The organism is Arthrobacter glycogeni (assembly GCF_054511155.1).
In genome coordinates, this window is sequence record NZ_JBTNDE010000012.1 from 1 (window position 1) to 56,435 (window position 56,435).

Annotated in this window: 52 protein-coding genes, 4 tRNA genes and 1 other RNA gene (1 of these 57 running past the window's edge); 21 read left to right on the plus strand and 36 right to left on the minus strand. The window is 63.4% G+C overall.

Annotated features, from left to right (window positions below):
- Positions 1-125: 125 nt before the first annotated feature.
- Both ACX80O_RS09570 and ACX80O_RS09575 read right to left on the minus strand, forming a co-directional pair.
- Positions 126-1,436, minus strand: coding sequence for an ABC transporter permease (locus tag ACX80O_RS09570; RefSeq protein WP_459333304.1), 1,311 nt, complete (start codon positions 1,434-1,436; stop codon positions 126-128).
- On the minus strand, positions 1,433-2,128 hold the full coding sequence (locus tag ACX80O_RS09575; RefSeq protein WP_459333305.1) for an ABC transporter ATP-binding protein: 696 nt from the start codon (positions 2,126-2,128) through the stop codon (positions 1,433-1,435). Before ACX80O_RS09575 ends, ACX80O_RS09570 begins: the two co-directional genes overlap by 4 nt.
- 169 nt (positions 2,129-2,297) lie before the next feature.
- On the opposite strand from ACX80O_RS09575, the gene ACX80O_RS09580 reads away from it, so the two are divergent.
- Both ACX80O_RS09580 and ACX80O_RS09585 read left to right on the plus strand, forming a co-directional pair.
- Entirely contained in the window at positions 2,298-3,497 is a 1,200-nt protein-coding gene (locus tag ACX80O_RS09580; protein WP_459333306.1) for a sensor histidine kinase, read from the plus strand.
- Complete coding sequence (locus tag ACX80O_RS09585) at positions 3,494-4,177, plus strand: response regulator transcription factor (protein WP_459333307.1); 684 nt, start codon at positions 3,494-3,496, stop codon at positions 4,175-4,177. Before ACX80O_RS09580 ends, ACX80O_RS09585 begins: the two co-directional genes overlap by 4 nt.
- On the opposite strand, the gene ACX80O_RS09590 is transcribed toward ACX80O_RS09585, so the two are convergent.
- Positions 4,174-4,602 (minus strand): hypothetical protein, encoded by a 429-nt coding sequence (locus ACX80O_RS09590; protein WP_459333308.1) that lies wholly within the window; start codon positions 4,600-4,602, stop codon positions 4,174-4,176. The genes ACX80O_RS09585 and ACX80O_RS09590 overlap by 4 nt on opposite strands.
- A gap of 84 nt (positions 4,603-4,686) precedes the next feature.
- Here ACX80O_RS09590 and ACX80O_RS09595 point away from each other — a divergent pair, with 84 nt between their 5' ends.
- A complete protein-coding gene (locus ACX80O_RS09595) occupies positions 4,687-6,450 on the plus strand; it encodes a putative bifunctional diguanylate cyclase/phosphodiesterase (RefSeq protein ID WP_459333309.1) in 1,764 nt (587 codons plus the stop codon).
- Between the two features lie 215 nt (positions 6,451-6,665).
- Here ACX80O_RS09595 and ACX80O_RS09600 read toward each other — a convergent pair whose 3' ends face one another.
- The 6 genes from ACX80O_RS09600 to ACX80O_RS09625 all read right to left on the minus strand — a co-directional run bounded on the left by ACX80O_RS09600 (position 6,666) and on the right by ACX80O_RS09625 (position 14,490).
- Positions 6,666-7,631: an aldo/keto reductase gene (locus ACX80O_RS09600; protein ID WP_459333310.1), complete on the minus strand. Its 966-nt coding sequence runs from the start codon at positions 7,629-7,631 to the stop codon at positions 6,666-6,668.
- A gap of 71 nt (positions 7,632-7,702) precedes the next feature.
- Complete coding sequence (ndk, locus tag ACX80O_RS09605) at positions 7,703-8,119, minus strand: nucleoside-diphosphate kinase (RefSeq protein WP_459333311.1); 417 nt, start codon at positions 8,117-8,119, stop codon at positions 7,703-7,705.
- A 41-nt stretch (positions 8,120-8,160) separates the two neighbouring features.
- Positions 8,161-8,634, minus strand: a complete 474-nt coding sequence (locus tag ACX80O_RS09610) for a DUF4233 domain-containing protein (protein ID WP_459307199.1) — start codon at positions 8,632-8,634, stop codon at positions 8,161-8,163.
- Between the two features lie 12 nt (positions 8,635-8,646).
- On the minus strand, positions 8,647-10,041 hold the full coding sequence (locus ACX80O_RS09615; protein ID WP_459307198.1) for a bifunctional folylpolyglutamate synthase/dihydrofolate synthase: 1,395 nt from the start codon (positions 10,039-10,041) through the stop codon (positions 8,647-8,649).
- On the minus strand, positions 10,038-13,403 hold the full coding sequence (ileS, locus tag ACX80O_RS09620) for an isoleucine--tRNA ligase (RefSeq protein ID WP_459333312.1): 3,366 nt from the start codon (positions 13,401-13,403) through the stop codon (positions 10,038-10,040). The genes ACX80O_RS09615 and ileS overlap by 4 nt, the downstream gene beginning before the upstream one ends.
- A 316-nt stretch (positions 13,404-13,719) precedes the next feature.
- The gene (locus tag ACX80O_RS09625; protein WP_459307196.1) at positions 13,720-14,490 is read right to left on the minus strand and encodes an SDR family oxidoreductase; all 771 of its coding nucleotides are present in this window, start codon (positions 14,488-14,490) and stop codon (positions 13,720-13,722) included.
- Between the two features lie 30 nt (positions 14,491-14,520).
- Between ACX80O_RS09625 and valS the strand changes: the two genes are divergently transcribed.
- Entirely contained in the window at positions 14,521-17,139 is a 2,619-nt protein-coding gene (gene valS / locus ACX80O_RS09630; RefSeq protein ID WP_459333313.1) for a valine--tRNA ligase, read from the plus strand.
- 517 nt (positions 17,140-17,656) lie between these two features.
- On the opposite strand, the gene ACX80O_RS09635 is transcribed toward valS, so the two are convergent.
- From ACX80O_RS09635 to ACX80O_RS09645, 3 genes are read right to left on the minus strand one after another with little or no spacing between them, the layout of a single operon-like run.
- Positions 17,657-18,043 carry a hypothetical protein gene (locus ACX80O_RS09635; protein WP_459307194.1) on the minus strand — a complete coding sequence of 129 codons (387 nt, stop codon included), beginning with the start codon at positions 18,041-18,043 and terminating at the stop codon, positions 17,657-17,659.
- 4 nt (positions 18,044-18,047) lie between these two features.
- Complete coding sequence (gene ykgO, locus ACX80O_RS09640; RefSeq protein ID WP_459307193.1) at positions 18,048-18,170, minus strand: type B 50S ribosomal protein L36; 123 nt, start codon at positions 18,168-18,170, stop codon at positions 18,048-18,050.
- A 30-nt stretch (positions 18,171-18,200) separates the two neighbouring features.
- Complete coding sequence (locus ACX80O_RS09645) at positions 18,201-19,247, minus strand: GTP-binding protein (RefSeq protein WP_459333314.1); 1,047 nt, start codon at positions 19,245-19,247, stop codon at positions 18,201-18,203.
- A gap of 396 nt (positions 19,248-19,643) precedes the next feature.
- Between ACX80O_RS09645 and ACX80O_RS09650 the strand changes: the two genes are divergently transcribed.
- Positions 19,644-20,966 (plus strand): serine/threonine-protein kinase, encoded by a 1,323-nt coding sequence (locus ACX80O_RS09650; RefSeq protein ID WP_459307191.1) that lies wholly within the window; start codon positions 19,644-19,646, stop codon positions 20,964-20,966.
- Between the two features lie 74 nt (positions 20,967-21,040).
- On the opposite strand, the gene ACX80O_RS09655 is transcribed toward ACX80O_RS09650, so the two are convergent.
- Together ACX80O_RS09655 and ACX80O_RS09660 are read right to left on the minus strand one after the other, a co-directional pair.
- Positions 21,041-21,271, minus strand: a complete 231-nt coding sequence (locus tag ACX80O_RS09655) for a hypothetical protein (RefSeq protein ID WP_459333315.1) — start codon at positions 21,269-21,271, stop codon at positions 21,041-21,043.
- 97 nt (positions 21,272-21,368) lie between these two features.
- Positions 21,369-21,692, minus strand: coding sequence for a hypothetical protein (locus ACX80O_RS09660; RefSeq protein ID WP_459333316.1), 324 nt, complete (start codon positions 21,690-21,692; stop codon positions 21,369-21,371).
- Between the two features lie 666 nt (positions 21,693-22,358).
- Here ACX80O_RS09660 and ACX80O_RS09665 point away from each other — a divergent pair.
- Positions 22,359-23,477, plus strand: a complete 1,119-nt coding sequence (locus ACX80O_RS09665; protein ID WP_459333317.1) for a hypothetical protein — start codon at positions 22,359-22,361, stop codon at positions 23,475-23,477.
- Between the two features lie 128 nt (positions 23,478-23,605).
- On the opposite strand, the gene ACX80O_RS09670 is transcribed toward ACX80O_RS09665, so the two are convergent.
- The 6 genes from ACX80O_RS09670 to ACX80O_RS09695 form a co-directional block, all read right to left on the minus strand.
- Positions 23,606-24,235, minus strand: coding sequence for a mycothiol-dependent nitroreductase Rv2466c family protein (locus ACX80O_RS09670; protein WP_459333318.1), 630 nt, complete (start codon positions 24,233-24,235; stop codon positions 23,606-23,608).
- A 59-nt stretch (positions 24,236-24,294) separates the two neighbouring features.
- On the minus strand, positions 24,295-25,587 hold the full coding sequence (clpX, locus tag ACX80O_RS09675; protein WP_459333319.1) for an ATP-dependent Clp protease ATP-binding subunit ClpX: 1,293 nt from the start codon (positions 25,585-25,587) through the stop codon (positions 24,295-24,297).
- Between the two features lie 166 nt (positions 25,588-25,753).
- The gene (locus ACX80O_RS09680) at positions 25,754-26,428 is read right to left on the minus strand and encodes an ATP-dependent Clp protease proteolytic subunit (RefSeq protein ID WP_196840595.1); all 675 of its coding nucleotides are present in this window, start codon (positions 26,426-26,428) and stop codon (positions 25,754-25,756) included.
- Positions 26,429-26,481: 53 nt separating this feature from the next.
- Positions 26,482-27,078 (minus strand): ATP-dependent Clp protease proteolytic subunit, encoded by a 597-nt coding sequence (locus tag ACX80O_RS09685; RefSeq protein ID WP_459307270.1) that lies wholly within the window; start codon positions 27,076-27,078, stop codon positions 26,482-26,484.
- 234 nt (positions 27,079-27,312) lie between these two features.
- Positions 27,313-28,866: a trigger factor gene (tig, locus tag ACX80O_RS09690; RefSeq protein WP_459333320.1), complete on the minus strand. Its 1,554-nt coding sequence runs from the start codon at positions 28,864-28,866 to the stop codon at positions 27,313-27,315.
- Between the two features lie 86 nt (positions 28,867-28,952).
- A tRNA-Pro gene (locus tag ACX80O_RS09695) sits at positions 28,953-29,026 on the minus strand.
- A gap of 132 nt (positions 29,027-29,158) precedes the next feature.
- On the opposite strand from ACX80O_RS09695, the gene ACX80O_RS09700 reads away from it, so the two are divergent.
- A tRNA-Gly gene (locus ACX80O_RS09700) sits at positions 29,159-29,229 on the plus strand.
- 61 nt (positions 29,230-29,290) lie between these two features.
- On the opposite strand, the gene ACX80O_RS09705 is transcribed toward ACX80O_RS09700, so the two are convergent.
- Both ACX80O_RS09705 and ACX80O_RS09710 read right to left on the minus strand, forming a co-directional pair.
- Positions 29,291-30,256, minus strand: a complete 966-nt coding sequence (locus tag ACX80O_RS09705; protein WP_459333321.1) for an Fpg/Nei family DNA glycosylase — start codon at positions 30,254-30,256, stop codon at positions 29,291-29,293.
- Positions 30,256-30,735 (minus strand): ribose-5-phosphate isomerase, encoded by a 480-nt coding sequence (locus ACX80O_RS09710; RefSeq protein ID WP_459307180.1) that lies wholly within the window; start codon positions 30,733-30,735, stop codon positions 30,256-30,258. Before ACX80O_RS09710 ends, ACX80O_RS09705 begins: the two co-directional genes overlap by 1 nt.
- Before the next feature lie 174 nt (positions 30,736-30,909).
- Here ACX80O_RS09710 and pepN point away from each other — a divergent pair, with 174 nt between their 5' ends.
- Positions 30,910-33,462, plus strand: a complete 2,553-nt coding sequence (pepN, locus tag ACX80O_RS09715) for an aminopeptidase N (protein ID WP_459333322.1) — start codon at positions 30,910-30,912, stop codon at positions 33,460-33,462.
- Positions 33,463-33,492: 30 nt separating this feature from the next.
- Positions 33,493-33,987, plus strand: coding sequence for an OsmC family protein (locus ACX80O_RS09720; RefSeq protein WP_459307178.1), 495 nt, complete (start codon positions 33,493-33,495; stop codon positions 33,985-33,987).
- Here the strand turns inward: ACX80O_RS09720 and ACX80O_RS09725 are convergent.
- Complete coding sequence (locus ACX80O_RS09725; RefSeq protein WP_459333323.1) at positions 33,984-34,985, minus strand: NAD-dependent epimerase/dehydratase family protein; 1,002 nt, start codon at positions 34,983-34,985, stop codon at positions 33,984-33,986. The genes ACX80O_RS09720 and ACX80O_RS09725 overlap by 4 nt on opposite strands.
- A gap of 92 nt (positions 34,986-35,077) precedes the next feature.
- Between ACX80O_RS09725 and ACX80O_RS09730 the strand changes: the two genes are divergently transcribed.
- Both ACX80O_RS09730 and ACX80O_RS09735 read left to right on the plus strand, forming a co-directional pair.
- Positions 35,078-35,695: a mechanosensitive ion channel family protein gene (locus ACX80O_RS09730; RefSeq protein WP_459307174.1), complete on the plus strand. Its 618-nt coding sequence runs from the start codon at positions 35,078-35,080 to the stop codon at positions 35,693-35,695.
- Complete coding sequence (locus ACX80O_RS09735) at positions 35,692-36,168, plus strand: globin (RefSeq protein ID WP_459333324.1); 477 nt, start codon at positions 35,692-35,694, stop codon at positions 36,166-36,168. The genes ACX80O_RS09730 and ACX80O_RS09735 overlap by 4 nt, the downstream gene beginning before the upstream one ends.
- A 29-nt stretch (positions 36,169-36,197) precedes the next feature.
- On the opposite strand, the gene ACX80O_RS09740 is transcribed toward ACX80O_RS09735, so the two are convergent.
- Entirely contained in the window at positions 36,198-36,866 is a 669-nt protein-coding gene (locus ACX80O_RS09740) for a DUF8185 domain-containing protein (protein ID WP_459307170.1), read from the minus strand.
- Positions 36,867-36,868: 2 nt separating this feature from the next.
- On the minus strand, positions 36,869-37,351 hold the full coding sequence (locus ACX80O_RS09745) for an acyl-CoA thioesterase (RefSeq protein ID WP_459307169.1): 483 nt from the start codon (positions 37,349-37,351) through the stop codon (positions 36,869-36,871).
- Positions 37,352-37,516: 165 nt separating this feature from the next.
- Between ACX80O_RS09745 and ACX80O_RS09750 the strand changes: the two genes are divergently transcribed.
- A complete protein-coding gene (locus tag ACX80O_RS09750; RefSeq protein ID WP_459333325.1) occupies positions 37,517-38,398 on the plus strand; it encodes an acyl-CoA thioesterase in 882 nt (293 codons plus the stop codon).
- Positions 38,399-38,589: 191 nt separating this feature from the next.
- Here the strand turns inward: ACX80O_RS09750 and ettA are convergent, their stop codons facing one another.
- From ettA to mptB, 5 genes are all read right to left on the minus strand, one after another.
- On the minus strand, positions 38,590-40,272 hold the full coding sequence (gene ettA, locus ACX80O_RS09755) for an energy-dependent translational throttle protein EttA (RefSeq protein ID WP_459307165.1): 1,683 nt from the start codon (positions 40,270-40,272) through the stop codon (positions 38,590-38,592).
- Between the two features lie 111 nt (positions 40,273-40,383).
- Positions 40,384-41,076 carry a single-stranded DNA-binding protein gene (locus ACX80O_RS09760; RefSeq protein WP_459333326.1) on the minus strand — a complete coding sequence of 231 codons (693 nt, stop codon included), beginning with the start codon at positions 41,074-41,076 and terminating at the stop codon, positions 40,384-40,386.
- Positions 41,077-41,372: 296 nt separating this feature from the next.
- Positions 41,373-41,445, minus strand: a tRNA-Arg gene (locus tag ACX80O_RS09765).
- A gap of 164 nt (positions 41,446-41,609) precedes the next feature.
- Positions 41,610-42,020 (minus strand): DUF3224 domain-containing protein, encoded by a 411-nt coding sequence (locus tag ACX80O_RS09770; RefSeq protein WP_459307161.1) that lies wholly within the window; start codon positions 42,018-42,020, stop codon positions 41,610-41,612.
- A 55-nt stretch (positions 42,021-42,075) separates the two neighbouring features.
- Positions 42,076-43,605: a polyprenol phosphomannose-dependent alpha 1,6 mannosyltransferase MptB gene (gene mptB, locus ACX80O_RS09775; protein ID WP_459307159.1), complete on the minus strand. Its 1,530-nt coding sequence runs from the start codon at positions 43,603-43,605 to the stop codon at positions 42,076-42,078.
- Between the two features lie 477 nt (positions 43,606-44,082).
- Here mptB and orn point away from each other — a divergent pair, with 477 nt between their 5' ends.
- The 4 genes from orn (at position 44,083) to def (ending at position 46,777) form a co-directional block, all read left to right on the plus strand.
- Positions 44,083-44,685, plus strand: coding sequence for an oligoribonuclease (orn, locus tag ACX80O_RS09780; protein ID WP_459333327.1), 603 nt, complete (start codon positions 44,083-44,085; stop codon positions 44,683-44,685).
- A gap of 139 nt (positions 44,686-44,824) precedes the next feature.
- Positions 44,825-44,897 (plus strand) — tRNA-His (locus ACX80O_RS09785).
- 117 nt (positions 44,898-45,014) lie between these two features.
- Positions 45,015-46,169: an acyl-CoA dehydrogenase family protein gene (locus tag ACX80O_RS09790; RefSeq protein WP_459307155.1), complete on the plus strand. Its 1,155-nt coding sequence runs from the start codon at positions 45,015-45,017 to the stop codon at positions 46,167-46,169.
- A gap of 35 nt (positions 46,170-46,204) precedes the next feature.
- Positions 46,205-46,777: a peptide deformylase gene (gene def / locus ACX80O_RS09795; protein WP_459307153.1), complete on the plus strand. Its 573-nt coding sequence runs from the start codon at positions 46,205-46,207 to the stop codon at positions 46,775-46,777.
- Between the two features lie 28 nt (positions 46,778-46,805).
- Here the strand turns inward: def and ACX80O_RS09800 are convergent, their stop codons facing one another.
- Together ACX80O_RS09800 and rnpB are read right to left on the minus strand one after the other, a co-directional pair.
- Positions 46,806-48,089 carry an MFS transporter gene (locus ACX80O_RS09800; protein WP_459307151.1) on the minus strand — a complete coding sequence of 428 codons (1,284 nt, stop codon included), beginning with the start codon at positions 48,087-48,089 and terminating at the stop codon, positions 46,806-46,808.
- 114 nt (positions 48,090-48,203) lie between these two features.
- Positions 48,204-48,610: RNase P RNA component class A (gene rnpB / locus ACX80O_RS09805), an RNA gene on the minus strand.
- A gap of 179 nt (positions 48,611-48,789) precedes the next feature.
- On the opposite strand from rnpB, the gene ACX80O_RS09810 reads away from it, so the two are divergent.
- Both ACX80O_RS09810 and ACX80O_RS09815 read left to right on the plus strand, forming a co-directional pair.
- On the plus strand, positions 48,790-49,326 hold the full coding sequence (locus tag ACX80O_RS09810) for a hypothetical protein (protein WP_459333328.1): 537 nt from the start codon (positions 48,790-48,792) through the stop codon (positions 49,324-49,326).
- 9 nt (positions 49,327-49,335) lie between these two features.
- A complete protein-coding gene (locus ACX80O_RS09815; RefSeq protein WP_459333329.1) occupies positions 49,336-50,094 on the plus strand; it encodes a YaaA family protein in 759 nt (252 codons plus the stop codon).
- Positions 50,095-50,104: 10 nt separating this feature from the next.
- On the opposite strand, the gene ACX80O_RS09820 is transcribed toward ACX80O_RS09815, so the two are convergent.
- The 3 genes from ACX80O_RS09820 to ACX80O_RS09830 form a co-directional block, all read right to left on the minus strand.
- On the minus strand, positions 50,105-51,088 hold the full coding sequence (locus tag ACX80O_RS09820) for a reverse transcriptase-like protein (protein WP_459333330.1): 984 nt from the start codon (positions 51,086-51,088) through the stop codon (positions 50,105-50,107).
- Between the two features lie 4 nt (positions 51,089-51,092).
- Entirely contained in the window at positions 51,093-51,833 is a 741-nt protein-coding gene (locus ACX80O_RS09825) for a zinc ribbon domain-containing protein (protein WP_459333331.1), read from the minus strand.
- A gap of 132 nt (positions 51,834-51,965) precedes the next feature.
- A complete protein-coding gene (locus ACX80O_RS09830; RefSeq protein WP_459333332.1) occupies positions 51,966-52,901 on the minus strand; it encodes a Nif3-like dinuclear metal center hexameric protein in 936 nt (311 codons plus the stop codon).
- A 111-nt stretch (positions 52,902-53,012) separates the two neighbouring features.
- On the opposite strand from ACX80O_RS09830, the gene msrA reads away from it, so the two are divergent.
- The 3 genes from msrA (at position 53,013) to epsC (ending at position 55,184) form a co-directional block, all read left to right on the plus strand.
- Positions 53,013-53,537: a peptide-methionine (S)-S-oxide reductase MsrA gene (gene msrA, locus ACX80O_RS09835; protein ID WP_459333333.1), complete on the plus strand. Its 525-nt coding sequence runs from the start codon at positions 53,013-53,015 to the stop codon at positions 53,535-53,537.
- 100 nt (positions 53,538-53,637) lie between these two features.
- The gene (gene cysK / locus ACX80O_RS09840) at positions 53,638-54,573 is read left to right on the plus strand and encodes a cysteine synthase A (protein ID WP_459307138.1); all 936 of its coding nucleotides are present in this window, start codon (positions 53,638-53,640) and stop codon (positions 54,571-54,573) included.
- A gap of 23 nt (positions 54,574-54,596) precedes the next feature.
- Positions 54,597-55,184, plus strand: coding sequence for a serine O-acetyltransferase EpsC (epsC, locus tag ACX80O_RS09845; protein ID WP_459307136.1), 588 nt, complete (start codon positions 54,597-54,599; stop codon positions 55,182-55,184).
- Between the two features lie 60 nt (positions 55,185-55,244).
- Here the strand turns inward: epsC and gnd are convergent, their stop codons facing one another.
- On the minus strand, positions 55,245-56,435 hold the 3' portion of the coding sequence (gene gnd / locus ACX80O_RS09850; RefSeq protein WP_459307134.1) for an NADP-dependent phosphogluconate dehydrogenase. It continues 249 nt past the right edge of the window; the window shows 1,191 of its 1,440 coding nt (coding positions 250-1,440); its start codon lies off the right edge, out of view — the gene reads right to left on this strand; its stop codon occupies positions 55,245-55,247.

Below are 56,435 nucleotides of genomic sequence, written 5' to 3' on the forward strand. Positions count from 1 at the left end.
CTGGGCCATCAATACCCAGAACCGTGCCTCCTGAACAATCCGTTCCTTCTTCGATGACATACACAACACCTCGCATCAATAGGGGTGTTGCAACGACCGACTGAACTCACCGGACCTTACCGGGTCTATTCGTACCGCAGCGATTCTACCGGATCGGCTTTCGCTGCCCGTGCTGCGGGCAGGGTGCCCGCGAGCAACGCAATGCCCATCACCATCAGGATGATGACCCCGATGGACAGCGGGTCGAATGCGATCAGAGTGAGCCCGGGCAGGTCGGCCAGCAGCGAGCCGGCGAGAGCAGCGCTGATACCTATCCCCGCGAGAATCGCTCCCGCGGCTCCGATCGCGCTGCCGAGGAATCCGATGAAGGCTGCCTCAAGGCTGAAAAGACCGAACACCTTGCCGCTGCCCATCCCCATGGCCTTCATCAACCCGATCTCACGGGTGCGTTCCTGCACCGACGTAAGAAGTGTATTGACGATCCCGAAGCTGGCCGCCAGCAGCGCGATGACTGCGAAGGCATTCAAAACGAGCACTATCCCATCGATCACCGTCTTGACTGTTCCCAACTGGTCGGCGACCGTAGCGCCCGTATAGCCCGCATCCGCAAGAACTGTTTTCAGGTCGGCGATCTGCTCCTCGCTTGCGGCCGGGTCGAACCAGACCGTTGCCTGGGCATACAGCTCCGCCTGACCCGCAGGCACCCCGATCTTTTGCGTCTGAAACAGTTCCTCGGTCAGTGAATCATTCGGCACAATCGCGGGCCCCGCTGGCGAGGCGATACTCTCCTCAGCTACGCCGCTGACCGTCGCTTCGATCACGTGCTGGGTGCGCAGCGAATCGGTCAGGGCGATCGTGACGGTCTGCCCGACGGCGTCGTCGTTGCCTGTAAATCCGAGCGCCTCCACATAGGAGGCAGGCAGCGCGAACTGGAACTCGCTCCCACTGGTGGACGGCTCGACGCCGGCGAGGAGATTGAGCGTCTGGCCGGCGACCAGACCGCCGATGCCGACAACATATCTGGTCCCGTCGCCGGCCTGAATGTAGTCGGCGGAGATTGCCTTGGTGGCCTCGACGTCGAGCACTCCGGCTATCCCCGCCAGCCCCTCAAGGTCATCCGGGTTCAGGGCCACCACTGTGGCACCGGGAGGACCCGGCTGGGCGCTTTCGATGGAGTCCGGGTTGTACTCGGTCGGACCCGAGTCAGCGGCGCCGAAGGGGGAGCCGGCATCTGATGGTTTCGTGACTGTCATGGTGTCGGAGGCACCCACGCCCGAGACGGTGTCGTCGATGTAGGAGTTGATGCCGGTACCCAGGCCGTTCGTGAGAGTCAGCGTGAACGCACCGACGAAGATCGCGAGGATCGTCAGGATGGTCCGGGTCTTCGACCGGAAAGTGCTCGACACAGCGGTTCCGACCAGGTCCACGATCCTCATGCCGCCACCGCTTCCGACCTGTTGACCAACTGGCCATCGCGGATGAGGATGCGGCGGTCGCACCTCGCTGCCAAGTCCTCGTCATGGGTCACCACGACCAGGGTGATACCGTTCTCGCGGTTGAGGGTAAGCAGCATGTCTTCGACCACCGCGCCAGTGCCGGTATCGAGATTGCCCGTCGGCTCATCGGCGAAGATGATGCGGGGAGTGTTCACCAGGGCACGGGCGATCACTGCCCGCTGTTTCTGGCCACCCGACAGGGTGGCCGCCTTACTGATCGCCTTGTCAGCGAGCTCCAGTTGCTCCAACACTGCCATCGCCCGTCGCCGCCGTTCCACGCGACCGACACCGGCAATCTTCAGGGGCAGCACCACGTTCTCCAGGACCGAAGCGTTGGCTGTCAGGAAGAACTGCTGGAAGACGAATCCGAAGATCCCATTACGTGTCCGGTCCAGCTGGCTGCCCCGGAGGGTGCTGGTATCGATGCCCTCGAGTTCCACCGCGCCGGAGCTCGGAACGTCAAGCAGGGCAAGCACATGCATCAACGTCGACTTACCCGATCCGCTTTTGCCGACAATCGCCACGCTTTCGCCTTCGAAGACGTCCAGGCTCACGCCCCTAAGAGCATCGAAGCGGTTTTGTCCGCGCCCGTACGATTTACTCACGTCCTTGACCGACATGATCGGTATCATCAGTGGTTCTCCTCACCAGATCCAGGCGTTTCCTTGACCCTTCCAGTGTCCCCACCGGAAACAACCGACGCGTCCCCCAACTGCAGACACCTGGCGTACCCTGACCGCGGTAGGTCGGGTACTCCGTGGGGTTGAGTCGCCCTGAGTAGATTCCCGGCATACTGAAGGAATGACCGACGCAAAGGAGTGGCCGCCTGAACGGCGCCGTCCACCCCGTCGTCCACCGTTTTGGGTGGGCGATCTCGGTGCAGCTTTGCTCATCATCGCCGCAGCGTTCGCCCCGTTTCCGGGGTCAGAATTCCGCCCGGGAAGCGGACTGGCAACCGTTCTGGTCATCGCCCCGGCCCTCGTGTTGCCTCTGAGACGCTGGTGGCCTGTTCCGGTGTTGGTTGCAGTCGTCGCGCTCTACGGTGCGGCGTGCCTCGCCGGCACCCTCTCGCCGGGCATAGTTGTCGCCGCCGCTATCGCGATCTTCGGGGTCGCCAGCACAACCACCCGACCAATTACCCTGATCGTGGCGTTTGCCACCCTGCCCGCCGTCGTCCTCTTCAGTCAGTTCGCTTCCGTCGGGAACATCGGTGAACCACCAGTCCTCCAGTTCGCCTTCATGATCGCTTTCGCCTCGGCGGCTGGAGATGCCTCGCGGTCACGGCAGGAGTACATCACGGCCATGACCGAGAGAGCGGAACGAGCCGAACAGACACGGGACGCGGAGGCCAGCCGCCGCGTGGCGGAGGAGCGGCTGCGGATCGCCCGCGACCTGCACGACGCCGTCGCCCATCAGATCTCGGTGATTAGTCTCAACGCCGGTGTCGCCTCGTCGGCACTCGAAACCCGTCCCGAGCGGGCCCGCGAGGCACTCGGGACCATCCGCAGTGCGTCTCGAACGGTGCTGAGCGAAATTGGGAATCTTCTTGAGGTACTCCGCACCGACGACCGCAACGAAGACGCGAACATCCCGCAGCCCGGGCTTGATCGGCTTGATGATCTTCTGGCCCAGTTCTCTACTGTGGGACTTGTCAGCACCACCCGAGTCGATGGTCAGCTGTCGCGAGTAGGCAGCGCCACCGGGCTGGTGGCCTACCGCGTGATCCAGGAGGGCCTGACCAATGCGCACAAGCACGGCTCGGAGCACCGCGCGCACGTCCTGATCGTCGTCACAAAAGCCGATGTGACAATCATTGTCACTAATCCGGTTCACCCCGACGTAGCCCCACTTCATGACGACCAATCACCTCCCGGAGGTCACGGACTGCTGGGGATCAGTGAACGTGTCGCCGCTGTCCGCGGGACTGTCCAGGCCGGGAGCACCCCTGACGGCTGGCGCGTCTTGGCGACACTGCCCCTCACCACGGAGGAACCCTCTTGACCACAGTGCTCGTCGTCGACGATCAGGCTCTGATCCGCCAGGCGGTCACCGACATCCTCTCGTCCGAGCCCGATATCACTGTGCTTGGTGAGGCAGTCAACGGGGCCACAGCGGTCACTCTGGCGCTGGAGCTCCGGCCCGACGTCGTGCTGATGGACATTCGGATGCCGGAACTCGATGGGATCGGCGCCACCGCTGCCATCTGCTCAAACCCCGATCTGACCGAGACCCGGGTACTCATCCTGACCACCTTTGAGGAGGACGAATACCTCATTGCCGCCCTTCGCGCCGGGGCCAGTGGTTTCATCGGCAAGGGGTCGGAGCCGGAGGAAATCGCTCGGGCAGTCCTCGCTGTACACGCAGGCGATTCCCTGTTGTCACCGACTGCCACCCGCAACCTCATCACCCGCTATGTGCTCCCCCCAACACCCGTTGCCGGCACTGGTGCTACAACACCAGTGCCGCCGGAGCTCCGGCATCTGACCGACCGGGAGCGCGAAGTGCTGCTGCTGGTTGCCGGCGGACGTTCGAACCAGGACATCGCCGACCAGCTGGTCATCTCACCGCACACGGCGAAAACCCACATCAACCGGGTGATGACCAAGCTGCACGCCCACGACCGCGCCCAGCTCGTCATCACCGCCTACGAAACTGGGCTACTTTCTCCGGGGGAGCACTAACTATCGCCCCTCCTCCCAAGATAGGTGGCGCCGGAAACGGATCCGGACGGCGCGAGATCGGCAACGCGAAAAGGGTCGACGATGGCGAAGACCGGTACTCCTACCGTGCTGACAAGAAGAAGCGTGTCGATCATCGATGACGGCTCACCATTGTTGGCCACCGCGATTCCCTGTCCGAATGATGCCATGGAGGTGACCACCAGCAGCCCTGCCAGGCCCAGGGAGCCAGTGCTGACCCACACCGCCCAGGGCTGGTGGCTGCCACGGCTCCATGCGTGACCAAACAGGACAACAGTCGCGGCGTACCCGAGTACCGCGGCAACCAGAAGAACCGTCACCACAGCCTGGGGTGCGATAACAATGCTTACGGCAATGGCGGCGGTTGTGAGGCCCACCGTCAGGCCAGCACCCATTTCCTGCGACATCCGGCGACTCGGCCCCCAGCGCCGGCGTTCGAAGACTCCTTGAGTGTTCAGGTTCCGTTTGCTTTCGACTGATACCAAGGACAGGTGAACCCTGCAGCCAGTCTTCCTCCCAATGCACCTCACCTGACTCCGACCACGCTGGGTGATCTGGGTTTCGAAGCTTTAGTGCTACCGGGCAGCACTCCCTCAAGTGAAATTGAGGCCGCGTTTCGATCCGACCGGGGGCTTCGCGCCGTCGTCGTGGACGTCGAGGGCAATCAGTTTGTCCTGACCCGAGACCAGGTTGATGATCAGATGACCGGGCGGCTTGGATTTGGGCGGGCCCTGAACACACGAGCGACGGCAGCAGCATTGCTTCCCCGAGCATCCTTCAGCCTTCCTCCCTCACTGGATCTTCGTGCTGCCGCGGCCGCGTTGCTGGAGCGGCCAGAGGAGTACCGGTACCACGATCTGCTGGTTACTGCCACGGTTCCGCGCATCGTCCCAGTGTCGGAGGTCTTTGAGGCGCTTTCCCACGTCTTTCGGCATGCCGCCCACCATGATCCGTTGACAGGTCTCGCGAACAGGTTATGCCTTGACGAACTCGGGCCGACCCTTCTCACCGGACATGACCCACTCAGGATCGCGGCGCTCTATGTCGACCTGGATGACTTTAAGGTCATTAACGACACCTTCGGGCACCGGGCCGGAGACAGCGTGCTCGCCGCATTCGCCGGCAGGCTCCAGGCGTCCACCACGCCCTCGGCCACGGTTGTCCGACTAGGCGGGGACGAATTCGCGGTGCTGCTACAGGACGTCGGTGAGATCGAGGCGCGCGACGTCGCACACCGGATTCTGCAGTCCTTTAGCGCCCCCTTCAGCTACGACGGACACGACCTCCGCCTGTCCGCTACGGTCGGGCTGGCCATGGGAAGCGACGCTGACGGGCTAGACCCTGAAACACGCCTCGAGTACCTCCTCCGTCATGCGGACACGGCGATGCTTCAAGCCAAACGTGAAGGTAAACGCCAACTGGGTCGAATCGATCCCTCGCAGCCTGCCACCCGTTTCGCACGCCAAGCCCTCATTCGTCGTCGTCTGCCACACGCCTTGAATAACAAAGAGTTCAGTCTCCATTACCAGCCGCTAATGGATGTTCTGACCGGTTCATGTCACGCCGTCGAGGCACTACTTCGCTGGAGAGACCCCGACCTCTGCGCTGTCTCACCCGACCAGTTCATCCCCATCGCCGAACACACAGGCGAGATTCACGCGATAGGCCGGTGGGTCATCGATCAGGCCTGCGCCCAGGCCCGGCTCTGGGCGGACAGCGGCACACCGCGAGCGATTTCCGTCAACGTTTCACCACTGCAGTTGGCCGCTGGCAGCCTGATCACCGATATCAACGAATCGGTGCGGCGGCATGGGATTCCACCAACACTGCTGAACATCGAAATCACTGAAAGTGCCCCCATCGCCGACATCCCCTCCGCGGCCGCACAACTGCGGACACTGATCGATTCCGGCATTGGGGTGGCACTGGACGACTACGGAACCGCCTACTCTTCCCTCGCCCTGCTGCGGGAACTTCCCCTGACCGGACTGAAGCTGGACAAGTCCCTGATTGACACCATCGATACGGATCCCATCTCTGCAATTCTCGTGGCAGGCGTCATCACCCCCGCCAGGGCCATTGGCCTGAGAACGACGGCGGAAGGTGTGGAACGGGAGGCGCAACTGGATGTCCTGAGAGAACTCGGATGCGACACGGCCCAGGGCTATCTCATTTCGCGGCCGTTACCTGCGGCCGACCTCGACGCCGTGGGGCACTTCGGGGGTTCCTTCGACGTGCTGACCCGAAGCGCTTGATCATTCCTGTCTTGTCCGTTTGAGTAGCCACTCAGCTATGGGGGCGCTTTGAACGACCGCTCGGGAGAATGGTCTGCGGTAGCTGGATACGAGACGGCACCATTCCACTCGGATTTCACCCGATGGACCCGGTCGCCGTCGTTGACGAGGGAAAAGCTAACGAGGACTGTGGCTCGGAAGAGAAGCGTTCCGGGCGCCTGTACTCGACCGGAACTCTAGCCCGCTGTCCGGGGGAAGATTCGGTCGAGTTCCTGGAGCTCCGTTTCGGAGGGCACCCAGCACACCGCGTCGACGTTCTGCTGGACCTGTTCCGGCTTGGTAGCCCCCGCAATCACCGATGCCACCGACGGTTGGGCCGCCAACCAGGAGAACGCCACCTGCAGTTCGGTCAGGTCGCGGGCCCGGGCGAACGCACGGAAATCGGCCAGCTGGTTCCAGTCGGCACCGTCAAGCAGGTTGGTGCGGGAATGGGTGAGCCTGCTACCCGCAGGAACCTTCGAGGCGGTGTATTTGCCGGTCAGCAGCCCGTTGGCTAACGGGAAGAAGGGCAACACACCGATCCCGTAGGCTTCGGCGGCGGGAACTACTTCGGCTTCGATCTTGCGTTCCAGCAGGTTCCAGTGGTTTTGGGCGGAGATAAACGGCGTGTACCGGCCGAGCTGGGCGACAAACTCTGCCTCGGCGATCTGCCAGCCAGCACGGTTTGAGTGCCCGATGTACCTGACCTTGCCACTCTGGACCAGTGCATCAAGAGCGGACAGCGTCTCGTCGATCGGTGTCAGGGGGTCGGGCGCATGGAACTGGTACAGGTCGATCCAGTCGGTGCCCAGGCGCCGCAACGAGGCCTCGACGGCCTTCATGATGTAGCGGCGTGACCCGCGGGCTCCCCAGTCGGGCCCGTTAGCGCCCTGAAGATCAAGCCCGAACTTGGTGGCGACCAGCACGTCGTCGCGGTTCTTGACCAAGGCCTTGCCCAGCATCTCCTCGCTCAGGCCGGGAGTCTTACCGTAGGAGTCCGCCACATCGAAGAAATTGATCCCGGCGTCGACGGCCGCGTTGATCACCGCGTTGGTGCCACGCTGGGTTTCCGTTGGCGTCCCTGAGCGGCCCAGGTTGTTGCACCCAAGCCCCACCACTGAAACGTTCAGGCCGGAGTTACCAAGTCTGCGATATTCGGTCATGGCACTACGCTACAACATCCGTTACCCGAGGCACCTTTCGATGCCCGGGGTAACGGTACATCGCTGGGGAATCAGGAGAACCAGATTCCCATTTCGCGCTGGGCCGACTCGGCGGAGTCGGACCCGTGGACCAGGTTCTGCTGTACCTTCAGGCCCCAGTCCCGGCCGAGATCCCCGCGGATGGTACCGGGTGCGGCAGCAGTTGGTTCGGTCGCGCCGGCAAGGGAGCGGAAGCCTTCGATGACCCGTTCGCCTTCGAAGATGGCAGCGACAATCGGCCCGCTGAGCATGAACTCAACAAGTGGTTCGAAGAAGGGCTTGCCGAGATGCTCGGCGTAATGCTCTTCAAGGATCTCACGGGTGGCGGACACCAGCTTCAGGTCCACGAGGGTGTACCCCTTGGCTTCCACCCGGGACAGGATGGTCCCGGTCAGTGCGCGGGACACGCCGTCGGGCTTGATCAGTACAAGAGTGCGTTCAGCGCTCACAGAAGTCCTCCAAAGTGTTGGGTATGGCCAGTGGAACTCTACTAAAGATTAGCCCCGGGCTCTGACCCGCCCTCGGGGTTGGCCCGTTCCCATTCGGCTTGTTGGCGGTCCCGCTCAACGTTCTCGGCATCGAGTCGCCTGCCGGTCCTGATCCCATACAGCCAGGTGAGGGCGAACAGCACACCGATCAGGAACATGGTGGGCTCAATAAACCCGGTGGCAATGATCAGCAGCTGAAGTGCCCAGCCGATCGCAATACCGTAGGGCTTGGTGAGGAAGGCGCACGCACCCACGAGCGCCAACGCAAGGACGACGCCGACCGCCAGGATCAGTGCGGGTGGAATGGTGTCGCGGAGGAGACCAAAGGCGGCGAGGGTGGCAAACAACACCACGAGGGCCTCCAGGGTGAGAACCACCGAGGCGAAGGTCACCTTAATGGAACGACGCTTCTTCGGCGTTCCGGGCCGCCACTCCCGCTGCGCCTTGGTCATGCGGCGCTTTCGATTGTGCTCCATAGTCAACCCGCCTTACTTGCCGAGCAGGGTGCGGGCCTCCCCCACCACCGTGATGGAACCGGTGATGAGGATGCCTCCTGCGAGGTCGTTGTTTTCCTCGGCCTTCATGACCGCCCATTCGAGTGCGTCGTCGAGGCGTTCGGCGATGTGGACATGTTCTTCGGCGAATCCTGCCGCCAGGGCATCCTGGAGGAGGTCGGCGGCGGGGATTGCGCGGGGCGAATTCGACTGGGTCAGGCAGATGTCCTCGAGAATTCCGCCCAGCTCCTCGTGCAGCTCCGCCAGGATGGCTCCAGCGTCCTTGTCCTGCAGCACACCCACGACCAGGATGAGCCGGCTGAAATCGAAGGCCTCCTTGACGGCCGCCGCGGCCGCCTTGGCGCCGGCCGCGTTGTGGGCGGCGTCAACGATGATGCTGGGGGCGGTGCGGACCACTTCAACCCGTCCCGGGGAGGTAACGGTCCGCAACCCTTCGCGGACTACCGCCGCGTCCAGTTCCCGGCTGCCACCACCGATGAACGCCTCCACGGCCGCGACCGCGACGGCGGCGTTCTGTGCCTGATGCGCGCCGTGCAGGGGCAGCAGGAGCTCTTCGTACCGGCCCGCGATGCCGTTGATGGACAGGACCTGCCCTCCGACCCCCACTGTCCGGGTTTCGACGCCGAACTCCACTCCTTCGAAACGGAATTCGACGCCGACCTCCCTCGCCCGTTCCAGGAGCACCTGGGCGGCCTCCTGGTGTTGGGCGGCGCTGATCAGGAAGCCACCGGGTTTGATGATGCCCGACTTCTCCAGTGCAATGTCGTATTCGGTGTCGCCGAGGAGCTCAGTGTGGTCCAGCGAGATCGGCGTAACCACCGACACCTGGCCGTCGCCCACGTTGGTGGCGTCGGTGATGCCGCCCAGGCCCACCTCGATGATGGCGACGTCGACGGGTTCGTCGGCGAAGACAGCGAACGCGAGGATGGTGACACTCTCGAAGTAGGTCAGCCGGGGGTCCCCTTCCGCCTCCAGCTCGGCGTCAATGATTTCCAGGAACGGCCTGATCTCATCCCAGATCCTGACGAAGGTTTCGTCGGAGACCGGTTCGCCGTCGATGCTGATGCGCTCGGTGACCCTGCTCAGGTGCGGGCTCGTGTAGCGGCCCGTCCGGAGCTCGTGCGCCCGAAGAATGCTTTCGACCATCCGCGCGGTGGACGTTTTACCGTTGGTACCGGTGAGGTGGATGATCGGGTAGGCCTTGTTCGGTTCACCCAGGATTTCCATGGCCCGGAGCATCGGTGCCATCCGGGGCTCCATCTTGTTCTCCGGTGCACGGCTCAACAGTTCCGCATAGACGCTCTCGACCGAAAACTGGTCGAAAGCTGCTGGTTCTGAGCCCGTCGGCTCGGGGATCTGTTGGCTCATGGGTGCCTCTCTACTGTCACTGTGAACTCGCCGGTTACTGGCTCGCGGTCTGCCGACGCCGCGGCGACGACCCGTAGCTCGTGGGTGAGCGTTTCCGCTTTGATGAGTGCTGCGTTCGACGTCAGGGCGTCGACCAGCTCGGGTGCAGCGCCCAGGGTAGTGATGATCCTGTCGCTGATGTGGAGGTCCGCGTCGCGCCGGGCTTGCTGGATGGCACGGATGGCATCCCGCGCCGAGCCTTCGGCCGCAAGTTCTTCGGTCACCACGGTGTCGAGGACCAGGAAACCGCCGCCCGGCAGGACCGTGACGGCCTTGCCGGCGTTGTCGCCGTCGTCGGCAACAACGGTCTCGAGCATGTATTCGTGGGATTCCAGCGACAACCCTCCCGCAGTCACGGCACCGTCCGCGGAGACCGACCAGTCGCCGGACTTGGCGGCCTTGATCGCTGCCTGCACGTTCTTGCCGAGGCGCGGTCCTGCCGCGCGGGCGTTCACCACCAGCTGCTGCACGATCCCGAATTCCTCGGGCGACGCGTCCTTCGCATCGAGCAGCCGAACGGTCTTGATGTTCAGCTCATCAGCGATGATCCCCTGGTATTGGCCCAACAGGTCACCGGCCGACGGCGCTACGACCGTCAGGTTGGACAGCGGCAGCCGGACCCGGAGATTCGCTGCCTTGCGCAGGCTGGACCCGGTGGAGCAGATCTGGCGGGTGCGCTCCATATGTTCGACAAGCTCCGGAGCGTCAGGGAACGCTGTTGCCTCGGGCCAGTCCGTCAGGTGCACCGAGCGACCGCCGGTGAGTCCACGCCAGATCTCCTCGGTGACCAGCGGCAGCAGCGGGGCCGCGGCACGGCACACGGCTTCGAGGCACGTGTAGAGCACGTCGAACGCATCGGTGTCCTCGTCGAAGAACCGCTGCCGGCTGCGCCGCACGTACCAATTGGTCAGGGTGTCCAGGTAGCGGCGCAGCGCCTCGCAGGCGTCGCTAATGTTGAACTCATCCAGCGCTGCGGTGGTATCCCGCACCAGGTTTCCGGTGTAGGCGAGGATGTAGCGGTCCAGTGGCTCGGCGAGGCGCTCAGCCTGTTCCGGGCTCACCGGTTTCGCCTCGTACCCGGCCCCGCTGGCAGCGGCGTTCGTGTACAGGCTGAAGAAGTGCCAGACGTTCCATAGCGGCAGGATAACCTGCCGCACACCGTCGCGGATGCCCTGCTCGGTGACGATCAGGTTGCCGCCGCGCAGCACGGGGGACGACATCAGGAACCAGCGCATGGCGTCAGCGCCGTCGCGGTCCAGGACCTCGGTGACGTCCGGGTAGTTGCCCAGGCTCTTGGATGCCTTCTGCCCGTCGTTGCCGAGGACGATGCCGTGGCTGATGACGTTGCGGAACGCGGGTCGGTCGAACAGGGCGGTGGACAGCACGTGCAGCATGTAGAACCAGCCGCGGGTCTGGCCGATGTACTCGACGATGAAGTCAGCGGGGTTGTGCGACTCAAACCATTCCTGGTTCTCCATCGGGTAGTGCACCTGGGCGAAGGGCATGGACCCGGAATCGAACCAGACGTCCAGCACGTCCTCCACACGGCGCATGGTGGACTGACCCTCCTCGGGGGACCGTGGGTCGTCAGGATTGGGACGGGTCAGCTCATCGATGAACGGACGGTGCAGGTCGGGCTCCCCCGCCTTGTTCAACGGCAGCCGGCCGAAGTCCGCCTGGATCTCGGCGAGCGAGCCGTAGACGTCGGTGCGCGGATAGGTGGGGTCGTCGGACTGCCAGACCGGGATGGGGCTGCCCCAGTACCGGTTGCGGCTGATTGACCAGTCCCGGGCATTGGCCAACCACTTACCGAACTGTCCGTCCTTCACGTTCTCCGGGATCCAGTTGATGCCCTGGTTCAGGTCCACCATCCGGGCCTTGATCTTGGTGACCTCAACAAACCAGGAGGACACGGCACGGTAGATCAGTGGGTTACGGCACCGCCAACAGTGTGGGTAGCTGTGCACGTAGCTGGCCTGGCGCACCAGCCGGCCGCCGTCCTTCAGTACCCGGGTGATGGTCTTGTTGGCGTCGAAGACCTGCAGTCCCACAATTTCAGCGAGTGGCCCGTGCCCGTACATCGGGAGGAAGCGGGCTCCTTCGTCCACGGAGAGGATGACCTGGATGCCAGCCTCCTCACAGATTTTCTGGTCCTCCTCGCCGTAGGCCGGTGACTGGTGCACGATGCCTGTTCCGTCGGTGGTCGTGACGTAGTCGGCCACGAGGAAGCGGAACGCGTTTCGGTAGCCGCCCTGCTCCGGGTCGGTGAGGTAGTCCCACAGTGGTTCGTAGCTCAGATCGGCCAGGTCGGCGCCCTGCAGGGTGCGCTCGACGACGGCAGTAGCCTCTTTCGCGGAAGCGTGGCCCAGGTCCTTCGCATAGTTGCCCAGGAGGTCGGCAGCGATCAGGAAGCGCCGCTCGTCGTCGGCCAGCGCCGGTCCGGCGGGAACCACTGCATAGGTGATGTCCGGCCCGACGGCGAGGGCCGCGTTGGTGGGCAGGGTCCAGGGTGTGGTGGTCCACGCGAGTGCATGGACTCCGGCGAGCTCCTGGGACAGCGCCGAGCTGCCGCCAAGGAGAGGGAACGTGACGGTGACCGTCTGGTCCTGGCGGTCCTGGTAGACGTCGTCGTCCATCCGCAACTCATGGTTGGACAGCGGCGTCTCGTCCTTCCAGCAATACGGCAGCACGCGGTAGCCGTTGTAGGTGAGGCCTTTGTCGTACAGGTTCTTGAAGGCCCAGATGACCGACTCCATGTAGTCGATGTTGAGGGTCTTGTAGTCGTTGTCGAAGTCCACCCAGCGGGCCTGGCGGGTGACATAGTCCTGCCATTCGCCGGCGTACTTCATCACTGAGGAACGGCAGGCATCGTTGAATTTGTCGATGCCCATGGCTTCGATCTGCGCCTTGTCGCTCATGCCCAGCTGCTTCATGGCTTCCAGCTCGGCCGGCAGACCGTGGGTGTCCCAGCCGAAACGGCGTTCCACCCGGTGGCCGCGCTGGGTTTGGTAACGGCCCACCAGGTCCTTGGCGTAGCCGGTCAGGAGGTGACCGTAGTGGGGCAGCCCGTTGGCGAACGGCGGGCCGTCGTAGAAGACGAACTCGTTTGAGCCATTCTCGCCGGCGGGCAGATCGGCGTGGCGCTGGTCGATCGACGCCTGGAAAGTGCCATCAGCGTCCCAGTACTTGAGGATGCGTTCCTCGATCTCAGGAAACCTCGGCGACGCCGAGGACGAACTCAGCGACGCTGAGGAGGAAACGGAAGCGCCAGTGGCGCTGTCAAGGCTGGTGGCCTTGGGGTAGATCTGTGGCATGTTGTTCATCCTGTAGGCAAGGTGTGGTTCATTACCTGCGAGGACGTGTCCAGACAGCCGGGTCAGCCTGCAACCCCGCGTTGGACCCGCGGTACCACCTCACTTGCCGCCAGCGAGAGGAAATCCTCCCGCGGCTGCCACTTCGTGACCGCTGTGACGGGCTTACCCGTCCGGTTCTACTGCCCCGCTGTCCGCCTGATTTGTGATCCGTCTGGCGCACGGCGAAGATTCTTCCGGAAGCTCACCGGTGATGGCCGGGTCGAAGCTGTTGCTATCAGTCTAGCGGAAACTAACCGCCACGCGCCGGCCTCTGGTACACCCCGGCCTACTGTTTCCGGATCACCTTGTGGGCTGCGGCCTGCGCCAACGGGCGGACGACAATCTCATCGAGGTTCACATGGTGGGGCACCGTCACCGCATAGGCGACGATGCCAGCGACGTCCTCGCTGGTGAGGGGCTTTTCGACGCCGTCGTACACCTTCGACGCGGCATCTGCGCTGCCCAGCCGGTTCAACGAGAACTCCTCGGTGTGCACCATGCCGGGCAGCACCTCGACGACGCGGACGCCATGCTCTGCTTCCTCGAGCCGGAGCGCCTGGGTCATGGCACGCTGCGCAGCCTTCGCCGCGTTGTACCCGGCGCCACCCTCATAGGAGACCATGCCGGCGGTGGAGGTGAGGTTCAGGACGGTGCCACCCTCGGCCTGGTCCCGGAGCATGGGCAGGAAAGCCCTGGTCATTTTCATGGTGCCGACCACATTCGCCTGATACATCCAGTCCCAGTCGGCGGTCTTCGCCTCGACCATCCGGTCCGCGCCGCGCGCTCCCCCGGCAATGTTGATCAGGGAGTCGGCGCCCCCGGCGTCGGCGACGACGGCGAGCAGCCGCTCGACGTCGTCGTCCTCGGTGATATCGGTGGGCACAGCGATGGCCCCGGTCTCGGCCGCCAGCTCCTCAAGGCGGTCGGCTCGACGGGCGACGGCGAAGACCCGCCAGCCCTGGGCGGCGAGGAGGCGGACCGTAGCCTGCCCAATCCCGGTGCTCGCTCCGGTGACAACTGCTGCTCGCTGGGTTGGCGTCATCTGGGTGGAAGTCATGGATCCAACTTATCGTGAAACACTTGACCCATGGCTGAACACACTCCGGGCACAGACACGCCCGCAACAGTAAATGTCCCTGACAAACCGGTTCTTGAGGGTCTTGAGTCCCGGCTCGCCGCGCAGTGGCGGGCGGAAGGCACCTACACCTTTGATCCCGAGACCTCCCGGGCGGAGGTGTACTCGATTGACACTCCCCCGCCCACGGCATCGGGTTCGCTGCACGTGGGCCACATGTTCTCCTACACGCAGACCGACGTCGTCGCCCGGTACCAGCGGATGCGCGGCAAGAACGTGTTCTATCCGATGGGGTGGGATGACAACGGCCTGCCGACCGAGCGCCGGGTCCAGAACTACTACGGGGTGCGCTGCGATCCGTCGGTCGCCTACGACGCCAGCTATACGCCTCCCGCCGAGCCACCCAAAAATCAGCGCGACTTCGACGCCGTGTCCCGCCGGAACTTCATCGAGCTCTGCGAGGAGCTCGCGGTCCAGGATGAGCTGGTCTTCGAGAACCTGTTCAGCACCCTCGGCCTCTCCGTGGACTGGAACCTGACCTACCGCACCATCGATGACACCTCGCGGGCCGTCAGCCAGCGTGCGTTCCTGGACAACCTCGCCGCTGGCGACGCCTACCTCGCGGAGGCTCCCACCCTGTGGGACGTCACCTTCCGCACCGCGGTGGCCCAGGCGGAACTCGAAGATCGGGAGCAGGCGGGCGCCTACCATCGGATCGCGTTCCACACCCCCGGCGGGGAAAAGATCTTCATTGAGTCGACCCGCCCCGAGTTGTTACCCGCCTGCGTGGCGTTGGTGGCCAATCCCGACGACGACCGGTACGAACACCTGTTCGGCACCACTGTCACATCGCCGCTGTTCGACGTCGAAGTGGAGATCAAGGCGCACGCACTGGCGAAGCCCGACAAGGGCACCGGCATTGCGATGATCTGCACGTTCGGTGACCTCACCGACGTCATCTGGTGGCGCGAACTGCAGCTGCCAACCCGCGCCATCGTGGGCCGCGACGGCCGGATCCGGTCGGAGACCCCCGAATGGATCAACACTGCCAAAGCGCAGGAAAACTACTCGGCGATTGCTGGGAAGACCGTGTTCAGCGCCAAAGAGGGCGTCGTTGCCCTGCTGCGTGCCAGCGGCGAGCTGGAGGGCGAGCCAAAAAAGGTGATCCACCCGGTCAACTTCTACGAGAAGGGCGACAAGCCGCTCGAGGTGGTGACCAGCCGCCAATGGTACCTTCGCAACGGTGGACGTGACGAGGCCAAGCGGGAGAAACTGATCCAGCGGGGCCGGGAAATCGAGTTCCACCCAGGGTTCATGCGCTCACGCTACGAGAACTGGATCGAAGGACTCAACGGCGACTGGCTGGTCTCCCGCCAGCGCTTCTTCGGTGTGCCGATCCCAGTCTGGTACCACCTCGACGCCGACGGCGAACCCGAGTACGAGACCCCAATCGTTCCCACCCACGATGCACTTCCCGTGGACCCGGCGGCCGAGCCAGCACCGGGGTTCGAGGAGAGCTCACGCAACCAGCCGGGCGGTTTCGTCGGCGAAAACGACGTCCTGGATACCTGGGCCACCTCATCCCTGACCCCCCAGATCGTGGGCGGTTGGCCGAAGAACCCCGATCTGTTTGCCAAGGTTTTTCCGTTCGATCTCCGCCCACAGGGTCACGACATCATCAGGACCTGGCTGTTTTCGAGCGCCGTCCGTGCCGACGCGCTGCAGGATTCGGCACCGTGGCGCCATGCCGCGTTGTCGGGCTGGATCCTTGACCCGGACCGCAAGAAGATGTCCAAGTCCAAGGGCAACGTGGTGGTCCCTACCGACGTGCTCGAGGAGTTCGGGGCCGACGCCGTCAGGTACTGGGCCGCCTCGGCGAAGCTGGGCGCGGATACCGCGTACGAAATTGCCCAGATGAAGATCGGGCGCCGGCTGGCCATCAAGCTGCTCAATGCGTCCAAGTTCGTGCTGAACCTGGGTGCCACCGAGCACACGGTCCTCACCGATGACACGTCGGTGGTCACCAATCAGCTGGACCTCTCCCTACTGGCCCAGCTGGCGCAGGTCATCGACGCGTCGACTGCCGCGTTTGAGAAGTACGACTACGCCAAGGCTCTGCAGCTCAGCGAGTCGTTCTTCTGGTCCTTCACCGACGACTATGTCGAGCTCATCAAGGATCGCGCCTACGGTGCGGCGGGCGAGGCCGAGCAGGCCTCAGTACTCGCTACTCTGGCGACCACACTTGACGCCCTACTGCGGATGTTTGCGCCGTTCCTGCCGTTCGCCACCGAGGAAGTGTGGAGCTGGTGGCGCAGCGGATCGGTGCACCGGACCGAATGGCCCACCGCCGGTCATCTTACCGACACCATCCGCACGGCCGACACCGGCGTTCTCGGCACCGTGGCTCTCGCACTCGGCGGCATCCGCCGGTCTAAATCCGAAGCCAAGGTCAAGCAGCGCACCGAGGTGCTCAGCGCCGTCGTCAACGGATCGGCGGCTCAGCTGCGCCAGCTCAACGCCGGGCTGAATGATCTCCTCGCCGCAGGCAACGTGCGTGAGCTACGTCTGGCGGAGGCCGAAGGCGAACTGTCAGTCTTCGAGGTGGAACTGGCACCCGTCGAGGCCGTATAGCCCGGCCCGCCCCGGATTAGACGCGAGAGGCCCCGCAGACCGATCCGGTTTGCGGGGCCCCGATGCGTGCTCGCCTAATTGCACCGGTCTCCGGTGATGCTCAGCTAACCTGCCGAGGCTTCGCTGCGGGTAGAAGCGGACCAGCTGGAACGTGTGCGGAAGGCTCACAATCGGGAGACCGTGAAAAACTATTTTGGTCCGGCGGGACCTTGGTGGCCGTCGTCGTCAGTGATCGTCCCGGTCACCCGGCAGCGGAAAAGACCGATAGCACCGGTCTCCGGATCTTCGGAGGCAAACGCCATCTAAACTTGGTGACCGTTAGCAGCTCGGGGCGGGACGCCGTCTACGCATTGACCGAAGATCATGGCGCGCACCATCGATGACGCGATCGCTCACACGGTCGAAGCGTCACCGACACTAGGTCATAGCCACTAACGCAGTGGGCAGCACCCCGCTAAGGAATACCGGAGAGCAGCCAGCGCGCACCATCCATGAGCACGGACACGGGCTACCCGGATCAGGCTTGGTCGGGTGCCAAGCGGACGGGGGCCCCAGTGCCGAGTACCGCCTCGGCGAGCTCCTCGGGTAGTGCACTGGACCGCCCTTGTGGGCTCCAGCCCTCAACCCAGGCGCCCAGGGCTTGAAGATGCCCAGGGCTTTCGAGCCCGCCCAACCAGACCGACGGGCCCGTTCGACTACTCTTCGAAGCACGGATGGCGACGGCCGCGACGGCACCATTCGCACATTGTTGTAGACAGGATGCAGAAATCAGCACGCCGCCGGATGACCGCGCGACGGCCGCGGCGAGCCCGCCGTCGTCGTTGGCTTTGATGAGCGCAGCGCACCGGTGACCCACGCAGAGCGCCACGACGATGCCAGCTGTACCCCTAGCACTACTTCCCATCACGTCAGCCTTGGCGTGCCTTCAGCCGCGGGTTCTTCTTGTTGATGACGAACGTTCTGCCCCGGCGGCGGACGATCTGAGCCCCCGGGACTTTTTTCAAAGCGCGGAGGGAATTGCGTACTTTCATGGTTCTCCTTCAGTGGACTAACTCTGTGGTCTATCGGCTGGTTTTGTTCGGTGCGTAGATATGGGGGGACCGCAGCTCCTCGTCCGTGACTGCACAGGCTGCCAATAGGCTAGTCACCTCGCACCCGTTGATGTCATCGCCGGTGAGGGCTAGGTGTGTGCCACGGCGCCATTCACCCCGCGGATCGCTGGCCCATGGTCCGCCGTTGCTGAGAGCTATGCGTGGTCCCACGCCGAACACCGCAACTTCGGTGTCCAACAAACCGGCAATCCAGACGCTGCCTCGGACAAAGCAGCAGCCCTCGGAGATGGTACCCAACGCTGACCGAAAGCGATCCGGATGCAGAAGCAGGTCAGTGCGGTATTCGAAGGTGTGGAACGGCCCGGACGGGCTCGGCGTCACTGTGACGGCTCCGGGAAGGCTTCGGACACGTGCCGCGGCATCATCGTGCACACCAAGGTCGGCCGCGGAAGCCCCGAACGCGGGCAGCATCAGCAGATGCGGGGCCAGTTGACCGACAAGCTGGACACCTCTGAGCGCCGATTCTTGATCCGATGGCAACAGATCGCTGGTGGTGGTGAGCGCCGTGTCAGCAAAGAGCAACTCCCCCATCAGGAATTCTCCAGGAGCCCTGGCGTCCTCCGGGACAGCCGTGTACCCGGATTCAAACAACGTGTGATGGTCCCACAGTTGGTTCTCCACGTCCTCAGGCTGTGCGGCTAGCGCCACTGAATCCACAGTGAAATCCCCTGGGGCGATTGCATGAATCCCATCAATTGCGTTCTCGGCTGTGGTCCCCGGCGGCAACCCGACTATCGCCCGAGAAGCACCGGCAGCGGCGAGACGTACCAAAACGGGGACCAAATCGAACCGAACCGTGCAGCTTAGGCAACCGTGCTCAAGGACAGTCGACTCTCGTTCCACCGATTGGCCGCCCCGGTGGATGCGACGGGTCACCACTCCATCATCGAGCAGATCCTGCAGAACCACTGGAACTTCTGGAGACAGCTCGGCCAACTCAGATGCAGCGCTATTGCGGCTCAGGGCGTCAAGCGACGTGATGATGATCAGGTGCATTCCACAAGGATATGAGAATCGTTCTCAAATAGGAAGTTGAGGATTATCTTGGCTATCGCCAGTCGGACGTCGCAACGGACTACTCACCGCAGACGAGGGAGCATCGTGCGATGTCATGTGCCTGCATCCTAATCCCCATCTTTGGCAGAGCAGTTCCCAGCCCGCGCCCTTCCTGACCCGCTCCCATGTCATTACTTACCTCGTCGATGTCCTCTTTCCAGCGGCGGTCGTCCCCGATGGACGCAGCCAGCCAAAGGGACAGCCACGTAGCAGGCAACGATGACACCATCAAATTGAGGGGCGGCGGATACCCGGTCGAAACGCGGTTTCCCGTCCGCCGAGCCTGGATTTCACGACGATCCAACGAAACTGACGGAACCAACTTAGACTTGGCTAATGAATAGTCGGGATGCCAATCCTGGATCCGGGGCCGAAGGCGCCTCTGGAGCAGAGGTAATGTCGCGCGGTGTATCAGCCGGCTTAATTCTGGGTGGGCGGTACAGGCTCGGCACTCCCATTGGTCAGGGCGGGATGGCATCGGTGTACCGGGCTCATGACGAGGTGCTTCACAGGGAGGTAGCCGTCAAGCTCTTCCGTGCGGGCGCAACCGAAGCCGACGAGATCGACCGACAGCAGGGCGAGGCAAGAGTCCTGGCCGGGCTAAGCCACCACAACCTGGTCACGGTCTTTGATATCGGCACAGAGACCGCAATGCTCCACCCACAAACCTACCTGGTCATGGAATTGGTTCACGGCGAGGACCTTCACCGTGCCAAATACAATGCTTCACTCACGGCTGATGAGACCGCTGCCATGGGCGCCGGAGTGGCAGACGCCCTGGCATACATTCACGGCCGCGACATAGTGCACCGGGATGTGAAGCCAGCCAACATCCTCCTCGGTAGGCGCGGGGATGCGCAGCGGGCGCGGAACCCCAAACTCACGGACTTCGGTATTGCCCGGCTGGTGGACAGCGCACGGCTGACTGCCACGGGACAATCCGTCGGCACTGCTGCCTATTTGAGCCCTGAACAGGCTGAGGGACATTCCGTAACTCCGGCCAGCGACATCTACTCTCTGGGGCTGGTACTTCTGGAGTGCCTGACGGGGGACACCGCCTTCCCGGGGCCCGCGGCAGCATCCGCGGCGGCACGGTTGTATCGCGGCCCGCAGATTCCCGCGGCGCTGGGCAACGGGTGGACCTCTCTGCTTCATGCCATGACCGCCCGGGATCCTCTGGACCGCCCCAGCGCAGCCCATATAGCGTCAGCGCTACGTTCCGTCCCCGGTTCCGGCTCTCCGCAAGCGATAGATAATGTCGATCCTAAGACACCAGATCCAGAGACCATTTCAACGATGGGGGGAACTTCTGCCCTCCGACAAGGTTTCGCGTTGCAGGATGGCCAGTCGACTTCAGCCATACCCGCCGCCAATCGGACAGGTAAATTACCTTCGCATTCGCTCATCACCGGACAAAACAACGACCCGGCGCAGCCGGGCAGGACGCAGGGCCTGCCAAGGCAGCGCCGCAAACCGAGGGCCGCCCAATGGGCTCTGATCGCTCTCATCCTGACAGTGGCGCTGCTGGTTATGGCTCTCATGGTTGTGCCTAATTTGAACATAGGATCAGGGCCCACACCGGTTCCCGTTGACTATCCGGCAACCCCTGGAGAACTCGGGGATCTGCTGCAGGAGCTACAGGACAGTGTGGCGCCCTAATGAAAATTACTCGATTCCGAAGTCGCACCTTGGCTGTGGCTATCTGCGTGGCTTTGGTCAGTGGCTGCAGTGCTTCAGAGGGTTATAGCCCAGAGGTCGCCCGACAGCTCCAATCTGAGGTGCTCGCCGTCACCCAGCTCTCTGTCGACGAAGACTACGAAGAAGCCCTCAGCGTTGTGGATGATCTGAGCGTCCGTTTGGACATCCACGCGTCTGATGGGTCCGTTCCAACCGACCGGCGGCAACGCATCGAGGACGCCCTCACCGCCCTCCGCACCTACCTCGAAGCTCGGGCTGGCGACCAATCTGATCCAACCCAACCTGCACCAAAACCGCAGACACCACCGCCGTCACCGAAGGAATCCGCGCCTGCACCTCGAGAACTAATTCCTTCATTCCCTGCTACCCCTGCCCCACAGGGTCCGGCTCCGGGTCCGGGTCCGGGTGCACCAGCGCCACAGCCGCCCGTTGAACCGCTGCCAAACGAACCACAGCCGCCGTCACAGCAGCCCATTGAGCCACCGGCGAGTGAACCACCGCCGCTTGAGCCGCCAGGGACCGAACCACCGGCGCTTGAACCACCGCCGCTCCCGCTGCCGCCCACTGAACCACCGCCGCTCCCGCCGCCGCCCACTGAACCACCGCCGCTCCCGCCGCCGCCCACTGAACCACCGCCGCTCCCGCCGCCCATAGAACCACCGCCGCTCCCGCCGCCCATAGAACCACCGCCGCTCCCGCCGCCGCCCATTGAACCTCCGCCGCTCCCTGGTCCTTGAGTTAACCGTGGGTGCAATAAACGGTTCCAGGCAGGTCATCCGAAGGTTGATGTGAGCGACGCGTGAGGCAGCGTGATCCACATATCCTGGTAGAAATCTTCGTCACGCCAGCCTGGTAACTAGCCCCGTTACCCGAAAGACCCGGGGCTTGACAAACTTCCATCCCCCGCCGCGCGGATCAGTCCCGCTCTTGTGAAGGCCTGATTCGGGTGGTGGGGGAAGAACGCCAGGAGTTCATATTGGCGCACAGTGACGGTCACCGCGGCGACGTCACCTTGTATAGTCCGGATGGCCGGGTCCAGTAGAAATTGTCCGCATCTGACCGCCGGTTCCGGTCGTACTGCGCGACGCAGTACGGAACCTACCCGTAACCGCCTGCATGCCTCAGCACCGTCGAGCCCCGAAACCGTGCGATCCAGGATGACCAGGTTAGGCCACCGTTCCTCAACAAACGACGCGCAGCAAGTCCATCCGCGGTGACCGAAAGTCGCCGCGGTGGTGCCACCCCGTCACCATAGCGAGCGAAGACCCTTACTGGCGTCACAGGACTGTAAGGTCCGCCACTGGATAGCGGGCCTAGATTTGATGCATCCCCCCAATCAAGGAGCTGAATCCCATGTCTAACCAACCCAGCCACAGCATTACAGCGGGACCCATGAGCGTCCCGATGCGCGCTTCGCGGCGGAAGCGCTCGAACACCCGAAAGAATCTGGGCATCATCGCTCTCGGTGCAGCAATGGCGTTGGTTCCGGCTGGCTCGCCCGCGGTCGCCGGAGGCGCTGAGCTTTTCCTGGACAGCGCCATCGCGGTGGACAGCGCCAACGGCACCGTCACGCTACCGCTCCTTGAAGGCCGCCACGACGGGGCAGTCGTCTGGTACGTCGCCACCGAATCATCCGACAAGAGGGACGCGGAACGCCGCGGAATCAACCATGCCGGGTCGCTCGTCAACACCTTGGGCACCAAGGCTGTACAGCATGCGCCGCGGGTGAACGGGCTACTCCACTTCACGGGCACTGTGGACTTCAGCCCGACCCGAATTGCAGTGCCCGGACCGGATGCCTTCCCACCGGCCACAGTTCAGGCCGGAGCGGTGGGAGATGCCGACTACAGCCCGCTTGTGACTCCCGACGGACGCACGGTGCTGAACGCTACACAGGTAGCTAACGCTTCAGGAATCCATGATGCCATCGCGCCTAACGGGCTTGACATCGCGAAACGCCGAGTCACGCTCAAGACCCTGAACGGTTTCTACGAAGGCAACAGGGTGCAATACCTTCACCAGGACGCGTCAATTGAACTTGTTGCGGCGCTCGAAGGATCCACGTGGGCACCTAACCTCGACTTCGCGCCGGGGTTGGCCACCTTCGACCGCGATACATCCGCTCGCGCTGCGATCATCCCCATCGTGAACGGCCCCCGAGGGGCCGGGAACCCTCAGCGCCAAGGACTTCAATCGGCTGTCGCCGGTGAGGGTGATCCGTTGAACATTACCCAGGTAGTGCCTGGCGATAACGACTACACCCCCATCTGGGATGTAACGCCCGCCCTATGGACGCAACAAGCCATTGAGGACGGTCAACGGATACGGCTGAAGGATCATGACGAGGTTGCGAATCTCTTTCAGGCAGGCCTTCTGACAAGCGCCGGAGCAGGACCGGCCAACAAATCGTTGAACGGTCTCCGGGCCCTGCCAGGGATCTCCAACTGTCCGGTGGTGATCGAACTCGACTGAGGACCCACAGGGCGTTTCCCCCACCCGGGAAACGCTCCGTGAGGGGGGGCTCGACCACTAAAGAGATCACGGTTGCTACACAAATCCCTGCGGTCCGTGTCCCGAGGCTGTTGCTTTGTTGGGCACTGTTAGTCGAAGACTGGGTCCTCGGTGCGTGAGCGCTTCAGTTCGAAGAATTCAGGGAACTCGGCGAGCATCACCGCGCCGTCGAAGACGCGACCAGCGGCCTCGCCGCGGGGAATACGGGTCAGCACTGGCCCGAAGAACGCCGTGCCGTTGAATGCGACAACTGGGGTTCCAACCTCGTCCCCGACCCGGTCGATTCCGTCCTGATGGGACGCGCGAAGCTGCGAGTCGTATTCGTCGCTCGTCGCGTAGGCGGCCAGCTCGGCGGGAAGACCGACCTCTTCAAGGGATTCGCTGATGACTGCAGCGAAGTCCTCATTCTTGCCTTGGTGGATCCGGGTGCCCAAGGCGTCGTACAGCCTTTTGATGTTGTCGTTGCCGTGGAGTTCAGCGGCAGCGATGATGACGCGCACCGGCCCGTAGGCCCGCTTCATCAACCCTTGGTATTCCTCAGGGAGATCCCGGCCGGCGTTAAGGACGGCGAGGCTCATGACATGCCAGTCGACCGTGATGCTGCGGACCTTTTCCACTTCTTCGATCCACCGTGAGGTTACCCAGGCGAAGGGGCACACGGGATCGAACCAAAAATCGGCCTTCTGGACATTGTTTGAGGGAGAAATCGTTTCAGTCATATTCCGTACAACCTGAGCGGGCGCCGGGCTATTCCGCCCTGTCGGGTGGAGGATACCGGTCAGGCTGACTTGTTCCGGCGTTTCGCGACGACGTCGTGCGAGATCAACGTGGGCTCCGCCTTTTTGCCGACCACTGCCTCAGTGATGACCACCGTGGCGATGTCGTCCCGGCTTGGCAGGTCGAACATCACCGGCTGGAGGACTTCCTCCATGATGGCCCGCAGACCTCGGGCCCCGGTACCACGTTCAAGGGCCTGATCGGCGATCGCCTCAAGTGCCTTCGGCTCGAAGGTCAGTTCGACGCCGTCGAGCATGAACATCTTCTGGAACTGCTTGATAAGGGCGTTCTTGGGTTCGGTCAGAATCTGCATCAGCGATTTCTGGTCCAGGCTGGTCACCGTGGTGATCACCGGCAACCTGCCGATGAACTCGGGGATCAACCCGAACTTAAGCAGATCCTCGGGCATCACATCGCCGTAGCTGACCTCCTCGCTCTTCAATGAACTCAGCGGAGCGCCGAAACCGATTCCCTTGCGGCCCGCCCGGGAGCCGATGATCTCTTCCAGCCCCGCAAAGGCGCCGGCGACGATGAACAACACGTTAGTGGTGTCAATCTGGATGAATTCCTGATGCGGGTGTTTGCGACCACCCTGGGGTGGCACAGAGGCGACTGTACCCTCAAGGATCTTCAGCAGGGCCTGTTGAACGCCCTCGCCCGACACGTCCCGGGTGATTGACGGGTTCTCACTCTTGCGCGAGATCTTGTCGATTTCGTCGATGTAGATGATGCCCTGCTCAGCCTTCTTGACGTCATAGTCAGCGGCCTGGATGAGCTTCAAAAGGATGTTCTCGACATCTTCGCCGACATATCCGGCTTCGGTGAGCGCGGTTGCGTCGGCTACCGCGAAGGGGACGTTCAAGCGGCGGGCAAGTGTCTGCGCGAGGTAGGTCTTACCGCAACCGGTAGGACCGATCAGAAGAATGTTCGACTTGGCGATCTCGACGTCTTCGGTGGGCACCGCGTCGGCAAGATTTCCGGTGGTGCGGGGGGCGTGTCCGGACTGGATCCGCTTGTAATGGTTGTAGACGGCGACGGCGAGGGACCGCTTGGCGGGTTCCTGACCGATGACGTATTCCTGTAGAAAGTCGAAGATCTCGCGGGGCTTTGGTAGCTCGAAGGTCCCGAGGTCAGCGACCTCGGACAGCTCTTCCTCGATGATCTCGTTGCAGAGGTCGATGCATTCATCGCAGATGTAGACGCCAGGTCCGGCAATAAGTTTCCGGACCTGCTTCTGGCTTTTCCCACAGAAAGAGCACTTCAGCAGGTCTGTGCTCTCACCAATGCGAGCCATGTGTCAGTCCCCTTACGTGGATCTGTTGTGTAGACAGCGGAGTCCCCGGGCAAGCGGGATCCCGCCGCTTACCCCACTCTAGGACAATCGGGGCTGCTAATCAGCATCACAAGGCCCGTGGTGCTGATTGTGTCGCACCACGGGCCCGGTCCTCGGCGAGAGGATACTAGGGCTTGTTGATCTTCGGAGGCGTCATCTTGCGGGAGGTCAGGACCTCGTCCACCAGCCCGTACGCTTTGGCATCAGCGGCGGTGAGAATCTTGTCACGCTCGATGTCGATGTTGACCTGCTCGGAACTCTTCCCGCTGTGTAGCGCCAGCGTGTCTTCCAACCAGGTGCGCATCCGCATGACCTCGTTTGCCTGGATCTCAAGATCCGATGCCTGTCCGCCCTGGCCACCCCCGAGTGCCGGCTGATGGATCAGGACGCGGGCATTGGGAAGTGCGAGCCGCTTGCCGGGGGCGCCGGCCGCCAGCAGCACTGCTGCCGCACTCGCTGCCTGTCCCAGGCAGACCGTCTGGATTTCAGGGCGGATGAACTGCATCGTGTCGTAAATGGCCGTCATGGCCGTGAACGATCCGCCCGGCGAGTTGATGTAGAGCGTGATGTCGCGTTCCGGATCGGTCGACTCGAGGACCAGCAGCTGGGCCATGACATCGTCAGCGGATGCGTCGTCGACCTGGACGCCGAGGAAGATAATGCGATCCTCGAAGAGCTTGGTGTAGGGGTCCTGGCGCTTGAACCCGTAGGGGGTACGCTCTTCAAACTGGGGAAGGACGTAGCGGTTGGACGGCATCTGGGGTGCGGTGCCGCCTGCTGCGGCTCCAAAATTGTGGTTCATGGTGTCTCCTGGGTGGTCTCTGCTGAGGTGGGTAGGGGCGCAGGCCGCGATGGTTAGTCGCGCTGCGTGCCGCCGCCGCCCGATACCGAGTTGGCATGCGCAGCGATCTTGTCGAAGAAGCCGTATTCGAGGCCTTCCTGAGCAGTGAACCACTTGTCGCGGTCGTTGTCCTTCAGGATTTTCTCGACCGTCTGCCCGGTCTGCTCAGCGGTGAGCTCAGCCATCACCCGCTTCATGTGAAGGATCAGTTCTGCCTGGATCCTGATGTCGGAGGCGGTGCCGCCGATACCGCCGGAGGGCTGGTGCATCAGGACACGGGCGTGTGGGGTGGCGTAGCGCTTGCCTTTGGTGCCCGAGGACAGGAGGAACTGACCCATCGACGCGGCTAACCCGGTGGCGACGGTGACGACGTCGTTGGGGATGAACTGCATGGTGTCGTAGATCGCCATCCCCGCGGTAACGGATCCGCCGGGTGAGTTGATGTAAAGGAAGATGTCCTTATCAGGATCCTCGGCCGACAACAACAACAGCTGGGAGCAAATGGCGTTGGCGTTGTCGTCCCTGACCTCGGAGCCGAGCCAGATAATGCGCTCCTTCAGGAGCCGGTTATAGATGTAGTCATCGCGGCCTGCTGGGTCTACGGTCGCCATGGTCGGGGTGGTGGGTTCGATTGCCATTGGAAGTTAGCCTCTCACTCTGGTTGGTCTGCCGGGTGCCGGCAGCCGACCGTTTATCTCTCATTGGACAGTAACTTGTTTGAGGGTTCGTTTGATCCCGCTGCGGAGGCTGTTCGCTGACGGCGCACCAGCGCGGGCGCCCGGCAACTTAACGGCTAAGGGCCGCCCTCCCTGCGGGAAGACGGCCCTCGATCGTGAAGTGTGAGACTACGCCTTGCTGGACTCTTCGTCAGCTGCGGGCGTGGCCTTTGCAGGCTTCTTGGTGGCTGCTTTCTTGGCGGCGGGTGCTTCGGCCGCAGCGGTCTTCGCCGCAGGCTTCTTCCCGGCTGCAGGCTTCTTCCCGGCTTCTGGCTTCTTCCCGGCAACCGTCTTCTTCTCGGCGGCAGGCTTCTTCTCGGCTGCTGCCGTGGCCTTCGCCGGCTTTTTTGCGGGAGCCGAATCGTCGGCAGGAGCGTCGTCGGCTTCGTCGCCGGCACGAACGAAGTCGCTCAGGTCGACAACCGCACCGGAGCTGTCCTTCACCACGGCGAGTTCCAGCACCTTGGCGAGTGCCTTGCGACGACGGACTTCTCCGACGATCATCGGAACCTGGCCGCTCTGATCGAGCATCTGGGCGAACTGGTTTGGCTCCATGCCGTACTGACCCGCGGTCGAGACGATGTAGTCGATCAGCTCAGGCTGGCTGACACCGATTTCTTCCTTCTCGGCGATCGCGTCAAGGATCATTTCGTTGCGGAACGCCTGCTCGGTGTTCTCGCGGATTTCGGCGCGGTGCTCTTCGGTGTCGTGGCCCTCAGCGTTGGCGTGGGCGCTTTCACCGGTGAAGTGCTGCTCCAGCTGGTCATCGATGAACGCTGCCGGAACCGGCACTTCGATGAGCTCGATCAGCTTTTCGAGAACCAGATCGCGGGCTTCGACGCCCTGCTCCTCAATCTTCTCATCGGCTGCACGTTTGGTGAGGTCGGCCCGCAGCTCAGCAATGGTGTCGAATTCGCTGGCAAGCTGGGCGAAGTCGTCGTTCGCTTCAGGCAGTTCGCGTTCCTTGACTGCCGATACCTCAACCTTGATCTGGGCATCGCTGCCGGCGTTGTCGCCGCGGGCCAAGGTGGTTTCAAAGATTGCGTCCTCGTCAGCGCTCAGACCTGTGACTGCTTCATCCATGCCTTCGAGCATGGTGCCGGAGCCAACCTGGTACGAAACGTCCTGGGCTGCGTCAACCTGCTCGCCGTCGACGGTTGCGACCAGGCTCAGGGTAAGGAAGTCTCCGTCAGCGGCGGGACGATCAACGGCGGTCAAGGTTCCGAACCGGCCGCGCAGCTCATCGAGCGCCTTGTCGACGTCGACGTCGGACGCCTCGGCGGCTTCGACAATTACCTCGAGGCCTGAATATTCGGGGAGGGTGATATCTGGGCGAACGTCCAGCTCGACAGTGAACAGGAGCTGTCCATCCTTGGCTGCGGGGTCTGGCACCTCAGTGATCTCTACCTCGGGGCGGGTCAGGGGCCGGATGCCGCTTTCCTGGACGGCGCTCTGGTAGAAGTCATTCAAGCCGTCGTTGATGGCAGTCTCGATGACGTAGCCGCGACCTACACGCTGATCAATCAGCTGGTTGGGGACACGTCCTTTGCGGAAGCCCGGTACCTGGACCTGGGCGGAGATGGTCTTGTAAGCCGCATCAATGTTGGGCTTGAGCTCCTCGAACGGGATCTCCACATTTAGCTTCACTCGCGTGGGAGTGAGGTTTTCGACAGCGCTCTTCACGGCGTAGTACTCCTGAATGATTGAAGATGATGACCACACGGCGTCCGTGGATCTACCGGATAGGTATCCGCGGCGATAATGCAGAGTCGGGGTGACAGGAGTTGAACCTGCGACTTCCTGCTCCCAAAGCAGGCGCTCTACCAAGCTGAGCTACACCCCGTGAGTGCAGCCATTAGTCTACGTAAATTTTGCTCCAGTTGCACATTTGGCTAAACGGCACTGCCTGTGATGTAGTTATAGGCGTTCCGACGCTCTGGGCAACTCCTGTAGTCACTAATATGCTCAGGTTCTCGGGGATGTAGCTTAGTGGTAAAGCCTCAGTTTTCCAAACTGATGATGCGGGTTCGATTCCCGTCATCCCCTCGCATCGGCCAAAGAAAAGCACCCCGCCCTTCGGCGCCGGGTGCTTTTTTGTCAAAGGCCGTCAGGGAGCCTGGCATGCGGGACACCAGTACAGCTTTCGGGTAGCTAGCTCGGTAACCGCCACTGACGTGCCGCACCGACGGCAGGGCAACCCCGCCCGGCCGTAGACATAGTGGGCGTCCTCGCGCTTGACACGGGACGACGACGAGGAACGGTCCGCTGCCGCCGTGGTGATGATCCGTCCGGCATGCACCCCGCCCCTCATGATCTGGACGATGTCCTCCCATAGAACCGTTGCTTCCTGAGTGCTGATGGATTTTCCCGGGCGCCACGGGTCCAATCGTTGCCTGAATAGCGCTTCAGCCCGATAGATGTTCCCGACCCCTGCAATCACGGCCTGGTTCATCAGCAGCAGGCCTACCGGGCTGGCGCTCTTGCGCAGGCCGGACGCGAACTCAGTGACGTCGTCGTGGGCTGGAACGCTGCCACCGGCACTGCCCCTGCCGCGACCCGCGGCGGCGCTGTTCTGGCCGCCGAGGGGGTCAGGGCCGAGCCGTGCGACGACGGCATCCCGCTCGGGCTCGGTGATCACCTCACATGCTGTCGGGCCGCGCAGATCGGCCCAGCCGAAATCACTGACGAGGCGCAGGCGGACCGCTCCAACCGGGGCTGGCGGCCCGCTGTAGTCGGCGTCCGGGGCGCCCGCCAGTTCCTGTTCCCCTACCTTGCGGGGCGCTCCGATGCTTGAGGCGCCCATGCAGGACGTGTCGCCGCCGAAGCTCCATGCCCCGTACAGCCCCAGATGCACCCGCAGGAAGATGGGCGGGGTTGGACTTTCGTCGGGGGCATCAGCGAACTCGACGAATAACTGTTTCCCGTGGGCTGTGGCGCGAGTCAGTACGCGCCCATCGAGTCCGGCTGCGCCCGCGGCAAACCGCCCCTGCGGGCTCGACGCAGCCACGCGGTGTCCGCCGAAAACGGACGACAGCTGCAACGCCAACCGGTGAATCGAATGGCCTTCAGGCATCAGGGTTGCCGGTCGACGCTGCCGGTGGTCTCATAGGCGGCGATCTGGCCGATCCGGCGGATGTGACGGTCGGCCTCGCTGAACGGCTCCGCGAGGAACGCCTCGACAATCAGTGTTGCCTCGTCCACCGAGTGTTGCCGTCCGCCCACGGCCACCACATTGGCGTCGTTGTGCTGACGTGCCAGCTTCGCGGTGTCCAGGCTCCAGGCCAGGGCCGCACGGATTCCCCGCACCTTGTTGGCCGCCATCTGCTCGCCGTTGCCTGATCCGCCCAGCACAATGCCCAGCGCGTCGCGGCCTGCCTGCTGGTCGATGACTACCGCCCGGGCTGCGTTGATGCAGAATCCCGGGTAGTCGTCCTCGGCGTCGTAAGCCTGGGGCCCATGATCAACAACCTCGTGACCAGAGCGGCGCAGGTGCTCGATCAGGTGGGCACTGAGCTCCATGCCAGCGTGGTCAGTGGCGATGTGAACGCGCATGAAATGTCCGTTTCGATGGGGTAGGTGTGCTGTTAAGACTACTTCCTGGCTAAGGGTGCTCGTTTGCCGCGGGTGGTGAAAGAATGGCTGTGCTGCGTAAGCTGCATCACAGACGACGCCCGCCACCCGCAGGGCATCAGCCACCGTTTTCCGAAAGGCATCACCTTGCCAGGCATGAATCTGACGCGCGACGAGGCACGAACCCGCGCCGACATCTTAACAGTCACCTCCTACGAGATCGCTCTGGACCTCACCCGCGGTGACACTACCTTCGGTTCCAGGACAGTAGTTAAGTTCGAGGCCACCGACGGCGCCTCAACGTTCATCGACGCTGTCACGGACAAGGTGTCGCTGGTGACATTGAACGGCGCCGAGCTGGATCCAGCCGAGGTCTCCGACGGGATCCGCATCCAGCTGCCCCGTCTGGCCGCCTCCAATGAGCTGGTCATCGACGCCGACATGCTCTACATGAATACCGGCGAGGGCCTGCACCGCTTCGTTGACCCGGTAGACAACGAGGTCTACCTCTACACCCAGTTCGAGGTCCCGGACTCGCGGCGTGTTTTCGCCGTCTTCGAGCAGCCGGACCTCAAAGCGACCTTCAGCTTCACTGTGACAGCGCCGTCGCACTGGGACATCATCTCCAACTCCCCCACTCCCGCTGCGGTGGACGGAGGCTTGGCCGCCGACGGCGGCGCCACGGCCATCTGGTCCTTCGAACCCACCCCTATGCTGTCCTCCTACGTCACAGCACTGATTGCGGGGCCCTACCAGTCGGTGCGCAGCGAACTCACCAGCTCCGATGGACGGGTCATTCCCCTGGGTGTGTTTGCCCGAAAGTCCCTCATGCAGCACCTCGATGCAGAAAACATTTTTGCTCTGACCCGCCAGGGCTTTGCCTTCTTCGAGGAGCAATTCGGCACTCCCTACCCGTTCGTTAAGTACGACCAGCTCTTTGTCCCCGAGTTCAACGCCGGCGCCATGGAGAACGCCGGCGCTGTGACGTTCCTGGAGAGCTACGTCTTCAGGTCCCGGGTCGCTGATGCGACAGTCGAACGCCGGGCCATAACCATCCTGCACGAGCTGGCCCACATGTGGTTCGGCGACCTGGTGACCATGCGCTGGTGGAACGATCTGTGGCTGAACGAATCGTTCGCCGAGTTCATGTCCACCCTCGCCGCCGCCGAGGCCACCGAGTTCAAGCAGTCGTGGACCACATTCGCCTCACTGGAGAAGGCCTGGGCCTACCGTCAGGATCAGCTTCCCTCCACCCACCCGATCGTCGCAAAAATCAACGATCTGGAAGACGTCCAGGTCAACTTCGACGGCATCACCTACGCCAAGGGTGCCTCGGTACTCAAGCAGTTGGTGGCCTGGGTGGGCCAGGACAAGTTCATGGAAGGCGTCAGGGAATACTTCGGCAAGCACTCCTGGAAGAACACCGAGCTCGTCGATCTTCTCTCCGAGCTGGAGCGGGCCAGCGGTCGCGATCTGAAGGGGTGGTCGGCCTTGTGGCTGGAAACAGCAGGCGTGAACACCCTGCGTCCGCAACTGACGACCGACGACGACGGCGCCATCACCAGTTTCGCCGTGCTCCAGTCGGCGGTGGCAGAGTACCCCACCATCCGCCCGCACCGGCTCGCGATCGGCTTTTACACGCTCGACGCCGACGGGAAACTGCAGCGCACCGACCGGGTGGAGCTCGACGTCGACGGCGAACGCACCGACGTGCCGGAGTTTGTGGGGCGCACCCGCCCCGACCTGGTACTGCTCAACGACGACGACCTGGCCTACGCCAAGATCCGCCTCGACGAGGTGTCGCTCCGCACGGCTACCCACCATCTCAAAGACATCAACGACTCGCTTCCCCGCACCCTGGTGTGGGCCTCCGCCTGGGATGCAGCCCGCGACGGTGAGACCCCCGCACGGAACTATGTGGAGCTGATCCTGCAGAACATCGGCTCGGAATCCGACTCATCAGTCATGCTGGTGCTGCTGCGCCAGCTCGCCGCTACCCTCGCCTTCTACGTAAACCCCACCGACCGGTCAGCCATGACCGTGGCGGCCGCCGACAGCCTCTGGAAACTCGCCCAGAGTGCCGACGCCGGTTCGGATGCCCAGCTGCAGTTCGTCAAGGCATTCGCCGGACATGCCCAGACCGACGCCCATCTCGATTCGATCGAAGCGATCTTCACCGGCTTCGCAGTTCCGGAGGCTCTGGAGATCGACGCCGACCTGCGCTGGGAACTGGTGTCATCGCTGGTCGCTGGTGGCAGGTTTGCGCAGCCGGAGATCGACGCGGAACTGGAACGCGATGCGACGGCAACCGGACAACTCGCAGCTGTCCAGGCAACGGCAGCCATCCCGACGCCTGAGGCGAAGGCAGAGGCCTGGCACACTATTGTTGAGCGCTCAGACATGCCGAACGCAGCCCAGCGGTCAGCAATTGCCGGGTTCATGCGCGTCCATGACCCAGCGGTACTCGCGCCGTTTGTTGACCTGTACTTTGCTGCGGCGCAGGATATCTGGGCCAGCCGGACCCACGAGATCGCCCAGCAGATCATCGTCGGCTTGTATCCGTCCCGGTTGACCACCCAGGACACCCTCGACAAGTCGTCGGCTTTCCTTGCCGCGCTCGACGCGGGAAGTACCTCCCTGCGCCGGCTGATCCTGGAGAGCCAGGACGGAATTGCGCGCGCTCTCAAAGCTCAGGCCGTAGACCGGTAAAACAGGTGGTTTGGGGTGTAGTTTTGAGCCATGAACCTCTCCGAGCATCACTATCGGGTAGACGTCACCTGGACCGGTAATCACGGCGAAGGGACCCGTTCGTACCGCGGCTACGGCCGGGAACACGAGGTGTCTGCCGCGGGTCCGCCGGTGCTGCTGGGCACGGCTGACCCCACGTTTCATGGGGCCAAAGACAGATGGAACCCTGAGCAGTTGCTGCTTGCCGCGTTATCCCAGTGCCACATGCTGGCCTACCTCCATATGGCGGTGAAGCACGGTGTGGTGGTGACTGCCTATGAGGACGCTGCCGTCGGCACCATGCGGTTGAACGCCGACGGTAGCGGTGAGTTCCTCAGTGTTACCCTCAAGCCGCGGGTGACGATCACCGACCAGCTGGCGAAGTACACGGCTCAGGCCATCCACCGGGACGCCGCAGCATCGTGCTTCATTGCGCGGTCAGTGAATTTCCCGGTCAACCATGAGCCGGTCGTGGTGGTCGCCGAGGACGCACAGCAGCACGCCTAGTGCCCCTTGCTGTGCCCCGTCTGGTGCCACTGGGCGAGGAGCCGGGACTCGGCGTCGGGCCTCAGCCCCGACTTTCGCTCGCGGGCGAGCCCACGACGTCGTTCGTCCTGCAGCACCCGGGCAATAGTGTCCTGAACGGGCCGCTGGTGAAGTCCTTCGGCCAGGGCGGCCTTGACCGATCGGGCACCATGGCCCTCATAGCCTTCCGGCAGCCAGTGCGGCAAGGAGTCCGGTCCAGTCCAGTAGCCCACCCCGTGGTCGACCAGCCACCCGGGTTCGACCGACGTGAGCGAGCCGTTGAACCCGACCTGCGCTGCGGTGATGGCGATCAGGTCCCCAAACCTCACTGCCGGCCCGACAGTGTTGAACACTCCGGTCAGCCGCCGGTCTGCGGCCGCGATGAGCCATTCAGCGAGGTCGTCCAGGTCGATGGTCTGGGTAAAAGCGTCTTGGATGGCCGGGACCAGCACCTCGCCTCCGCGCGCCAGCCGGGCCGGCCAGTACCCGAACCGGTCGCTGCCATCTCCCGGGCCACAGATCAAACCCGGACGGGTGATCAGCACCTGCCCTTCCCGGTGCTGCTGGCACAGTTGCTCGCACGCCACCTTCGCCTCGCCGTAGGATTCGCTCGGAGCGGGCCCGTCGTCGTCGTACGCGGTCAACAGCGCCGCTGACTCGTCCCCGCCGGGCACCGTGTTGTCCGCGTAGACGGAGCAACTTGAGACGTACACCCAGTGCCTGGTCCGAGCAGTGAGCGCTTCGAGGGCTTCCCTGACCTGGCGGGGCTGCCACGACACCTCGATCACGGCATCCCAATCCCGATCGACGTCGGCGTACGGGGTGGGGCCGTCCCGGTCAGCCCTCACGAATACAGCCCCGTCCGGCGGGCCCGACCAGGTCCCCCGGGCCAGACAGGTGACCTGGTGCCCCAGGCCAAGAGCCGATTCGGCAATCCGCCGGGAGAGAAATACTGTACCGCCGAGGATCAGGATGCGCATCGGCTCAGCCTACGGCGCTAGCCTAGGAGCAGACACCCTTTCCGCCGCTGGCGGAGAGAAACCCCGTTTGTGAAGGAAATGGTCACGCCCCCATGCAGTCGCCCGCCCAGATTGGTTTAGGAGATCAGCTACTTAATGTCGCCGTCATTCTCGTGGCGGGGCTGGTGCTGTGGCTGGTGGTCCGCTTCGTCATTAACCGGATGGTCCGGCGGGTGCGCAGCGGATCGGATCTATTCAAGAAGCCGCACTTCAAGTGGGCGCAACCGGTGCTTCGCACTCTGGACCACAAGCGGCGGGTCCAGCGCACCGAGACGATCGGGGCGCTCCTGCGCAGTGTCTCAGGGCTCACCATTGCGGTCATCGCCATCATGATGGCCCTGCAGGCGCTGGGAGTGGACATCGGTCCCATCCTCGCCAGCGTGGGAATCGTGGGTATCGCCATCGGTTTCGGGGCCCGCGAAATCATCAGGGACGCGTTTCTCGGATTCTTCATCACCCTTGAGGACCAGTACGGAATTGGCGACACGATCGAGGTGGGCGACACGGTAGGGGTGGTGCAGTCGGTCGGACTACGGATTACCCGCCTGATCGACGACAATGGCGCCATCTGGTACATCCGCAACGGGGACATCATGAAGGTGGGCAACCGTTCGCAGGGAGACTATGTTGCCCCGGCAGTTGTCACCGAACCGACAGGAGACCAACCATGACCACGCCTGGAAACACCGAGGGCATTCCCATCCCCTCCCGCTTCGGGGAGTCGCTCGCCAAACTGACGCCGGTGGGACCGCGTTTCGACCAGCCTGCCTACACCGACAACTTTTATGCGGCGGTCGGCGGCCATCCGGTGTTCGTGAAACTCGTTGATGCCTTCTACGATGGCGTCGCTAACGATGCGCTCTTGCGTCCCATGTACCCGGAAGAGGACCTTGGGCCCGCGAAGGAACGCCTGCTGATGTTCCTTGAACAGTACTGGGGCGGCCCGAAGACCTACGGCGATCAGCGAGGTCATCCCCGCCTGCGGATGCGGCATATGCCGTTCACCGTGTCGCCGCAGGCACGCGACCGCTGGTTGACGCATATGCGTGCTGCCGTCGACTCACTGGGGCTGGCACCCCTCCACGAAGCGACCCTGTGGGACTACCTCGAGCGGGCGGCTCACTCGATGGTCAACTCCGCCTAACGGTTGCTGGTCTCCCGTGCGGGACCTTCTCACAGCAGCGTCGGGGTGCGCGAGAGCACATGGCCGCGTGGGGTGCTGATTCTCGTCCAGCGGCCGTTGGACAGGATTGAGAGCCGTTCACCCTTCGCCAGGAATCCCAGGGCGAAAGCACCAAAAGCTGCACCAGCGGGGACGTCGACAGGCAGATCCTCAATGGTCCTGCCCCAGATGGCCCCCCGGGCGCTGTTCACGATCAGGGCACCAGGATTGTTCGGAACGGTTTGGGCGACTTCTCGGATACCGTTCCTGGCGGCCGCCTCGACCAGGTCCGAGCTCAGATCGCCCCGAGGTTCCCAGCCCGCCCGTGGGGGGAGGACTCCCGCCCAGCTTTCGGTAACTGTGGTTGGCGGGATCTGCAGGACGGCGTCGGTCTCTGCCAGCCGGGCCAGCCGGTCCGATACCGAGGCGAGGGCAACTGTCGTGTCCACGTGCGCCGGAGTGGCCAACGGCATGGTCCGCAGACCCAGCACGGTGGGGGTCGCCTCGCCGAGGATGCGCGGCCGCAGAATGCAAATGTACGCGGCGAGTACGGTCCCCGACGCCTGAAACCGGACTGCGCCGTCGTCGGCTGCCCTGGCCCGGGCAATGAAGGTGCGCAGGTCGGCGACGACTAACGGGTCAGTGAAAACCAGATCGGTGGCTGGCGAGTGGTGTTCCATCGTCAGACGGTCTGTCGACGTCGGAAGGCCACCGGTTCCCCACGCCAGTGCTCAAGGGCTGCCCGTTGGGCGTCGCCTAGTTTCGTGGGCCGGCCGGTGACCCGGTTGACCAGGATCATGGTGGAGACGGCGAGCGCATAACTGATCGATCCATCGGGTTCGGCGATCCGGTAGCCGAGGTCAAAGCTCGAGCCACCGACGCCGGTGACCCAGATGGTGATCTCCAGTGGGCTGGGGCGGTAGTTCAGCGGTGCCGAGTACTCGATCTCGTGCCGCGCGACGAGGGTGAAGTGGTCCGGTCCGATCAGGTCGAGGAGGGTGTCCGCCGGTTCGGCGTCGCCCTGCGCGGTATCCGGGAGCGGCAGGTGGATGAACTGGACGCGCGCATCTTCGAGGTACTGGAGGAATCGCACGTTGTTGACGTGTCCGTAGGAATCTTCGTCGCCGAAGCGTAGCTGAATGGGGAAGCGCTGGATCCGAGGCATGCCCCCATCCTCTCAAAAGGTTCCAGCCGCAGCTAAACGCTGCCGCCGAATGCTGACCGGTGTTGAGGGCCGCGGGCGTGTGCAACTAAGGTCAGAGGTACTCTCGGCGTCGTTACGGCGTCGCTGCTGCCCTGAGCATCGCCGCATCACAAGGAGAACGTATCTATGGCTGTCGAGTCCACCGTCGATCCAACCCAAACGCTGGTCAACCTGCTTGATCTCAGCAGCGCGGATGGAGCGCAGACCGACGAGGAAATCTTCGTGGGCACCTCGGTGCAGCAGTCGGGGCGTCGGATCTTCGGCGGTCAGGTGTTGGCGCAGGCACTGATCGCCGCGATTCGCACCGTCGAGCCCACCCGGGAGGTCCACTCGATGCATGCCTACTTCCTGCGGGCCGGCGACGCACTCGAGCCGATCACCTTCGGGGTGCAGCGGTTGCGTGATGGGCGTTCCTTCTCGGCCCGGCGCGCCCACGCCTACCAGAATGGTGTCCCCATCCTGTCGATGATCGCTTCCTTCCAGCAGCCCGGCGACGGCCTGAGCCATCAGGAGCGGATGCCCGAGGGGATGCCTGACCCGGAGTCCCTACCGAGCACCGCCGACCTGCTGGGTGAGCTGGACCATCCGTTGGCGCGGGCCTGGTCTTTTGACCGGCCGTTCGACATCCGTCATGTGGATGGTGCGCTGTATGTGCAGCACGACGGCGATCGGGTGGCACGCAACGCGGTCTGGATGAAGACGTTTGCCCCGATGCCGGAGGACCAGGGGTTGCATCGGGCTGCGCTTGCCTATGCCAGCGACTACACGCTGCTCGAGTCGATCCTGCGTCAGCATGGACTGAGCTGGGTCACGCCCGGGATGAGCGTGGCGAGCCTGGATCATGCCATGTGGTGGCACCGTCCGGTAAAGGTGGATGAGTGGTTGCTCTATGTGCAGCAGTCCCCCAGCGCCTCGGGCGCACGCGGATTGTCGACCGGCCAGATCTTCAACCGGGCCGGGGCGCTGGTCGCAACAGTGGCCCAGGAGGGCATGGTTCGGGTCCCGTGAGGCCCCCACCCGGATCGAGTCACCACCGATAACCGGAAAAATCGCCCCATGCACGTGGTTTCTGTTGACTCGATGCAATGCTGACCCGACCCACAAGGAGCGCCCCGACCCTCGACGGTCTGGGCGCTCCTTTCCGGCGATTCCGCCGGCCAGGCATTGGCCGCTGTGCCCGGCTCGCCGCCGGCCCGCTCTTAGTCGCGGGTGAGGCGGCGGTGGGTGACGCGGTGAGGCTTTGCGGCGTCGGGGCCGAGCCGTTCGATCTTGTTCTCCTCGTAGGACTCGAAGTTTCCTTCGAACCAGTACCACTTGTCCGGATTCTCTTCCGTTCCCTCATACGCGAGGATGTGGGTGACGACCCGGTCGAGGAACCACCTATCGTGGGACACCACGACGGCGCAGCCCGGGAATTCGAGTAGCGCGTTTTCCAGGCTGGACAGGGTTTCGACGTCGAGGTCGTTGGTCGGTTCGTCGAGAAGCAACAGGTTTCCACCCTGTTTGAGGGTCAGGGCGAGGTTCAAGCGGTTACGCTCACCACCGGACAACACGCCCGCCCGCTTCTGCTGGTCGGGTCCCTTGAAGCCGAAGGCTGATACATAAGCGCGCGACGGCATCTCAACCTGACCCACCTGAATAAAGTCGTGTCCATTGGAGACCACTTCCCACAGAGTCTTCTCGGGATCGATTCCACCACGCGACTGGTCAACATAAGAGATCTTGACCGAATCGCCAATGGTCAGCTTGCCACCGTCAATGGGTTCGAGTCCCACGATGGTCTTGAACAGCGTGGTCTTACCCACACCGTTGGGGCCGATCACCCCGACGATACCGTTGCGGGGCAGGGAGAAGGACAGACCGTCGATCAGGATGCGATCGTCGTAGCCCTTGCGCAGGTTTGCCGCTTCGATGACCTGGCTGCCCAGGCGCGGTCCGGGTGGGATCTGGATGTCTTCGAAGTCGAGCTTCTTGGTCCGCTCAGCTTCCGAAGCCATCTCCTCGTAGCGGGCGAGCCTTGCCTTGGACTTGGTCTGGCGGCCCTTGGCGTTGGAGCGCACCCACTCGAGTTCTTCGGTGAGACGCTTCGACTGCTTGGCGTCTTTCTTGCCCTGCACTTCGAGGCGGGCACGCTTCTTCTCCAGGTAGGTAGAGTAGTTGCCCTCGTAAGGGTAGAGGTGGCCACGGTCCACTTCGGCAATCCACTGGGCAACGTGATCCAGGAAGTACCGGTCGTGGGTGACGGCGAGGACAGCGCCGGCGTAGCTCTTAAGGTGCTGTTCCAACCACAGCACGCTTTCCGCGTCGAGGTGGTTAGTGGGCTCATCAAGGAGCAACAGATCAGGCTTCTGGAGCAGCAGCTTGCACAAGGCGACACGGCGCCGTTCACCACCCGACAGGATGGTCACATCGGTTTCCGGCGGCGGGCAGCGCAACGCGTCCATAGCCTGTTCGAGCTGCGAGTCCAGGTCCCAGGCGTCAGCCGCGTCGATGGCTTCCTGCAACTTACCCATTTCCTCGAGCAGGTTGTCGAAGTCAGCGTCGGGATTGGCCATTTCTTCGGAGATCTCATTGAAGCGCTGGATCTTGCCGTAAATCTCGCCGACACCTTCCTGCACGTTGCCCAGGACAGTCTTCTCCTCGTTCAGCGGAGGTTCCTGCAGCAGGATCCCCACCGAGTACCCGGCGCTGAGCTTCGCTTCGCCGTTCGAAGGGGTGTCGAGGCCAGCCATGATCTTCAGGATGGTGGACTTGCCCGAGCCGTTGGGGCCCACGACGCCAATCTTCGCGCCGGGATAGAAGGACATACTGACGTCGTCGAGGATAACTTTGTCGCCGACAGCCTTGCGTGCCTTGGTCATTGTGTAGATAAATTCCGCCATGCCTCAAGGCTAGTCGGTGGAGCCAACTATCTCCCATTTGTGTGCGCCGGCTAGCGTGCTCACCCCTCGATAGCCGCTAGACGCCATCACCCCCGCGCACCCACCGGCGCTCTAAAACGGTGCATCAGTGAGCTGGCGTCCGGACCGCTTGGCCTTGGGCCGGTTGTCGGAGGGATCCACCGCGCCCCCGGTATCGGTTAAGCCCCCGGTATCGGTTGAGCCCCCACCGTCGGCGCCGGCCGGGCCAACCAGGTTGTCGGAGGTGTTGCCATCGCCCGGGCAGTTGCCGTGCTTGGACGGATCCGTGTTACCCGATACGTTCGGGTAACCTCCCGCATCACCCAGGATCTCTCCAGTGGCATGATCCACGTTGGGAAAGTTCACGTCCGCTGCCTCCACATCGAGCGGATCACCGGCGGTGGACGATTCGCCACCCGCGCGGTCCGAGCTGGTCCGATGGAAGTGGGCAGTCCCCCACATCAGGTCGTGTCCGACGGTTTCGGCATCAATGTCTACCGAGGTGCCGGTACGCCCGTCCTCAAGGATCCACGGCCGAACCCTAAGACGGCCGCTCACCACCACCTTGTCGCCCTTCCTGATGCTCACCCCGGCATTGGTTGCCAGTTGACGGAACATCGACACGGCGTACCAGTTGGTTTGCCCGTCAGTCCACGAATTGCTGTTCCGATCGAATCGGCGTTCGGTCGAACACATCCGGAAACTGGCGTAGGCAAGGCCGCTCTCAGCGACGCCGGACTTCATATCGGTGGCTACGTAGCCTCGTACTGTGATGTTGTCGCTCATCGAATTCCCCTTCAGCGGAATTGGGTACGCTGGCGGGCATGCCAGCACACCCCATTCCAGCCCCAACGGCGGCCCCGCGGGATGGTGGGTGCTGGTATGTGGACAACCCGAGAGAGACGACGCTGTGTGGAGGAGAAGACGACCTCCGGCGAGTTTGCCTGGCAGCATGATGGTGTGACCCACGTATTTGCGCACGAACTACCCGGAGCGGTGCGATCGAGTGGGCCGCACGGTCGCCGCGGCCCACTGCTCCGCGGTCGGCGCATACTCAGCCAATCCCCGCGGCAATGCTTGGGTGCCCCCGGCGCGATTCGAACGCGCGACCAACGGATTAGAAGGCCGTTGCTCTATCCACTGAGCTACGGGGGCGACTTTTCTAGGTTACTACGCTGCCCGTCGCCACCGTAACGGTGAGCAGTCTGGACACGCGGGGTAAACCAGGACATTCGGGCTGACAATACCGGCCCCGGGGGTCCAGCTTGACCCCGCTGAACGGGTAGGGAGTAAAGGAAGCGGGTAGCCGGCCAGGCTCGCTACGCGTCGAAGGTCACTTTGAGTTCGAGGTGATGCTGACCCGCCGCGTCCTGCGAATATACTGCCTTGCCGGAGATACCCTGGAGTCCATCGGTTCCTGATCCGGGGATGATATGGCCCGAACTGGCCGCGGCCGTCCCTTCGGCGATGCCCCAGTGTTGGACGATCATAGTGCCCACCCTGCCGCCGACCGACCCAGTGAAGACTTCCGATGCCACGTAGCCCGCGCCGAAGTCGTTGCCCGCCATCAACAGTTCGGCTGAACTGGTTCCTGCGACGTCGCCACTGAAGACTTTGGTGGCGCTGACTCTGGACAATTCGCTCGACGACCCCGGAACGATGTAGGACTCTGGGCGCCAGTCGGAGATTTCGAAATCGCCGCTGATGAGGTGTTCTGTGGAGTCGGTCATCGACCCAGTATCGCCGGTTCAGGCTGAGAAAGCATGTTTGGGAGGCCTCCGGGGGTCAGCGCAGCTCGCCCGCCACTGGCTCTTCGTAGCGTTTCCTGAAGAGGATTTTAGTCTTCGGATCGAGGAACACGAGGTACAGGGCGAAGCCCAAAGCCACTACCGCAGCCACCTGCCGAGCAACCGTCAGGCTCAGCTCGAAGTACGGGAAAATATCCAGCTGATCCGAGATCGCGTAGATCATGAAGAAGGACACCATGAAGTACAGAGTCTTGACCTGCCAATCGTTCCGGATTCCCGTCACGGCGAACAGCGGGATCAGCCAGACCACGTACCAGGACTGGATCATCGGCGCGAGGAAGACGATGGCGGCGAAGGCGAGTGCAAGTCGGCGCACCAGCCTGCTGTGCTCGCCCGTGAACATCAGCCACCCAATGATGGCAAGCGAAACGAGTCGCCCGAGCAGGTAGACCACCTCGGCGAACGACTGCCCATCAAAGCCGAGGGCGCCAGCGAGAATCATGACGACCATGCCCAGGAAGCCAATCGGTGCGTACCAAATCCAGACGCTACCGGGGGTGCTTAGTGCTCCGACCCAGCCAAACCCAAATCCGTTGACCATCCCCATAATCCAGAGGATCCCAAACGACATGCCGGCGGTGAGGGCCCAGTAGAGGAATTTCCGCGGCCAGCTGGCTCCCTTCCCCGCCCACATCAACCCCATGAAGGGAAGGAAAATCAACGTGATGGGCTTAATGGCTATTGAAAGGGTGACGATCGCGATGGCGCGCAACGGTTTCTGGGTTGCTGCGAGGTACAAACCCCAGAGGGCAAGGCCGATCATCAGTGAGTCGTTGTGAATACTGGCGATGAAGTTGATCAGGAAAAGCGGGTTGGCGGCTGTCAGCCAAAGGGCCCGGTTGGGGTTGATGCCGTGCAGCTCGGCAAGCTTTGGCACGTAGTAGACGCACAGTGCCACACCGACCACGGCGATCAGCCTGAACAACAGCACTGAAAAGTCCGGCTGGCCGTTGGTGACACCGACCACCAGGGCCTCGATCCACAGGAACACCGGACCGTACGGGGTGGGACTCTGTGCCCACATGTCGTCCGCCCCGATCTGCAGGTAGTTCGAGATCTGCGAATACCCGTCCACGTACGGGTTCAGACCGGACACCATGACCTGGCCCTGCGCGATATAGGCGAAAACATCCCGGCTAAAGAGGGGGAGAGCGAGGCACATCGGCGCAGCCCAGGCGACGACCGCACGCAGGATGACCGGCCGGGACTCGGGACCCCAGCCGTGCAGGCGCTGACCAAGCCGCAACCAGGAACGGACCAGCAGCATGCCACCAAGGGCCAGGATCAGCACTGACACCACTGCGCCAGCCGGCTCGAACCGCATCCAGATGATAATGGGCACCCGGCGCAACTCGACCGAGGCCAGCGACAGCCAGCCCACTCCATACGAACCGATCATCATCAGCAAGGATCCAATGAATCCCTGGATGACGGCGACGTTCGGCCGCTCGGGCGCCGCTACGTCCATCCTGGGCTGCGAGGCGTCAGCTGGCACCTGGGCAGTCATCTGGGTTTATCCAATCCTCGGTCAAACACTAAATCTTTGTCTTACTCTTTTGAGGGACAACTGGCTTTGGGACTGCTGGGATGCTGGACTGCTGTTATTAGACCGATGCGCAGCGGGTCGGGCAGACTGGCTAGATTTTAGCATTGAGGACTGATTCCCGACTGGGATCGCCGCACTTTTCAGAGCGTTGCATCAGTGGATCATCTCAGTGCGTCATCGCGCGCTCAGTCTGGGGCTGGACTGAGCGTGACCAGTATTCCTTGACGATTCGGTGGTTGATGGCTGTGGGGCGCCACAGTGGGAACCTGTCAACCGGCGGAAACCCGCTGACGGATCTTTCGTCTGGGGTGTTTCTATCCCGGACGCTTGTGGGGCCTCTCTTTGGATGCTGGAGCTGGACTCGGGCCCCCGGCATCGCGTTGAGTGCGGCCGCTAGTGGAGCCACCCCCGCGCCCGATCTCACGGTACATTTGGGGGGTGCCGATATCTAATGAACACATTGTCTGGATTGACTGCGAAATGACAGGGCTCGACCTCGAAGCCGACGCACTCATCGAAGTTGCAGTTCTCGTGACCGATTCCGAGCTGAACATTCTTGGGGAAGGAGTCGACGTCGTCATCAAGCCCGACGACGTCGCCCTCGCCCAGATGGGAGATTTCGTGCGCGACATGCACACGACGTCGGGGCTACTGACTGAACTGCCGCAGGGCATCAGCATGGCGGCAGCCGAGGCGGAGGTTCTCAGGTACATCACCAAATGGGTTCCCGAACCCCGGAAGGCGCAACTGGGCGGCAACTCGGTCGGAACCGACCGATCGTTCCTCGCCCGTGACATGCCCGCCGTGATCGAGCACCTGCACTACCGGGTCATCGATGTGTCGACCATCAAGGAGCTCGCGCGCCGGTGGTTCACCCGCGCCTACTTCCAGTCCCCCGCGAAAAGCGGCGGGCACCGGGCACTGGGCGATATCCGCGATTCCATCCGTGAGCTGCGTTACTACCGGGAATCCGTTTTCGTGCCCAGCCCGGGGCCTGATTCGGCTACCAGCAAGGCAATCGCCGGGGCGTTGGCCGAGTAGGGAAAGAGCCGAATCCCTCGGTCGACCTGGCGGTGGCCGAGGGACCCCAAAAATTGTGTAGACTTGTCTGCGCTGCCTTTTGTAGGTGTCAACCGCCCGGATTCGTCCGCGGAGTTGGCATCATGGCCGAAGGCACATGGTGGGTATAGCTCAGTTGGCAGAGCGCCTGGTTGTGGTCCAGGAGGTCGCGGGTTCAAGCCCCGTTACTCACCCCGAGAAGGTCACAGCATGACCCGGAAGGCCGTCCCTGAAGAATGTCGGGGGCGGCCTTACCTATAGGACCTACGCTGGCGTCAGCTGGCGTTGAACCACCGTGGAGGTTGGACCGCATGGAACGCACCGTGTTCGAAGAAGACCATCTGCTGTTTCGCGAGGTCGCGGCCGAATTTACCTCCCGCGAGGTGTCCCCGCAGTACGCCGCATGGGACCGCGACCACCTCATGCCGCGCTCGCTGTGGACCGCCGCCGGCGAGCAGGGACTCCTGGGCCTCGCCGTACCGGAGGAATTTGGCGGCGCGGGGATGCCGGACTACCGGTTCCGCGCCGTGATGGATGAGGAATTCGCCAAAACCAACCATCTCGCCGTCGCACTGGCGTTCCATCTCCATGACGATATGGTGCTCCCCCACCTCCTCGCCTATGGCTCCGAGGACCTCAAAGCCCGCTGGCTCCCCCCGATGGTCACCGGCGAACGCGTCACCAGCGTCGCCTGGACTGAACCAGGCGCCGGGAGCGATCTGAGGGGCATTCGCACCAAGGCGGTGCGCGACGGCGACGACTGGCTGATCTCGGGGCAAAAGACCTTCATCGGCAACGGCATCAGCGGCGACGCCTCTTTGGTGCTGGCCCGCACCGACGGCAGCACCGGCCGTGGCTCCGCCGACTCCTTCTCCCTGTTTATGGTGGAGAAAGGGGAGGGATACAACACCGGGAAGCAGCTCGACAAGATGGGCCTGAAAGCCTCCGATACCGCCGAACTGTTCTTCGACGAGGTCAGGGTTACTGGCAACAATCTCGTGGGGGAGCTGGGCCACGGGCTACGGTACGCCGCCGAGCAGTTGCCGCAGGGACGGCTCGCGATTGCCGTCGCCGCGTCGGCCGTGTCCCGCGCCAGCTACGAGGCAACGGTCACTTACACCAAGGAACGCAACGCCTTCGGTGAGCGGGTCATCGATTTTCAGAACACCCGCTACCAGCTGGCCGACATTCTCACCGAGGTCGAGGTCACCGAAACCTACGTCGACCAGGCCATGCTCGCCTTCAACGCCGGCACCCTTGACGCCGCCAGCGCCGCCCGCGTCAAGCTCTGGGCCAGCGAGCGCGCCACCTCCATCACCGACCGCTGCCTCCAACTCCATGGCGGGTACGGGTACATCTTGGAATACCCGGTCGCTCAGGCGTTCCTCGCGACCCGGCTGCTCACCATTTTCGGCGGTACCAGCGAGATCATGCGCGACGTCGTCGGCCGCCACATCGCTAGCTAGACCACCCCTTACCATCACCTTTCAGGAAAGCGACAATGACCGTTCATCCAGTCACCATCACCGGTGAGCCTGTCCTGCACCGCCGCGCCGCCGTCGTCACCGAATTCGACGAGCAGTTGCGCACCCTCATCGCGGACATGTTCGACACGATGGACGAGGCCAACGGCGTGGGCCTGGCCGCACCGCAGATCGGCGTGGGCCAGCGGATTTTCGTGTACGGGATGGTGAACGACGACGACGTGCCGCCGCGCGGCGTGCTGGTCAACCCGTCGCTGGTGACCACGAAAATCTCTGGCGCGGAGCCCGACCCGGAGGAGGAGTCCGAGGGCTGCCTGTCGGTCCCTGGCGAGTCCTTCCCCCTCAAGCGCGCCGAATGGGTCAAGGTCACCGGCTTTGACGGCTTCGGCGAACCACGTGAGTTTGTGGCTACTGGCTGGTTTGCGCGCTGCATGCAGCACGAATACGACCACCTTGAAGGCAAGCTGTACGTCGACCGGCTCGCCGAACCGTACTCGCGTGCGGCCCGCAAGGCCATCAAGAACAACGCCTGGGGCGTTCCCGGGCTGACGTGGATGCCAGGGGTGGATCCGGACCCGTTCGGCCACTAGGGCGCGCCGGGGGTCCGCTCCGGGCGGACTAGGGGTGCTTGGGAGCTGGGTCCGGCTCCTGCTCGGGTTCGAGGTCCTCGAGGCGCTCCACGTGCCGCAACGGCCCGAATAATGCCACCAGCGGCGCTCCCACCATCAGAACAACGCCGATGATCACAGCCATGCGGATACCCCCCAGCTCCGCGAGGACACCGCCGAGAATACTCGCCACCCCGAGCATGCCCCAGCTGACCATGCGGGAGGCAGCGCCGAGCCTGCCCATCATGGTTGGCGGACAGACCCGCTGCCTAAACGCGGATCCGACAACAATGTTCCAGGCGATAGCCACGCCCATCACGAACATGCCCAGAACACCCCACAGCATCCCGTACCCCGGTGTCATGATCAGCAGGGACGCGTATCCGAGCACTCCCGGGATCATCGCGTAGCGCCAGACCGGTCCGGACCCAAACCGGTCGGTGGCACGTTTGACGGTGATACCGCCCAGCGCTCCGCCAACCGATGCGGCGGCCATCAGCGCGCCCAGCCAGATTTCGGATTCATTCAGGGTCCTGAGGACGAGGAGCACCAGCAACGAGGCGACCATGCTGCCGCCCAGGTTCCAGAGGGCCGCGTTGAACAGGATCGCGCGCAGCGGGCCGGTACTGAAGGTGTAGCGCAGCCCATCCTTCATCTCTCTGAAGATCCGCCGCTCCCCCTGGTGTGGTTCAGCTTCCTTGAGCTTCAGGGACGAGATGGCGAACAGCGAGGCCAACGACGTGCCGATCTGCACCAACAAAGAATTTGAGGCACCAATTGCCACAGTCAGCCAGCCTGCAACTCCACGGCCGGCCGCATCAGCCGACGCCGAGGAAGCAGTCATCAGACCGTTGCCTTCAACCAGCTCGTCCTTCGACACAGCCTGCGGAATCAGCGCCTGGTCGGCCAGGGTGAAAAAGACCGCCGACAACCCCACCAGGAAGGAAACGACGAACAACTGGGCCACCGACATCACGCCCAGCCAGAACGTCACCGGAATGGTAGCCAGGACCATGATCCGGCCCACCAATGACCAGATGATGACCGGTTTCCGTGCCCAGCGGTCCACCCAAACCCCCACCGGCAAACCGAGCAGCAGCCAGGGGAGGAAAGTCATCCCGGCCAGTGCTGCGACGGCGAAGTCGCTGGCCTGCAGTTCGACGACGGCGATGACAGGGAAGGCGATGGACGTGACGGCAGTTCCCAGTACTCCGACGGTGCCGGAAAGCCACAACGCCCGGAAGTTGGGGTTGCGTACCAGCAGCGACTTCTGCGGCGCCACGGTGTCGGTCATTGAGACAGCGTAGCCGAGCCGCCATGACAGAACGGCCAGTTTACGAACCTCATTGAAAGTTCATCGTGAGGTCTTGACCAGCAGCTTCGCCGCCCCGATAATCTCGGGCGTCAGGGGATGGGTTGACCGATACGCCGGGTTCTGTACTCCCCCGCCGTTACCGGCGGAGAAGTGGCGGCCATCCATCTACGAACGCCGTTACCGACGCCCTCCAGCGGCCTACCCGGACACTCAGGCGAGCAGCCTTCAAGCGCGCCCTGTCTGGCCTTGCTCCGGGTGGGGTTTACCGAGCCGCACCGGTCACCCGGCGCGCTGGTGGTCTCTTACACCACCTTTTCACCCTTACTGCGCCACGCATTGCTGCGTGATGCAGCGGTCTGTTTTCTGTGGCACTTTCCTGCGGGTCACCCCGAGTGGGCGTTACCCACCACCCTGCTCTGCGGAGCCCGGACGTTCCTCGGCGAACCGATGTCCATGCACGAGCACTTCGGTCGGTTCAACGCGACCGCCTGGTCAACCCATCCGTAGCCGATTCTACCGGGTGTCACCCCTGCCCGTCGTCGGACTGCCTGCCTGACTGCGTGTCTGACTGCGTGTCTGACTGCGTGTCCATCACGCCCCGGCCCCGTCCATGCCGCCGCCCGGTAGTGTGTCAGACACCAGTGACCCGACCACCGCATCAATAGGAACGGACCAGCCGATGACTTCGCAGCCGACCACTGCCGAGCGCACAGCGAATCTGCGGGCCGACCAGTCTGTCCTGATTGCGACCGCGGCAGGTGCAATCCTGTCTGTCATTTATGTTCTTCTGAGCTCCGGTGGCAGCATTCGGCGGGCACCAACGTCTACGGCTGGTCTGCTGGAGTTGTGGCTGTGGGGCGCGGCTCCGGTGGTGCTTATCCTGGGTGCCTATCTGATGGTTGCCACCGCTGAAGGCAGGGACGGCGAACGCCACCAGCGCGGTGCTCTGGCGGTGCTGGTCGGTGCGGCAGTCATCGTCACGCTTCCCTCACTGGCTTTTGCCTTCAGCCCTGTCTACGGGGTGGCGTTGATCCTGCTCGCCGTGAGAACGCGGGGGGTCCTCGCCGCGGCTGTTGGCGTACTCGCCCTGACCGCCGCGTTCGGTATCACCACGCTCACTTCGGCTGGCGCTGCCCTCGGCGTTGTCATGGTGGCCATCGCGAGCGGTATTGCTGCCCGCAGGGTTCGTCAGGTGGCGGTGGATGAACCTGGGTAAAGTGGTGCGGTGCTTATCTTGTTGCCTCCATCCGAAGGTAAATCGCCCGCGGTGAAGGGTCCGGCAGTGGATCTTGAGGCTCTCCAGTTCCCCGGGCTCGCTGCTGCGCGCCGGACCGTCCTGGCATCGCTGTCTGTCGCCAGTACCGCCGCCGACGCCCACCGCATTCTGGGCGTGGGCGATTCGCTGGGCGCCGAGGTGCTACGGAACGTCACCTTGCGTGATCAACCCGCGGCGCCCGCCTACGAGATCTACTCTGGGGTGCTCTACGATGCGCTGGGCTACAAATCGCTGACGCCGGTGCAGCGTCGGAAAGCTCGGGAATCCGTGGTGGTGATCTCGGCCCTCTGGGGCGCCCTCGGGTTTGCTGACGCTATCCCTGCCTACCGGCTGTCCATGTCGGTGTCACTCCCCGACACTGGGACGCTCTCCTCATTCTGGAAGCAGCGGTTGGGCGGACCGCTCGGCGAGAGGTCCGCCGACGCCCTGGTGGTCGACTGCCGGTCCAGCACCTACGCGTCGGCGTGGGCTGGGGCGCCGGAGCGGACAGTGGCTGTGAACGTGCAGCAGGAACGGGACGGGAAGCGCACGGTGGTGTCGCATTCAGCGAAACATACCCGGGGACTGCTGGCGCGGCACCTGCTCACCCGGCGGGGAAACCAGCCCGGCACGCCCGCTCAGCTCCTCGCAGCGGCGCATGAACGGTGGCCGGCCGAGCTCGTTCCGGCGACGTCGCGGAAACCAGCCCAGCTCAGCATTATCCTGTAAGGCTAGCCATTTAGCTGGCTGCGGCCGGCCCGTCCCGGTCGGCAACGAGTTCGACTTCAAAACCGGCGGCGTTCTCCAGATAGGCGGCATAGCTATCCGGGCCACCAGCATGCGGATAGGCAGCGGCGAACATCGTGGTCCACCCGTGGCTGGTGGCGCGGCGCGCCAGCAGATCCACCTCCGCGGGAGTACCGGCCCGGAATGCCAGATGATTCATCCCGGGACGACGGCGCTCGTGGGGTTGATCGGTGACGTCCGGACCCGACTCAATCACCAGGTACAGGCCGTCGGCACCGGAGAAGCTGACGCCGTCGGTCCATGAATCCTTCGCTGTGAAGCCGAGCTGCAGCAGCAGCCAGCCCAGGGATTCGGAGGCTTCCCCCAGGTCCCGGACCCAGAGCTCGACGTGATGCAGCCGGCCCGTGGATTGCATGACCCGCTCCGGGTCTTGGCCTGCTGGTTCGGTAACGGCGACCGGCGCGCCGGCAGTTTGCTGGGGCGTGGAGCGGGGCGCCCACGGAACACCGGCCATGCCCGCGTCCATTGCCTCGTTGGAGAGGCGGTCCGCGTCCTTGTTGAGTTCCCGGGGGATCCACTGGTACTTCACCCGCCTGGGGTCCAGGACAGCGCGTGCTTTGGTCGCAAGAGCCCGCATGTCGGCGTGCTTGATCTTCCAGCGCCCCTCCATCTGCTCCACTACCAGCTTCGAGTCCATCTTGACCAGGATTCGGCAGGTAGGATCCAGCTCGTTGGCGAGTTCCAGGCCGGCTACCAGCCCGGAATATTCGGCGACGTTATTGGAAGCCTTTCCCAGGTAGGAGGCTTTTTCCACCAGGATGAACCCCGTCTCGGGGTCACGCACCAGCGCGCCGTAGCCGGCGTGGCCGGGGTTGCCCCTGGATCCGCCATCAGCCTCAACGATCAGGAAACGCGGACTCGAGGTTTTGGTGGGTGTTTCGTCGGAGTGGTCGAAGAGGGTTTGTTCAGCGGGCACCGGTTCAGTTGCCCCACTCGGCGGAACGCACCAGGATGGCACCCGAATCCGGGCAGAACACGATGTCGTCCTCGGCCGCCTTCCGGAGGTCGGCCAGGTCGCCGGGGCTCAGCTGCATCCCCGACCCCTCCGATGTGCCGTGGAACAGTCGGGCAGCACCGACGCCGCGCCGGGCCAGGGTCTTTTCGTAGAGGGCCAGCAGTCCGGCGTCGAACGTTGCAGCGAGTTCGCCGCGGTGCGCCCTGACTGAGCTGGCGTCGGCGTCGATGGTGGCGAGCTCGGCGTCGCGGCTGGATTCAATGGCGGTGAGCCGCTCCTGTGCGTCTTCCTTGCGTTGCTGGGCGGCTTGCTTGGCTTCCCGGGCCGTTTCGACCCGCTCCATGATGTCGAGTTCGATGTCCTCAAGGTCGGAGCGGCGTTTGGTCAGAGATGCGACCTCGCTTTGGAGCGCGGTGAGATCCTTGGGGCTGCCGGTACCGCTGTCGAGACGTTTCTGGTCGCGCTCGAGGCGGGTGACCACTGACTGCACATCGTCTTCGGAGCGGGTCAGTTCACGCTCCAGGTCGCCGAGGACGGTAGCAGTGCCCACCAGTTCGCTGTCAGTACTCGCAAGCTGGGAAGACAGTTCAGCGATGGCGGGGTTGGCCCGTGCCGTAGCCGCCTGGCGTTGCAACTGGTTCAACCGCGAATCGAGCGCCTGTAGTTCCAACAGCCGAAGCTGCTCTGCCGGTGGTGCTTTTGCCACAGTATTTACCTCCGCGGTTGCCGATGAGCCGTCCGTCTAGCCTATTGCACGGCGTGCACCCCGGTCACCGTTGACCGGGCCCCGCCGCTCCTGCGGCATCGGGAGCACCGCCGGCATCCGCGGCGGCCGGGATCAGTCCAGGCCAGCGGTCAGGACGAAATCCCAGGGGTCGGAGTTGACGCTGCTCACCCTAATGTCGGCGGTGAAACCCTGATCCGCCAGCACATTCTCCAGGGCAGCGGCGGCGGGTGTCAGCCACAGCCATTCGCTGCCGAAGTGCGACACGTCGATCAGGTACGGTCTGCCATTCTCAGCCCCTTCACGCGCCTCCGACACCGGGTGATGGCGCAGGTCGGCTGTCACATAGACATCCGCCCGGCTGTCCCGCACCTGGTCCAGGAGGCTGTCTCCAGCGCCGCCGCAGACGGCCACCCTGCGGACCAGCCCGTCACGATCGCCGGCAACCCGTACCCCGCCCGCCACGGCGGGCAGGATCGCGAACACGACGGCGGCGAAATCGCCGAGGGTTGTCGCGTCACTGAGGTTCCCCACCCGCCCGATGCCTTCCTCGGGCAGCCCATCGACGGCCTTCGACAGCGGTTCAACATCCTGCAGTCCAAACGCGTCGGCCAGGACGTCGGAGACACCGCCGACGGCGCTGTCGCCGTTGGTGTGCACCGTCGCGAGGGCGCAGCCGCCCTCGATCAGACGATGCACCGCGTCGCCCTTGAAGTGGCTGGCCGCCACCGAGTTGACCGGTTTCAGCATCAACGGATGATGGACAATCACCAGGTCAGCTCCCCATTCAAGGGCTTCGTTGATCACCTCGTGGGTGGGGTCCACTGCAAACAGGATTTTCGCGGCGCTGCTGTCAGGCCGGCCCACGACCAGTCCCACGGCGTCCCAGCTCTCGGCGAGAGCCTCGGGCCACAGTTCCTCAATGGCCAGCATCGCGTCGCCCACGGTGGGCGTTGCCGACCGAGGGTCGACCTGATCTTCGGGGACGATCTGCCCATCGGCGTCGATCTCTTCTTCGGGGCGCCCCGTCGTCTGATGGTCCAGTTCCATAGCACCAGTTCTACCCCCAACCGACGCCGTCGACCAATTTCCTCCGGCGTGGCCAGAAGACTGGATTGAGGGGACGGGAATCTTCTGGAGAGGCAACGCATTGTTATAGGCATGATGACATTCGTGCTCGGCGGAGGCTGCTTCTGGTGCCTCGACGCCCTTTACCAAAAAACCCGCGGCGTCACCGACGTTATCTCCGGCTATACCGGCGGACACACCCCGGACCCCGACTACGATGCGATCTGCACCGGCACCACCGGTCACGCTGAAGTGGTGGCAGTGACCTTCGACGAGTCGATCATCCCGTCGGAGGTGATCCTCGACATGTTCTTCGTGTCCCACGACCCGACCACGCTGAACCGTCAGGGGCATGACGTCGGAACCCAGTACCGGTCGTCGATGTTCTACCAGGACACTGAGCAGAAGGAACTGTTCGAGCGCGCCGTCGAGCGGAATCAGGAAAGCTGGAGCAAACCGGTCGTCACCGAGGTGACCCGGCTGCCACGATTCCATCCAGCCGAGGAATGGCACAACAACTTCTACGCCAAGCACCCCGAGCAGGGGTACTGCCAGGTGATCATCAACCCGAAACTCGCCAAGGCGCGGAAGTATTACGCCCAATGGCTGGTTGAGTAACGTTCCAACCCACGGAAACACCCGCGCCGCTAGGCTGAAACCCAGCGTGCACCGGAACATCCGGTGAGCAATCCCCCCTTTCAACCCTAGGCAGGCACCAATGGCAAAGATTTACGACGACGTCACCCAGCTGGTGGGACGCACCCCCTTGGTGCGGCTCAACCGCCTGACCGAGGGCCTCGACGCCCAGGTGGCCGTGAAGCTGGAGTTCTACAACCCGGCAAACAGTGTCAAGGACCGGATCGGGGTGGCCATTATCGACGCCGCCGAGAAGGCAGGAGCGCTTAAGCCCGGCGGCACTATTGTCGAGGGCACCTCAGGCAACACTGGCATCTCCCTGGCCATGGTGGGCGCTGCACGCGGGTACCGCGTCCTTCTCACCATGCCCGAGACCATGTCCACGGAGCGCCGGGTCATGTTGCGTGCCTACGGCGCCGAGATCGTGTTGACTCCAGGTTCTGAGGGGATGCGCGGCGCCGTGGAGAAGGCGAAGGACATTGTCGCCACCACCGAGAACGCCATCTGGGCCCAGCAGTTCGCCAACGAGGCGAACCCGGCCATCCACCGTGCCACCACCGCCGAAGAAGTCTGGGACGACACCGACGGCGCCGTCGACATCTTTGTGGCAGGCGTGGGCACCGGCGGAACCATCACAGGCGTCGGGCAGGTCCTCAAGGAACGCAAGCCCGGCGTGCAGATCGTCGCCGTGGAACCAGCCGATTCACCGATCCTCAACGGCGGCGCCCCCGGCCCGCACAAAATTCAGGGTCTGGGCGCGAACTTCATTCCCGAGATCCTTGACCGGAACGCCTACGACGAGGTCATCGATGCCTCGGTCGAGGACTCAGTGCGTGTGGCTCGTGCCCTCGGAACGCAGGAAGGGATCCTCGGAGGGATCTCATCCGGTGCCATTGTCTGGGCGGCGCTGGAGCTCGCCAAGCGGCCAGAGAACGCGGGTAAGCTCATTGTGGCAGTGGTCTGCGATTTCGGTGAGCGATACATTTCAACTGTCCTGTTCGACGATATCCGGGGCTAACCCCTCCCAACAGAAAGTAGTCTGTGAGTTTTCTAGCGCGACTGCACGAGGATCTTCAGACGGCCCGTGAGCATGATCCGGCCGCCCGGGGCTCCTTCGAGAATGGCCTGGTCTATTCCGGCCTGCACGCCATTTGGGTGCACCGGTTGACCCACCGAATGTGGGCCCGGCCGGGCCTTAGATTCCCGGCACGGCTGCTTGCGCAACTGGCGCGCGCCGCCACCGGAATCGAGATCCATCCCGGCGCGACCATCGGCCGGCGGTTCTTCATCGACCACGGCATGGGCGTGGTCATCGGCGGCACCGCGGAAATTGGCGACGACGTAATGCTCTACCAGGGCGTCACCCTGGGTGGACGGTCGTTGGAGAAGGTCAAGCGTCATCCGACGATTGGCGACCGGGTCACCATCGGTGCAGGGGCGAAGGTGCTGGGCCCGATCACCATCGGTGCTGGCAGCGCGATCGGCGCCAATGCCGTCGTCGTCAAAGACACGCCACCGGATTCGATAGCGACCGGCATCCCGGCGACCTTCCGGCATCGCGATTCGGCGCGTGAAACCCTGCCCGCTGTGGACCCGGCCGAGTACATCGATCCGGCGCTCTATATCTAGATTTTCTGGTTAAATGACTGATGGCCGGGCTTCTGCCCCGGCCATCAGTCATTTAACGGACTAGTGGGTGTCCACCGCTTCGATTTCAGATTTGTCCTCGCCCCACAGGGTATGGAAGGTACCGTCCTTGTCCACCCGGTTGTAGGTGTGCGCGCCGAACAGGTCGCGCAACCCCTGGGTGAGGGCTGCAGGCAGCCGACGGCGACGCAGGCCGTCGTAATAGGCCAACGACGCCGAGAACACCGGTACCGGGATGCCCAGCTGCACTGCCGTGGAAACTACCCGGCGCCAGGCCGGAACCGCACCGGCGATCGACTCGGCGAAGGCCGGGGCGAGAAGCAGGTTAAGCGGATGGCTGTCGGCTTCGGCGTAGGCCTTCATAATGTCGTCAAGGAGTTCAGCACGGATAATGCAGCCGGCGCGCCACAGCGACGCGATCTCGTCGAGCTTCAGTTCCCAGCCGTACTCCTTGGCGGCCGCGGTGAGCATGTCGATGCCCTGGGCGTAGCTGACCAGCTTCGAGGCGTAGAGCGCCAGACGAACGTCTTCGACGAAGGACTCGGGCAGCTCCACGGCACCCTCGTGGCCGGTGAGGATTTCCTGCGCTTCGGCGCGCTGGTCCCGCTGGGACGACAGTCCGCGGGCGAACACCGATTCCGCGATGCCCGACGTCGGGCTGCCCAGCTCCAGCGCCGAGACGACAGTCCAGCGGCCGGTGCCCTTCTGGCCGGCGGAGTCGACGACGACGTCGATGAAGGGCTTGCCCGTGGCCGCGTCGGTGTGGGCGAGGACCTCGGCGGTGATCTCGATCAGGAAGGAGGACAGGGTGCCGGTGTTCCACTCGGTGAAGATCGCAGCTTGTTCGGCCGGCTCAATGCCCGCGCCGGACCGGAGCAGGTCATAAGCCTCGCCGATGACCTGCATATCGGCGTACTCAATCCCGTTGTGCACCATCTTCACGAAGTGGCCGGCGCCATCGGTGCCGATCCAGCGGCAGCACGGCTCGCCGTCGTACTTGGCTGAAATCTTTTCGAGCATGGGCCCCAGCGAATCGTACGACTCGCGGGAGCCACCCGGCATGATCGAGGGACCCAGCAGGGCCCCTTCTTCACCGCCGGAGACGCCGACGCCCACAAAGTGCAGGTCTTTCTGGGCGAGGGACGCTTCACGGCGGCGGGTGTCTTCGTAGTGCGAGTTGCCGGCGTCGATAATGATGTCGCCCTTTTCCAGCAGCGGCTCGAGCTGGCTGAT

What these genes read in the sequence shown, in the direction of transcription:
- ACX80O_RS09570 (WP_459333304.1), bottom strand. Translation starts at nt 1,436, where the DNA reads ATGAGGATCGTGGACCTGGTCGGAACCGCTGTGTCGAGCACTTTCCGG.
- ACX80O_RS09575 (WP_459333305.1), bottom strand. Translation starts at nt 2,128, where the DNA reads ATGATACCGATCATGTCGGTCAAGGACGTGAGTAAATCGTACGGGCGC.
- ACX80O_RS09580 (WP_459333306.1), top strand. Translation starts at nt 2,298, where the DNA reads ATGACCGACGCAAAGGAGTGGCCGCCTGAACGGCGCCGTCCACCCCGT.
- ACX80O_RS09590 (WP_459333308.1), bottom strand. Translation starts at nt 4,602, where the DNA reads ATGTCGCAGGAAATGGGTGCTGGCCTGACGGTGGGCCTCACAACCGCC.
- ACX80O_RS09600 (WP_459333310.1), bottom strand. Translation starts at nt 7,631, where the DNA reads ATGACCGAATATCGCAGACTTGGTAACTCCGGCCTGAACGTTTCAGTG.
- ACX80O_RS09610 (WP_459307199.1), bottom strand. Translation starts at nt 8,634, where the DNA reads ATGGAGCACAATCGAAAGCGCCGCATGACCAAGGCGCAGCGGGAGTGG.
- ACX80O_RS09615 (WP_459307198.1), bottom strand. Translation starts at nt 10,041, where the DNA reads ATGAGCCAACAGATCCCCGAGCCGACGGGCTCAGAACCAGCAGCTTTC.
- ileS (WP_459333312.1), bottom strand. Translation starts at nt 13,403, where the DNA reads ATGAACAACATGCCACAGATCTACCCCAAGGCCACCAGCCTTGACAGC.
- ACX80O_RS09625 (WP_459307196.1), bottom strand. Translation starts at nt 14,490, where the DNA reads ATGACTTCCACCCAGATGACGCCAACCCAGCGAGCAGCAGTTGTCACC.
- valS (WP_459333313.1), top strand. Translation starts at nt 14,521, where the DNA reads ATGGCTGAACACACTCCGGGCACAGACACGCCCGCAACAGTAAATGTC.
- ACX80O_RS09635 (WP_459307194.1), bottom strand. Translation starts at nt 18,043, where the DNA reads ATGGGAAGTAGTGCTAGGGGTACAGCTGGCATCGTCGTGGCGCTCTGC.
- ykgO (WP_459307193.1), bottom strand. Translation starts at nt 18,170, where the DNA reads ATGAAAGTACGCAATTCCCTCCGCGCTTTGAAAAAAGTCCCGGGGGCT.
- ACX80O_RS09645 (WP_459333314.1), bottom strand. Translation starts at nt 19,247, where the DNA reads ATGCACCTGATCATCATCACGTCGCTTGACGCCCTGAGCCGCAATAGC.
- ACX80O_RS09650 (WP_459307191.1), top strand. Translation starts at nt 19,644, where the DNA reads ATGAATAGTCGGGATGCCAATCCTGGATCCGGGGCCGAAGGCGCCTCT.
- ACX80O_RS09665 (WP_459333317.1), top strand. Translation starts at nt 22,359, where the DNA reads ATGTCTAACCAACCCAGCCACAGCATTACAGCGGGACCCATGAGCGTC.
- ACX80O_RS09670 (WP_459333318.1), bottom strand. Translation starts at nt 24,235, where the DNA reads ATGACTGAAACGATTTCTCCCTCAAACAATGTCCAGAAGGCCGATTTT.
- clpX (WP_459333319.1), bottom strand. Translation starts at nt 25,587, where the DNA reads ATGGCTCGCATTGGTGAGAGCACAGACCTGCTGAAGTGCTCTTTCTGT.
- ACX80O_RS09680 (WP_196840595.1), bottom strand. Translation starts at nt 26,428, where the DNA reads ATGAACCACAATTTTGGAGCCGCAGCAGGCGGCACCGCACCCCAGATG.
- ACX80O_RS09685 (WP_459307270.1), bottom strand. Translation starts at nt 27,078, where the DNA reads ATGGCGACCGTAGACCCAGCAGGCCGCGATGACTACATCTATAACCGG.
- ACX80O_RS09705 (WP_459333321.1), bottom strand. Translation starts at nt 30,256, where the DNA reads ATGCCTGAAGGCCATTCGATTCACCGGTTGGCGTTGCAGCTGTCGTCC.
- ACX80O_RS09710 (WP_459307180.1), bottom strand. Translation starts at nt 30,735, where the DNA reads ATGCGCGTTCACATCGCCACTGACCACGCTGGCATGGAGCTCAGTGCC.
- pepN (WP_459333322.1), top strand. Translation starts at nt 30,910, where the DNA reads ATGAATCTGACGCGCGACGAGGCACGAACCCGCGCCGACATCTTAACA.
- ACX80O_RS09720 (WP_459307178.1), top strand. Translation starts at nt 33,493, where the DNA reads ATGAACCTCTCCGAGCATCACTATCGGGTAGACGTCACCTGGACCGGT.
- ACX80O_RS09725 (WP_459333323.1), bottom strand. Translation starts at nt 34,985, where the DNA reads ATGCGCATCCTGATCCTCGGCGGTACAGTATTTCTCTCCCGGCGGATT.
- ACX80O_RS09730 (WP_459307174.1), top strand. Translation starts at nt 35,078, where the DNA reads ATGCAGTCGCCCGCCCAGATTGGTTTAGGAGATCAGCTACTTAATGTC.
- ACX80O_RS09735 (WP_459333324.1), top strand. Translation starts at nt 35,692, where the DNA reads ATGACCACGCCTGGAAACACCGAGGGCATTCCCATCCCCTCCCGCTTC.
- ACX80O_RS09740 (WP_459307170.1), bottom strand. Translation starts at nt 36,866, where the DNA reads ATGGAACACCACTCGCCAGCCACCGATCTGGTTTTCACTGACCCGTTA.
- ACX80O_RS09745 (WP_459307169.1), bottom strand. Translation starts at nt 37,351, where the DNA reads ATGCCTCGGATCCAGCGCTTCCCCATTCAGCTACGCTTCGGCGACGAA.
- ACX80O_RS09750 (WP_459333325.1), top strand. Translation starts at nt 37,517, where the DNA reads ATGGCTGTCGAGTCCACCGTCGATCCAACCCAAACGCTGGTCAACCTG.
- ettA (WP_459307165.1), bottom strand. Translation starts at nt 40,272, where the DNA reads ATGGCGGAATTTATCTACACAATGACCAAGGCACGCAAGGCTGTCGGC.
- ACX80O_RS09760 (WP_459333326.1), bottom strand. Translation starts at nt 41,076, where the DNA reads ATGAGCGACAACATCACAGTACGAGGCTACGTAGCCACCGATATGAAG.
- ACX80O_RS09770 (WP_459307161.1), bottom strand. Translation starts at nt 42,020, where the DNA reads ATGACCGACTCCACAGAACACCTCATCAGCGGCGATTTCGAAATCTCC.
- mptB (WP_459307159.1), bottom strand. Translation starts at nt 43,605, where the DNA reads ATGACTGCCCAGGTGCCAGCTGACGCCTCGCAGCCCAGGATGGACGTA.
- ACX80O_RS09790 (WP_459307155.1), top strand. Translation starts at nt 45,015, where the DNA reads ATGGAACGCACCGTGTTCGAAGAAGACCATCTGCTGTTTCGCGAGGTC.
- def (WP_459307153.1), top strand. Translation starts at nt 46,205, where the DNA reads ATGACCGTTCATCCAGTCACCATCACCGGTGAGCCTGTCCTGCACCGC.
- ACX80O_RS09800 (WP_459307151.1), bottom strand. Translation starts at nt 48,089, where the DNA reads ATGACCGACACCGTGGCGCCGCAGAAGTCGCTGCTGGTACGCAACCCC.
- ACX80O_RS09810 (WP_459333328.1), top strand. Translation starts at nt 48,790, where the DNA reads ATGACTTCGCAGCCGACCACTGCCGAGCGCACAGCGAATCTGCGGGCC.
- ACX80O_RS09830 (WP_459333332.1), bottom strand. Translation starts at nt 52,901, where the DNA reads ATGGAACTGGACCATCAGACGACGGGGCGCCCCGAAGAAGAGATCGAC.
- msrA (WP_459333333.1), top strand. Translation starts at nt 53,013, where the DNA reads ATGATGACATTCGTGCTCGGCGGAGGCTGCTTCTGGTGCCTCGACGCC.
- cysK (WP_459307138.1), top strand. Translation starts at nt 53,638, where the DNA reads ATGGCAAAGATTTACGACGACGTCACCCAGCTGGTGGGACGCACCCCC.